The 56,676-nt window shown below is 72.3% G+C and carries 49 protein-coding genes and 2 pseudogenes (2 of these 51 only partly in view); 26 read left to right on the forward strand and 25 right to left on the reverse strand.

The features are described 5' to 3' along the window. Positions 1-2,630, reverse strand: the 5' portion of a protein-coding gene (locus tag ABZ873_RS01740) for a heterodisulfide reductase-related iron-sulfur binding cluster (RefSeq protein ID WP_360863827.1). Its footprint begins 517 nt before the window's first position; 2,630 of the gene's 3,147 nt are visible here — the first part of the coding sequence; the start codon lies at positions 2,628-2,630; the stop codon falls past the left edge of the window. A gap of 110 nt (positions 2,631-2,740) precedes the next feature. Next, positions 2,741-3,280, reverse strand: a complete 540-nt coding sequence (locus tag ABZ873_RS01745; protein ID WP_360863829.1) for a sugar transferase — start codon at positions 3,278-3,280, stop codon at positions 2,741-2,743. Between the two features lie 205 nt (positions 3,281-3,485). Between ABZ873_RS01745 and dnaK the strand changes: the two genes are divergently transcribed. From dnaK to ABZ873_RS01765, 4 genes are read left to right on the forward strand one after another with little or no spacing between them, the layout of a single operon-like run. Next, positions 3,486-5,333, forward strand: coding sequence for a molecular chaperone DnaK (gene dnaK, locus ABZ873_RS01750; protein WP_360863830.1), 1,848 nt, complete (start codon positions 3,486-3,488; stop codon positions 5,331-5,333). Further along, entirely contained in the window at positions 5,333-5,986 is a 654-nt protein-coding gene (gene grpE / locus ABZ873_RS01755; protein ID WP_360863832.1) for a nucleotide exchange factor GrpE, read from the forward strand. The genes dnaK and grpE overlap by 1 nt, the downstream gene beginning before the upstream one ends. A gap of 42 nt (positions 5,987-6,028) precedes the next feature. After that, on the forward strand, positions 6,029-7,207 hold the full coding sequence (gene dnaJ / locus ABZ873_RS01760; protein ID WP_360863833.1) for a molecular chaperone DnaJ: 1,179 nt from the start codon (positions 6,029-6,031) through the stop codon (positions 7,205-7,207). Between the two features lies 1 nt (position 7,208). Further along, entirely contained in the window at positions 7,209-7,679 is a 471-nt protein-coding gene (locus ABZ873_RS01765; protein ID WP_360863834.1) for a helix-turn-helix domain-containing protein, read from the forward strand. A gap of 96 nt (positions 7,680-7,775) precedes the next feature. On the opposite strand, the gene ABZ873_RS01770 is transcribed toward ABZ873_RS01765, so the two are convergent. Next, complete coding sequence (locus ABZ873_RS01770; protein ID WP_360863836.1) at positions 7,776-8,849, reverse strand: helix-turn-helix transcriptional regulator; 1,074 nt, start codon at positions 8,847-8,849, stop codon at positions 7,776-7,778. Between the two features lie 84 nt (positions 8,850-8,933). Here ABZ873_RS01770 and ABZ873_RS01775 point away from each other — a divergent pair, with 84 nt between their 5' ends. Both ABZ873_RS01775 and ABZ873_RS01780 read left to right on the forward strand, forming a co-directional pair. Beyond that, positions 8,934-9,209, forward strand: coding sequence for a hypothetical protein (locus ABZ873_RS01775; RefSeq protein ID WP_360863838.1), 276 nt, complete (start codon positions 8,934-8,936; stop codon positions 9,207-9,209). Continuing rightward, a pseudogene (locus tag ABZ873_RS01780) lies at positions 9,206-9,508 on the forward strand ((2Fe-2S)-binding protein); the annotation flags it as partial. The gene ABZ873_RS01775 and the pseudogene ABZ873_RS01780, both read left to right, overlap by 4 nt. 147 nt (positions 9,509-9,655) lie before the next feature. Here ABZ873_RS01780 and ABZ873_RS01785 read toward each other — a convergent pair. After that, positions 9,656-10,069 (reverse strand): TIGR03618 family F420-dependent PPOX class oxidoreductase, encoded by a 414-nt coding sequence (locus ABZ873_RS01785; RefSeq protein WP_360863840.1) that lies wholly within the window; start codon positions 10,067-10,069, stop codon positions 9,656-9,658. A 178-nt stretch (positions 10,070-10,247) separates the two neighbouring features. On the opposite strand from ABZ873_RS01785, the gene clpB reads away from it, so the two are divergent. Continuing rightward, a complete protein-coding gene (gene clpB / locus ABZ873_RS01790) occupies positions 10,248-12,848 on the forward strand; it encodes an ATP-dependent chaperone ClpB (RefSeq protein ID WP_360863842.1) in 2,601 nt (866 codons plus the stop codon). Positions 12,849-13,011: 163 nt separating this feature from the next. Next, complete coding sequence (locus ABZ873_RS01795) at positions 13,012-13,551, forward strand: YbjN domain-containing protein (protein ID WP_360863843.1); 540 nt, start codon at positions 13,012-13,014, stop codon at positions 13,549-13,551. A 21-nt stretch (positions 13,552-13,572) separates the two neighbouring features. Here ABZ873_RS01795 and ABZ873_RS01800 read toward each other — a convergent pair whose 3' ends face one another. Beyond that, positions 13,573-14,721, reverse strand: coding sequence for a glycosyltransferase family 39 protein (locus ABZ873_RS01800; RefSeq protein ID WP_360863845.1), 1,149 nt, complete (start codon positions 14,719-14,721; stop codon positions 13,573-13,575). A 154-nt stretch (positions 14,722-14,875) separates the two neighbouring features. Beyond that, positions 14,876-15,577: a VOC family protein gene (locus ABZ873_RS01805; RefSeq protein ID WP_360863847.1), complete on the reverse strand. Its 702-nt coding sequence runs from the start codon at positions 15,575-15,577 to the stop codon at positions 14,876-14,878. Positions 15,578-16,088: 511 nt separating this feature from the next. Between ABZ873_RS01805 and ABZ873_RS01810 the strand changes: the two genes are divergently transcribed. Continuing rightward, positions 16,089-17,108, forward strand: coding sequence for a helix-turn-helix domain-containing protein (locus ABZ873_RS01810; RefSeq protein ID WP_360863849.1), 1,020 nt, complete (start codon positions 16,089-16,091; stop codon positions 17,106-17,108). Positions 17,109-17,180: 72 nt separating this feature from the next. On the opposite strand, the gene ABZ873_RS01815 is transcribed toward ABZ873_RS01810, so the two are convergent. The 12 genes from ABZ873_RS01815 to ABZ873_RS01870 all read right to left on the reverse strand — a co-directional run bounded on the left by ABZ873_RS01815 (position 17,181) and on the right by ABZ873_RS01870 (position 30,293). Beyond that, positions 17,181-18,782: an FAD-dependent monooxygenase gene (locus ABZ873_RS01815; RefSeq protein ID WP_360863851.1), complete on the reverse strand. Its 1,602-nt coding sequence runs from the start codon at positions 18,780-18,782 to the stop codon at positions 17,181-17,183. 23 nt (positions 18,783-18,805) lie between these two features. Next, the gene (locus ABZ873_RS01820; RefSeq protein WP_360863852.1) at positions 18,806-19,354 is read right to left on the reverse strand and encodes an ACT domain-containing protein; all 549 of its coding nucleotides are present in this window, start codon (positions 19,352-19,354) and stop codon (positions 18,806-18,808) included. A gap of 58 nt (positions 19,355-19,412) precedes the next feature. Next, positions 19,413-19,991, reverse strand: a complete 579-nt coding sequence (locus ABZ873_RS01825; RefSeq protein WP_360863854.1) for an NADPH-dependent FMN reductase — start codon at positions 19,989-19,991, stop codon at positions 19,413-19,415. Next, on the reverse strand, positions 19,988-21,892 hold the full coding sequence (locus ABZ873_RS01830) for an FAD-dependent monooxygenase (RefSeq protein ID WP_360863856.1): 1,905 nt from the start codon (positions 21,890-21,892) through the stop codon (positions 19,988-19,990). Before ABZ873_RS01830 ends, ABZ873_RS01825 begins: the two co-directional genes overlap by 4 nt. Next, on the reverse strand, positions 21,885-22,844 hold the full coding sequence (locus tag ABZ873_RS01835; RefSeq protein ID WP_360863857.1) for a PQQ-binding-like beta-propeller repeat protein: 960 nt from the start codon (positions 22,842-22,844) through the stop codon (positions 21,885-21,887). The genes ABZ873_RS01830 and ABZ873_RS01835 overlap by 8 nt, the downstream gene beginning before the upstream one ends. Beyond that, positions 22,814-24,118, reverse strand: coding sequence for a hypothetical protein (locus tag ABZ873_RS01840; RefSeq protein ID WP_360863858.1), 1,305 nt, complete (start codon positions 24,116-24,118; stop codon positions 22,814-22,816). Before ABZ873_RS01840 ends, ABZ873_RS01835 begins: the two co-directional genes overlap by 31 nt. Then, entirely contained in the window at positions 24,115-24,618 is a 504-nt protein-coding gene (locus tag ABZ873_RS01845) for a hypothetical protein (protein WP_360863860.1), read from the reverse strand. Before ABZ873_RS01845 ends, ABZ873_RS01840 begins: the two co-directional genes overlap by 4 nt. Further along, positions 24,615-25,910 carry an AMP-binding protein gene (locus ABZ873_RS01850; protein ID WP_360863862.1) on the reverse strand — a complete coding sequence of 432 codons (1,296 nt, stop codon included), beginning with the start codon at positions 25,908-25,910 and terminating at the stop codon, positions 24,615-24,617. Before ABZ873_RS01850 ends, ABZ873_RS01845 begins: the two co-directional genes overlap by 4 nt. Further along, positions 25,907-26,686 carry an amidohydrolase family protein gene (locus ABZ873_RS01855; RefSeq protein WP_360863864.1) on the reverse strand — a complete coding sequence of 260 codons (780 nt, stop codon included), beginning with the start codon at positions 26,684-26,686 and terminating at the stop codon, positions 25,907-25,909. The genes ABZ873_RS01850 and ABZ873_RS01855 overlap by 4 nt, the downstream gene beginning before the upstream one ends. Next, a complete protein-coding gene (locus tag ABZ873_RS01860; RefSeq protein ID WP_360863866.1) occupies positions 26,676-27,926 on the reverse strand; it encodes a 3-dehydroquinate synthase II in 1,251 nt (416 codons plus the stop codon). The genes ABZ873_RS01855 and ABZ873_RS01860 overlap by 11 nt, the downstream gene beginning before the upstream one ends. 47 nt (positions 27,927-27,973) lie before the next feature. Further along, positions 27,974-28,798: a 2-amino-3,7-dideoxy-D-threo-hept-6-ulosonate synthase gene (locus ABZ873_RS01865; protein ID WP_360863868.1), complete on the reverse strand. Its 825-nt coding sequence runs from the start codon at positions 28,796-28,798 to the stop codon at positions 27,974-27,976. A 70-nt stretch (positions 28,799-28,868) separates the two neighbouring features. Further along, positions 28,869-30,293, reverse strand: a complete 1,425-nt coding sequence (locus ABZ873_RS01870) for an AMP-binding protein (protein ID WP_360863870.1) — start codon at positions 30,291-30,293, stop codon at positions 28,869-28,871. Positions 30,294-30,644: 351 nt separating this feature from the next. On the opposite strand from ABZ873_RS01870, the gene ABZ873_RS01875 reads away from it, so the two are divergent. Genes ABZ873_RS01875 through ABZ873_RS01885 form a run of 3 tightly spaced genes read left to right on the forward strand, consistent with a single transcriptional unit; the run spans position 30,645 to position 34,777 of the window. Further along, complete coding sequence (locus ABZ873_RS01875; RefSeq protein WP_360863872.1) at positions 30,645-32,267, forward strand: MDR family MFS transporter; 1,623 nt, start codon at positions 30,645-30,647, stop codon at positions 32,265-32,267. 9 nt (positions 32,268-32,276) lie between these two features. Beyond that, positions 32,277-33,929 (forward strand): FAD-dependent monooxygenase, encoded by a 1,653-nt coding sequence (locus ABZ873_RS01880; protein WP_360863874.1) that lies wholly within the window; start codon positions 32,277-32,279, stop codon positions 33,927-33,929. A 35-nt stretch (positions 33,930-33,964) separates the two neighbouring features. Beyond that, positions 33,965-34,777, forward strand: coding sequence for an SAM-dependent methyltransferase (locus tag ABZ873_RS01885; RefSeq protein ID WP_360863876.1), 813 nt, complete (start codon positions 33,965-33,967; stop codon positions 34,775-34,777). 32 nt (positions 34,778-34,809) lie between these two features. On the opposite strand, the gene ABZ873_RS01890 is transcribed toward ABZ873_RS01885, so the two are convergent. Continuing rightward, on the reverse strand, positions 34,810-35,997 hold the full coding sequence (locus ABZ873_RS01890; protein ID WP_360863877.1) for a pyridoxal phosphate-dependent aminotransferase: 1,188 nt from the start codon (positions 35,995-35,997) through the stop codon (positions 34,810-34,812). A 682-nt stretch (positions 35,998-36,679) separates the two neighbouring features. On the opposite strand from ABZ873_RS01890, the gene ABZ873_RS01895 reads away from it, so the two are divergent. The 11 genes from ABZ873_RS01895 (at position 36,680) to ABZ873_RS01945 (ending at position 47,348) form a co-directional block, all read left to right on the forward strand. Continuing rightward, a complete protein-coding gene (locus ABZ873_RS01895) occupies positions 36,680-37,231 on the forward strand; it encodes a DUF2617 family protein (RefSeq protein WP_360863879.1) in 552 nt (183 codons plus the stop codon). Between the two features lie 143 nt (positions 37,232-37,374). Then, positions 37,375-39,018 (forward strand): polyamine aminopropyltransferase, encoded by a 1,644-nt coding sequence (locus ABZ873_RS01900; protein WP_360863881.1) that lies wholly within the window; start codon positions 37,375-37,377, stop codon positions 39,016-39,018. A 32-nt stretch (positions 39,019-39,050) separates the two neighbouring features. Then, positions 39,051-39,929: an SRPBCC family protein gene (locus tag ABZ873_RS01905; protein ID WP_360863882.1), complete on the forward strand. Its 879-nt coding sequence runs from the start codon at positions 39,051-39,053 to the stop codon at positions 39,927-39,929. A gap of 103 nt (positions 39,930-40,032) precedes the next feature. Beyond that, positions 40,033-40,821, forward strand: a complete 789-nt coding sequence (locus tag ABZ873_RS01910; protein WP_360863883.1) for an aldose 1-epimerase — start codon at positions 40,033-40,035, stop codon at positions 40,819-40,821. A 30-nt stretch (positions 40,822-40,851) separates the two neighbouring features. Next, on the forward strand, positions 40,852-41,391 hold the full coding sequence (gene pyrE, locus ABZ873_RS01915; RefSeq protein WP_360863885.1) for an orotate phosphoribosyltransferase: 540 nt from the start codon (positions 40,852-40,854) through the stop codon (positions 41,389-41,391). A gap of 273 nt (positions 41,392-41,664) precedes the next feature. Then, positions 41,665-42,687: a class II fructose-bisphosphate aldolase gene (fbaA, locus tag ABZ873_RS01920; RefSeq protein WP_360863886.1), complete on the forward strand. Its 1,023-nt coding sequence runs from the start codon at positions 41,665-41,667 to the stop codon at positions 42,685-42,687. A 174-nt stretch (positions 42,688-42,861) separates the two neighbouring features. Continuing rightward, positions 42,862-43,569 (forward strand): ScbR family autoregulator-binding transcription factor, encoded by a 708-nt coding sequence (locus ABZ873_RS01925; protein WP_360863888.1) that lies wholly within the window; start codon positions 42,862-42,864, stop codon positions 43,567-43,569. Positions 43,570-43,630: 61 nt separating this feature from the next. Further along, positions 43,631-44,044 carry a DUF3151 domain-containing protein gene (locus ABZ873_RS01930; protein WP_360863890.1) on the forward strand — a complete coding sequence of 138 codons (414 nt, stop codon included), beginning with the start codon at positions 43,631-43,633 and terminating at the stop codon, positions 44,042-44,044. A 213-nt stretch (positions 44,045-44,257) separates the two neighbouring features. Then, complete coding sequence (locus ABZ873_RS01935; protein ID WP_360863892.1) at positions 44,258-45,106, forward strand: tryptophan 2,3-dioxygenase family protein; 849 nt, start codon at positions 44,258-44,260, stop codon at positions 45,104-45,106. Continuing rightward, positions 45,099-46,298 carry a kynureninase gene (kynU, locus tag ABZ873_RS01940; RefSeq protein ID WP_360863893.1) on the forward strand — a complete coding sequence of 400 codons (1,200 nt, stop codon included), beginning with the start codon at positions 45,099-45,101 and terminating at the stop codon, positions 46,296-46,298. Before ABZ873_RS01935 ends, kynU begins: the two co-directional genes overlap by 8 nt. A 171-nt stretch (positions 46,299-46,469) precedes the next feature. Continuing rightward, positions 46,470-47,348, forward strand: coding sequence for an alpha/beta hydrolase (locus ABZ873_RS01945; RefSeq protein WP_360863895.1), 879 nt, complete (start codon positions 46,470-46,472; stop codon positions 47,346-47,348). A gap of 9 nt (positions 47,349-47,357) precedes the next feature. Here ABZ873_RS01945 and ABZ873_RS01950 read toward each other — a convergent pair whose 3' ends face one another. The 3 genes from ABZ873_RS01950 to ABZ873_RS01960 all read right to left on the reverse strand — a co-directional run bounded on the left by ABZ873_RS01950 (position 47,358) and on the right by ABZ873_RS01960 (position 50,738). After that, positions 47,358-48,317, reverse strand: a complete 960-nt coding sequence (locus tag ABZ873_RS01950; RefSeq protein WP_360863897.1) for an MASE1 domain-containing protein — start codon at positions 48,315-48,317, stop codon at positions 47,358-47,360. 72 nt (positions 48,318-48,389) lie between these two features. After that, entirely contained in the window at positions 48,390-49,268 is an 879-nt protein-coding gene (locus tag ABZ873_RS01955) for a PP2C family protein-serine/threonine phosphatase (protein WP_360863899.1), read from the reverse strand. Between the two features lie 186 nt (positions 49,269-49,454). Further along, entirely contained in the window at positions 49,455-50,738 is a 1,284-nt protein-coding gene (locus ABZ873_RS01960; RefSeq protein WP_360863901.1) for an adenylosuccinate synthase, read from the reverse strand. A 183-nt stretch (positions 50,739-50,921) separates the two neighbouring features. Between ABZ873_RS01960 and ABZ873_RS01965 the strand changes: the two genes are divergently transcribed. Then, complete coding sequence (locus tag ABZ873_RS01965) at positions 50,922-51,767, forward strand: diacylglycerol kinase (protein ID WP_360864096.1); 846 nt, start codon at positions 50,922-50,924, stop codon at positions 51,765-51,767. Between the two features lie 127 nt (positions 51,768-51,894). On the opposite strand, the gene ABZ873_RS01970 is transcribed toward ABZ873_RS01965, so the two are convergent. Beyond that, entirely contained in the window at positions 51,895-52,422 is a 528-nt protein-coding gene (locus ABZ873_RS01970) for a MarR family transcriptional regulator (protein ID WP_360864098.1), read from the reverse strand. Between the two features lie 84 nt (positions 52,423-52,506). Between ABZ873_RS01970 and ABZ873_RS01975 the strand changes: the two are divergent. Together ABZ873_RS01975 and ABZ873_RS01980 are read left to right on the forward strand one after the other, a co-directional pair. Next, positions 52,507-53,407 (forward strand): annotated as a pseudogene (locus ABZ873_RS01975) (ABC transporter ATP-binding protein). Then, positions 53,404-55,011, forward strand: coding sequence for an ABC transporter permease (locus ABZ873_RS01980; protein ID WP_360863903.1), 1,608 nt, complete (start codon positions 53,404-53,406; stop codon positions 55,009-55,011). The pseudogene ABZ873_RS01975 and the gene ABZ873_RS01980 overlap by 4 nt, the downstream one beginning before the upstream one ends. A 19-nt stretch (positions 55,012-55,030) precedes the next feature. Here ABZ873_RS01980 and ABZ873_RS01985 read toward each other — a convergent pair whose 3' ends face one another. Beyond that, entirely contained in the window at positions 55,031-56,239 is a 1,209-nt protein-coding gene (locus ABZ873_RS01985; RefSeq protein WP_360863905.1) for a cytochrome P450, read from the reverse strand. 199 nt (positions 56,240-56,438) lie between these two features. Beyond that, on the reverse strand, positions 56,439-56,676 hold the 3' portion of the coding sequence (locus ABZ873_RS01990) for a response regulator transcription factor (RefSeq protein ID WP_360863906.1). The gene runs 422 nt beyond the window's last position; the window shows 238 of its 660 coding nt (coding positions 423-660); the start codon falls outside the window, past its right edge; it ends in the stop codon at positions 56,439-56,441.

The following is a 56,676-nucleotide window of genomic DNA, read 5'->3' on the forward strand; positions in this document are numbered from 1 at the left end:
CCCGCCTTCGCCTCGGCGGCAGCCTCGGGCGCGGCGTCGGCCACGGGCTTGGTGCCCGCCTTCGGCTCGGCAGCAGTCACCGGCTCAGCGGCAGCCACGGGCTTGGTCTGAGCCTTCGGCTCCGTGCCCGCCTCGGCCTTGGTTTCAGCCTTCGGCTCGGGAGTCGCCTCCGCGTCGGGCTTCGCTTCCGCCTCCGCCGCAGGCTTGGCCTCTGCGTCGGCCTTGGCCTTTGATTCGGCCTCCGCCGCAGGCTTGGCCTCCGCGTCGGCCTTGGCCTTCGCTTCCGCCTCGGCCTTCGCCGCAGCAGCAGCCTCCGCCTTGGCCTTCGCCTCCGCCGCAGCAGCGGCCTCCGCCTCCGCGGCGGCAGCCGCCTCGGCCTCGGCCTCCGCCGCCTCGGCCGCCAATTCCGACTCCGTCGGGCCCGGGGTCTTCACCGACTCCAGGAGGAGCTGGGCCACGTCCACCACCTGGACGGATTCCTTCGCCTTGCCGTCGTTCTTCTTGCCGTTCACCGAGTCGGTCAGCATCACCAGGCAGAACGGGCACGCCGTCGACACGATGTCCGGGTTGAGGGACAGCGCCTCGTCCACGCGCTCGTTGTTGATGCGCTTGCCGATCCGCTCCTCCATCCACATCCGCGCGCCGCCCGCGCCGCAGCAGAAGCCCCGCTCCTTGTGGCGGTGCATCTCCTGCTGGCGCAGCCCCGGCACCGCCGACATGATCTCGCGCGGCGGCGTGTAGACCTTGTTGTGGCGGCCCAGGTAGCACGGGTCGTGGTAGGTGATCAGCCCGTCGACCGGCGTCACCGGCGTCAGCCGGCCCTCGTCGATCAGGTGCTGGAGCAGCTGCGTGTGGTGGATGACCTCGTACTCGCCGCCCAGCTGCGGGTACTCGTTCGCGATGGTGTTGAAGCAGTGCGGGCAGGTCGAGACGATCCGCTTCGCCGACTTCGGCTTGCGGGTCGCGGGGTCCTCGTCGTCCTCGCCGAAGGCCATGTTCAGCATGGCCACGTTCTCCTGGCCCAGCTGCTGGAACAGCGGCTCGTTGCCCAGGCGGCGCGGCGAGTCACCGGTGCACTTCTCGTCGCCGCCCATGATCGCGAACTTGACCCCCGCGATGTTCAGCAGCTCCGCGAACGCCTTCGTGGTCTTCTTGGCCCGGTCCTCCAGCGCGCCGGCGCAGCCGACCCAGTAGAGGTAGTCGAACTCGGAGAGGTCCTCCGCGTCCTTGCCGATGATCGGGACCTCGAAGTCCACCTCCTTCGTCCACTCGACGCGCTGCTTCTTGGCCAGACCCCAGGGGTTGCCCTTCTTCTCCAGGTTCTTGAGCATCGTGCCCGCCTCCGACGGGAACGCGGACTCGATCATCACCTGGTAGCGCCGCATGTCGACGATGTGGTCGATGTGCTCGATGTCGACCGGGCACTGCTCCACGCACGCACCGCAGGTGGTGCAGGACCACAGCACGTCCGGGTCGATGACGCCGTTCTCCTCGGCGGTGCCGATCAGCGGACGCTCGGCCTCCGCCAGCGCCGCCGCCGGGACGTCCTTGAGCTGCTCCTCGGAGGCCCGCTCCTCGCCCTCCATGGTCTTGCCGCCGCCGGCCAGCAGGTACGGGGCCTTGGCGTGCGCGTGGTCGCGCAGCGACATGATCAGGAGCTTCGGCGAGAGCGGCTTGCCGGTGTTCCAGGCGGGGCACTGCGACTGGCAGCGGCCGCACTCGGTGCAGGTGGAGAAGTCGAGGATGCCCTTCCAGGAGAACTGCTCGACCTGGGAGACGCCGAAGTTGTCGTCCTCGCCCGGGTCCTCGAAGTCGATCTCCTTGCCGCCGCTGGTCATCGGCTGGAGCGCGCCGAGCGCGGTCGCGCCGTCGGCGTTGCGCTTGAACCAGATGTTCGGGAAGCCGAGGAAGCGGTGCCAGGCGACACCCATGTTGGTGTTCAGCGAGACCACGATCATCCAGATCAGCGAGGTGCCGATCTTGATCATCGCCGTGAAGTAGATGGCGTTCTGCAGGGCGCTCGCCGAGAGCCCCTTGAAGGCCAGGACCAGCGGGTACGAGACGAAGTACGCCGGCTCCCAGCTGTCCACGTGGTGGATCGCGCCCTCAAGCCCGCGCAGGCACAGGATCGCGAGGCCGATGGTGAGGATGATGTACTCGACGAAGTACGCCTGCCACGCCTTCGAGCCGGTGAAGCGGGACTTGCGGCCGGCCCGCGAGGGCAGGCTCAGCAGCCGGATCCCGATGAGCACCAGGATGCCGAGGACCGTCATCAGGCCGATGAACTCGATGTAGAGCTCGAACGGCAGGAAGCCGCCCAGCACCGGCAGCGTCCAGTCGGCCTGGAAGAGCTGGCCGTACGCCTGCGCCAGCGTCGGAGGCAGCGTCAGGAAGCCGATCGCGACGAACCAGTGCGCGAAGCCGACGATGCCCCAGCGGTTCATCCGGCTGTGGCCGAGGAATTCACGGACGAGGGTCATCGTCCGGGCCTTGGGGTCGTCCGTGCGGCTGCCGGCCGGCACGGGCTGGCCGATCCTCACGAAGCGGTAGATCTGCGCCACGGCTCGTGCGAGCAGCGCGACGCCGACCACGGTCAGGACCAGCGACACGATGATCGCGGCGAGTTGCATGGGAGGGCTCCTCGGGCGGCACTTACTAAGCGGTAACTTATGAAGTCAAGGCTTGAGGTTACCCATTCCCGACGCCGCAATGTAGCGGAGCGTGCGGTGATCTGTGTCGCTCAGGCGAGCCTTTGTCGGCAGGCCGCGCGCGGGGTCCGGGCAAGGATCGCCAGGTCCATCCCCAGCCAGTGGTTCTCCACATAATGCCGGTCCAGCAGCGCCATCTCCTCCCAGGGGAGGTCGGAGCGCGCGCTCACCTGCCACAACCCGGTCATACCCGGACGTACGAGAAGCCGCTCCGGGCGGTCCGCATCCGGCCCGGGCCGCGGCCCCACCAGCGACATCTCGCCCCGCAGTACGTTGACCAGCTGCGGCAGTCCGTCCAGGGCGCAGCGCTCCACCGCCGCCCCGGCCCGTCCCGCCCCGGCCGTGTCGAACCGCCAGGTCCGGAACGGCCGCCCGCCCAGCCCGAGCGCCGGCTCCCGTACGAGGACCCGCGCGCGCGGGGTCACGTACAGCAGCCCGGCCGCCGCGGCCAGGGGCAGGGCGAACACGGCGAGCAGGAGCGCCGCCCCGAGGAGGTCGAGCACCCGCTTGGCCGGCGGGGCGGCGGGTACCCGGTCCCGCGGCGCGGGGGGTGCGGTGCGTGTGAGCGGCATGCCAGCACGCTGCCGCACGGCCGTGGAGGTCTTGCGGTGGCTTGCGGTGGCGCGCGGCCGCCGTGACCCGTTCGGCCCCGCCCGGCTGGCATTGCGCGTAAGGGGCGGCTAAAGGTTGAGCCGACCCGACTCAGCTCTGTTGACGCACACGCGGCGATGAGGCATGGTTGAGTCTGTTCCACTCAAGTCAGCTGGAGGAATCGAAATGGCACGTGCGGTCGGCATCGACCTGGGCACCACTAACTCCGTCGTCAGCGTTCTGGAAGGCGGCGAGCCCACCGTCATCACCAACGCCGAGGGCGCCAGGACCACGCCGTCCGTCGTCGCCTTCGCCAAGAACGGCGAGGTCCTCGTCGGCGAGGTCGCCAAGCGCCAGGCGGTCACCAACGTCGACCGGACGATCCGCTCCGTCAAGCGCCACATGGGCACTGACTGGAAGATCAACCTGGACGGCAAGGACTTCAACCCGCAGCAGATGAGCGCCTTCATCCTGCAGAAGCTGAAGCGCGACGCCGAGGCGTACCTGGGCGAGAAGGTCACGGACGCGGTCATCACCGTCCCGGCCTACTTCAACGACTCCGAGCGCCAGGCGACGAAGGAGGCCGGTGAGATCGCGGGCCTGAACGTCCTGCGCATCGTCAACGAGCCCACCGCCGCCGCCCTGGCCTACGGTCTCGACAAGGACGACCAGACCATTCTCGTCTTCGACCTCGGTGGCGGCACCTTCGACGTGTCGCTGCTGGAGATCGGCGACGGCGTCGTCGAGGTCAAGGCCACCAACGGTGACAACCACCTCGGTGGTGACGACTGGGACCAGCGCGTCGTCGACTACCTGGTGAAGCAGTTCGCCAACGGCCACGGCGTGGACCTCTCCAAGGACAAGATGGCGCTCCAGCGCCTGCGCGAGGCCGCCGAGAAGGCGAAGATCGAGCTGTCCTCCTCCACGGAGACCACGATCAACCTGCCCTACATCACGGCCTCCGCCGAGGGCCCGCTGCACCTGGACGAGAAGCTCACGCGCGCCCAGTTCCAGCAGCTGACCGCGGACCTCCTGGAGCGCTGCAAGACCCCGTTCCACAACGTCATCAAGGACGCCGGCATCGCGCTGTCCGAGATCGACCACGTGGTCCTGGTCGGCGGCTCCACCCGTATGCCGGCCGTGGCCGAGCTCGTCAAGGAGCTCACCGGCGGCCAGGACGCCAACAAGGGCGTCAACCCGGACGAGGTCGTCGCCATCGGCGCCACCCTCCAGGCCGGTGTCCTCAAGGGTGAGGTCAAGGACGTCCTGCTCCTCGACGTGACCCCGCTGTCCCTCGGTATCGAGACCAAGGGCGGCATCATGACCAAGCTCATCGAGCGCAACACCACGATCCCGACCAAGCGGTCGGAGATCTTCACGACGGCCGAGGACAACCAGCCGTCCGTGCAGATCCAGGTCTACCAGGGTGAGCGCGAGATCGCGGCGTACAACAAGAAGCTCGGCATGTTCGAGCTGACCGGCCTGCCCCCGGCCCCGCGCGGCGTCCCGCAGATCGAGGTCTCCTTCGACATCGACGCCAACGGCATCATGCACGTGACCGCGAAGGACCTCGGCACGGGCAAGGAGCAGAAGATGACCGTCACCGGCGGCTCCTCGCTCGGCAAGGACGAGGTCGACCGCATGCGCCAGGAGGCGGAGCAGTACGCGGACGAGGACCTGCGCCGCAAGGAGGCCGCCGAGTCCCGCAACCAGGGCGAGCAGCTCGTCTACCAGACGGAGAAGTTCGTCAAGGACAACGAGGACAAGGTTCCGGCCGAGGTGAAGACCGAGGTCGAGGCCGCCGTCACCGAGCTCAAGGACAAGCTCAAGGGCGAGGACACGGCCGAGATCCGCACCGCGACGGAGAAGCTCGCCGCGGTCAGCCAGAAGCTCGGCCAGGCGATCTACGCCGACGCCCAGGGCGCCCAGGGTGCCGCCGGCGCCGCGGGTGACGCGGGCCAGGCCAAGGCCGACGACGACGTCGTCGACGCCGAGATCGTCGACGACGAGAAGCCGAAGGGTGGCGCTGCCTGATGGCGGAGGAGACCCCGGGCTTCGACGAGAAGCCCGAAGTCCCCGACGAGGCCGCTTCGGACGACGCCGAGCCGAAGGCCGCCGACCCCTCCGCGGAGGGTGAGGCGGCCCCGGCCGGGGAGGGACAGGACGTAGCCCTCCTGGCGCAGCTGGACCAGGCCCGCACCGCGCTCAACGAGCGCACCGCGGACCTCCAGCGGCTCCAGGCGGAGTACCAGAACTACCGCCGCCGGGTGGAGCGGGACCGGATCACCGTCAAGGAGATCGCGGTCGCCTCCCTCCTGACGGAACTGCTGCCCACGCTGGACGACATCGGCCGGGCGCGGGAGCACGGCGAGCTGGTCGGCGGCTTCAAGTCGGTGGCCGAATCGCTGGAGACCGTCGCCGCCAAGATGGGCCTGCAGCAGTTCGGCAAGGAGGGCGAGCCCTTCGACCCGACGGTCCACGAGGCCCTGATGCACTCGTACGCGCCGGACGTCACCGAGACGACCTGCGTGGCGATCCTGCAGCCCGGGTACCGGATCGGCGAGCGTACGATCCGTCCCGCGCGGGTCGCGGTGGCCGAGCCCCAGCCGGGCGCGGCCCCCAAGTCCGAGTCCGCGGAGGGCGAGACGCCGTCGGACAAGGACGCGGATGCCCCCGACAAGGGCTGATGCACCACACGTAGGAGCAGCACGGGAGGAGGGACACCGGGGATGAGCACGAAGGACTTCGTCGAGAAGGACTACTACAAGGTCCTCGGTGTCCCGAAGGACGCCACCGAGGCCGAGATCAAGAAGGCGTACCGGAAGCTCGCGCGCGAGTTCCACCCGGACGCCAACAAGGGCGACGCCTCGGCCGAGGAGCGCTTCAAGGAGATCTCCGAGGCGAACGACGTCCTCGGCGACGCCAAGCGGCGCAAGGAGTACGACGAGGCGCGCGCGCTGTTCGGGAACGGGGGCTTCCGCCCCGGCCCGGGCGGCGGCGGCTCGTTCAACTTCGACCTGGGCGACCTCTTCGGCGGCACCCAGCAGGGCGGCCAGGCCGGCGGCTTCGGCGGCGGCCTGGGCGATGTCTTCGGCGGCCTGTTCAACCGCGGCGCCGGCCCCGGCACGGGTCCCCGCGCCCAGCCGCGCCGCGGCCAGGACGTGGAGTCGGAGGTCACCCTCTCCTTCACGGAGGCGGTGGACGGCGCCACGGTCCCGCTGCGGATGTCCTCGCAGGCCCCCTGCAAGGCGTGTTCGGGCACCGGCGACAAGAACGGCACCCCCCGGGTGTGCCCGACCTGCGTCGGCACCGGGCAGGTCTCGCGGGGCAGCGGCGGCGGCTTCTCGCTGACCGACCCCTGCGCGGACTGCAAGGGCCGCGGGCTGATCGCGGAGACCCCCTGCGACATCTGCAAGGGCAGCGGCCGGGCCCGCAGCTCCCGCACCATGCAGGTCCGGATCCCGGCGGGCGTCTCCGACGGCCAGCGGATCCGGCTGCGCGGCAAGGGCGCGCCGGGCGAGCGCGGCGGTCCCGCGGGCGACCTCTACGTGGTCGTGCACGTCGGCACCCACCCGGTGTTCGGCCGCCGCGACGACAACCTCACGGTGACCGTCCCGGTGACGTTCGCGGAGGCGGCGCTCGGTGCCGACATCAGGGTTCCGACCCTGAACGGCCCCGCGGTGACGCTGAAGCTTCCCCCGGGTACCCCGAACGGGCGTACGATGCGGGCTCGCGGCAAGGGGGCGGTCCGCAAGGACGGCACCCGCGGCGACCTCCTCGTCACCGTGGAGGTGGCGGTTCCGACCGAGCTGTCGGAGCAGGCCCGCGAGGCGCTGGAGATGTACCGCGAGGCGACGGAGTCGCAGGACCCGCGCACCGCGCTGTTCGAGTCCGCGAAGGGAGCATGACATGGACGGCCGCCGACGACAGTCCCGTTCCGGCGCAGGTGCTTACCAGCTGACCGACGAGACCCCGGTCTACGTGATCTCGGTGGCCGCCCAGCTCTCGGGTCTGCATCCGCAGACCCTCCGCCAGTACGACCGCCTCGGCCTGGTCTCCCCGGACCGTACGGCCGGGCGCGGCCGGCGGTATTCGGCCCGCGACATCGAACTGCTCCGCACGGTGCAGGCGCTGTCGCAGGACGAGGGCATCAACCTGGCGGGCATCAAGCGGATCATCGAACTGGAGAACCAGGTGGCCGCGCTCCAGCAGCGCGTCGCCGAGCTCTCTGCGGCGGTGGACGGCGCGGCCGCCACCCTGCGGGCCCGCGAGGCCCAGGTGCACGCCTCGTACCGCCGCGACCTGGTCCCCTACCAGCCCCCGCAGCCGGGCAGCGCCCTGGTCGTCTGGCGCCCGACGCCGAAGCGCCCGCGGGACTGACCGCCGGCCGCCGGCCGTACGAGCGCGCCGTACGGCCCGCCGTACAGGAACGCCGTGAGGCCCCGCCCCTTCCCCGGGGCGGGGCCTCACGGCGTGCTACAGGCCCTCCGGCTCCGTTTCCGCCTCGGAGTCCCCGTGGGGCGGGGCGCACAGGCGTGGGGGCGCCGGGCGGCCCAGGATGCCCGACTGGGCGATGAGGTAGCCGAGCTGGGCCCGGCTGCCGCTGCCGAGGGTGGTCGCGAGCTTGGCGATGTGGGCGCGGCAGGTGCGCACGTTCATGCCGAGGCGGCGGGCGATGGCCTCGTCGACATGGCCCTCGATGAGGAGCTGCGCGATGCTGCGCTGCACGCCGGTGATCCCGCCGGGGGTGCTGCGGTAGGTCACCTCCTCCTGGAGGGGCACGGCCCGGTGCCACAGCTGCTCGAACACCTTGATGAGGTAGTCCACGAGGCCCGGGTGGCGCAGTTCCAGGGCGACCCGGCGGTCGTCGCTGACGGGGATGAAGGCCACCGTGCGGTCGAAGATGATCAGCCGCTCTATCAGCTCTTCGAGGGTGCGGATCTCCACCTTGCCGTTGGAGATCCGGTCCACGTAGGCGAGGGTGCCCTGGCTGTGCCGTGCGGTGTGCTGGTAGAGGGTCCGTATGCTGACCCCGCGGTCGATCAGCGGCTGGTCGCGCTCCAGGGCCTGGGTGAGGGCCTCGGAGGGGCGCGCTCCGCCCGGCTGGACCGTCAGCACCTCCGTATGACATTCGGCCGTCGCCAGGTTCAGGGCGGCGTTGATCCTTTCGAAACCCTCCAGCACCGTGATGGCATGGGTGTCGGCCGGGCTCTGTGCGCTGATGGCGAGGAAAGGCTCGAAAGTGTCGGTGAGATCTACAGCGCTGCGCCGGCGATCCTGGATCTCGCGTTCAATCGGATGGAGCCGCTGGGCCAGGGCAACCGACGGGGGAACCGGTCGCAACTGGTTCGCGTCGTCCGGATCGGGCTGCAGAAGAGCGAGTTCCAGCAGGCAGGGGGCGTTCTTGATCTCTCCCCGGGCGATCCGGCCGGTGCTCAGCGCCGCCGCGTAGAGCCGCGTCCCCTCGGGGCACATGGACGTGACGGGGTGGGGATGTGTCGCCATTGTCCGGTTATGCGTCAAATCTCCACCCCCCAGGGTCCTGAACATGCAAGAACATGATGCATCGTCCCCATGGCATTGACGTGCCTGAATGAGCCATCGTCTGACACGCGGGGGAGAGGATTCCATCAAGTGAGGACGAAGCCGACCATGTACAAGAGAATGCTTCGCTCGGTGCTTGCCATAGGTTTCTCCGCCGTTGCGGTTTTTGGGGCAGTCAGCGCCGTCGAAAGTGACGCGGGGAGCGCTAGGGACGGTCAGGGCACGAGCCTGACGAGCACGGAGTTCGACACCGGCTGGACCACGGCGCCCGCGGGCAAGTACGCGGACACCGGCTGGACCAGCGGTGAGCTCGGCGGTAAGGGCGACACCGGCTGGACCAGCGCTCCTGTGACGGTGTCGGCATGACCCCCGACGACCGCGGCTTCCGCCGCGAGATGGCCTCCGCCTACCGCTCGGGCTGGCAGTTCATCGACCTCGCGACCGCGGTCCCCCACCCCGGCGACTCGCTGATGGTCACCCTGTTCGGCCAGCCCATCGTCATCGTGCGCGAGGAGGACGAGGACGTACGTGCCTACCGGTGCCTGCGCCGCCCGCGCGGCGCGCCGCAGCCCGTCCGCTGCGAGGTGCGCTACGGGATGGTCTTCGTCAATCTCGATCAGCGCGACCACCAGCTCTTCGAACCCGACATCACCACCGCCACCCCCCCGCAGTGCCTGAAGCGATTCCCCCTTCGTCGCAGATCGCTCAGGTGCTACCCCCACACAACGGCGCCATCGTGGACCTGACCACGATGGCGCCGTTGTGATGTCCGCGTCCAGTGCCGGAACCGGACAAGATGAAGGATCAACGGCTTACGCGCGCCCCATGGCCCGGTCCAGCGTGATCTCCACGACCACCCGGTCCGGATTGGGCGAGGGCGTGCGCCCGTAGCGCTCCGCGTAGCGCGCCACCGCGTCGGCGACCGACGCCTCGTCCGTACGGACCACCGCGCGCCCCTCCAGCGTGGCCCAGCGGCGCCCCTCCATCTGGCACACCGCCACCCGCGCCCCGCCCTCCGGCCCGGACTGCGCCGCCAGGACGTTGCGGACCTTCTTGCTGTGCCGGTTGCTGATCACCCGGGCCAGGCCGGCCTCCGGGTCGTAGGTCACGCCCACCGGCACCACGTGCGGCGTGCCGTCGGGGCGGGGGGTGGTCAGCGTGCAGACGTGCCGCTCCCGCCAGAAGGCGAGGTACTCGGGCGTCGGGTTGAGTACGTCATGGGACATGGGCGAAGCGTACGGCGGCCGGGGCGGGCGCCCCGCCGGGCCCGCCCGGCCCCGCCGGGCCCCGCCCGCACGGCCTCGAAAAGGTACCCTCAGCTGTATTGAGTGGAATAGACTCAACTTTGCATACGCTGACTCTGTCAGACTGGTGGTGTAACCCTCCGGGAGAGGAGCAAAGGCAGTGGACGCCGAGCTGACCAACAAGAGCCGGGACGCGCTGAACGCGGCGACCGGCAGGGCCGTCAAGGACGGCCACGCGGACCTGACCCCCGCGCACCTGCTGCTGGCGCTGCTCGCCGGCGAGGACAACGAGAACGTCGTGGACCTGCTGATCGCCACGGAGGCCGACCAGGCCGCCGTGCGCGTCGGCGCCGAGCGGATCCTCGCGGCGCTGCCCAGCGTCACCGGCTCCACGGTCGCGCCCCCGCAGCCCACCCGCGACCTGCTCGCCGTCCTCGCGGAGGCCGACGCCGAGGCGGGCAAGCTCGGCGACGAGTACCTGTCCACCGAACACCTCCTCATCGCGATCGCCGCCAAGGGCGGCGCCGCCGGTGAGGTCCTTTCCGCCCAGGGCGCGACGGCGAAGAAGCTGCTCGACGCCTTCCAGAACGCACGAGGAGCACGGCGGGTGACCACCCCCGACCCGGAGGGCCAGTACAAGGCCCTGGAGAAGTTCGGCACCGATTTCACGGCCGCCGCGCGCGACGGCAAGCTCGACCCGGTCATCGGCCGCGACCACGAGATCCGCCGTGTGGTGCAGGTGCTCTCGCGCCGCACCAAGAACAACCCGGTGCTGATCGGTGAGCCCGGCGTCGGCAAGACCGCCGTCGTGGAGGGGCTGGCCCAGCGCATCGTCAAGGGCGATGTCCCCGAGTCGCTGAAGAACAAGCGGCTGGTCTCCCTGGACCTGGGTGCGATGGTCGCGGGCGCCAAGTACCGCGGCGAGTTCGAGGAGCGCCTCAAGACCGTCCTCGCGGAGATCAAGTCCAGCGAGGGCCAGATCATCACCTTCATCGACGAGCTGCACACCGTCGTCGGCGCGGGCGCCGGCGGGGACTCCGCGATGGACGCGGGCAACATGCTCAAGCCGATGCTGGCCCGCGGTGAGCTGCGTATGGTCGGCGCCACCACCCTGGACGAGTACCGGGAGCGGATCGAGAAGGACCCGGCGCTGGAGCGGCGCTTCCAGCAGGTGCTGGTCGCGGAGCCGTCGGTGGAGGACACCATCGCCATCCTGCGCGGTCTCAAGGGCCGCTACGAGGCGCACCACAAGGTCGTCATCAACGACAGTGCGCTGGTGGCGGCGGCGACGCTCTCCGACCGCTACATCACCTCCCGCTTCCTGCCGGACAAGGCCATCGACCTGGTGGACGAGGCCGCTTCCCGGCTGCGGATGGAGATCGACTCCTCGCCGGTGGAGATCGACGAGCTCCAGCGCTCCGTGGACCGGCTGCGCATGGAGGAGCTGGCCCTGAAGAACGAGTCCGACCCGGCTTCCCGGGAGCGCCTGGAGAAGCTGCGCAAGGACCTCGCGGACCGCGAGGAGGACCTGCGCGGGCTGACCGCCCGCTGGGAGAAGGAGAAGCAGTCCCTCAACCGGGTCGGTGAGCTCAAGGAGCGCCTGGACGACCTGCGCGGGCAGGCCGAGCGCGCCCAGCGCGACGGCGACTTCGACTCCGCCTCCAAGCTGCTCTACGGGGAGATCCCCGCCCTGGAGCGCGAGCTCGCGGAGGCCACCGAGGAGGAGGCCGAGGCGTCCAAGGCAGGCTCCGCGAAGGACACCATGGTCAAGGACGAGGTCGGCCCGGACGACATCGCGGACGTGGTGGGCGCCTGGACCGGTATCCCGGCCGGCCGCCTGCTGGAGGGCGAGACGCAGAAGCTGCTGCGGATGGAGGACGAGCTGGGCCGGCGTCTGATCGGCCAGGGCGAGGCGGTCCGGGCCGTGTCCGACGCCGTACGCCGCACCCGCGCCGGGATCGCGGACCCCGACCGGCCCACCGGTTCCTTCCTCTTCCTCGGCCCGACCGGCGTCGGCAAGACGGAGCTGGCCAAGGCCCTCGCGGACTTCCTCTTCGACGACGAGCGGGCCATGATCCGTATCGACATGTCGGAGTACGGCGAGAAGCACAGCGTGGCCCGCCTCGTCGGCGCCCCGCCCGGCTACGTGGGCTACGAGGAGGGCGGCCAGCTCACCGAGGCCGTCCGCCGCCGCCCGTACAGCGTGGTGCTCCTGGACGAGGTGGAGAAGGCCCACCCGGAGGTCTTCGACATCCTGCTCCAGGTCCTCGACGACGGCCGGCTCACCGACGGGCAGGGCCGCACCGTCGACTTCCGCAACACCATCCTGATCCTGACCTCCAACCTGGGCAGCCAGTTCCTGATGGACCGCTCCACCCCGGCCGCGCAGAAGAAGCAGCAGGTCCTGGACGTGGTCCGGGCCAGCTTCAAGCCGGAGTTCCTCAACCGCCTGGACGACCTGGTGGTCTTCTCCGCGCTCAGCCAGGACGAGCTGGCGCACATCGCGGAGCTCCAGATCGGCCGCCTCGCCCGGCGGCTGGCCGACCGGCGCCTGGCCCTGGACGTCACCCCCGCGGCCCTGGCCTGGCTCGCGGAGAAGGGCAACGACCCGGCCTACGGCGCCCGGCCGCTGCGCCGCCTGATCCAGACGGCCGTCGGTGACCGCCTGGCGAAGGAGATCCTCTCGGGCGAGATCCGCGACGGGGACACCGTCCGCGTCGACACCGCGGGCGAGGACCTGCTGGTCGGCAAGGCCCTCTGACCCGATCGGCCCCGCCGGCCGGATCCGCCCCGCGCGCCCCGCGTACCGCACGGTGCGCGGGGCGTACGCCTGTCCGCCCGGAGCGGATCCGGGGCCGTCGGGCTGGACAGGGGGTGGGCGGGATGGTGGAGGATGAAGGTATCCGCACGAAGGGAAGTACACGGTGAGCATCGACCCGGCCTCGATTCCGAACTTCGGAGGGCAGCAGCCCGATCCGCAGGCCACAGGACCGGCGGGCCCCGTCGTCCCCGACCAGGATCTGGTCAAGCAGCTGCTGGAGCAGATGGAGCTCAAGTACGTCGTCGACGACGAGGGTGACCTCGCGGCGCCGTGGGAGGAGTTCCGGACGTACTTCATGTTCCGCGGCGAGGCGGAGCAGCAGGTCTTCTCGGTGCGGACCTTCTACGACCGTCCGCACAAGATCGAGGAGAAGCCCCAGCTCCTCGAATCGATCGACGACTGGAACCGCCGCACCCTCTGGCCGAAGGTCTACAGCCACACCCACGACGACGGCTCGGTCCGTCTGATCGGTGAGGCGCAGATGCTGATCGGCACCGGCGTGAACCTGGAGCACTTCGTGTCCTCCACGGTCAGCTGGGTCCGCGCCTCCATCGAGTTCGACAAGTGGCTCACGGAGCAGCTCGGCCTGGAGCAGGACATCGACTCCGGCGACGGCGAGGACAAGGACGGCGGCGAGAGCTGATCCCGCCCCTCCCCGCCGCCGTCACAGGGGCGTCCTGGCGATGACCAGGAGGTAGACCCCGTAGGCGTACGAGAGCCCGGCCAGCCCCGCGGTCACCACGACCGCGGAGCGGGGCCGGGCTTTTGCCATCGCAGCCGCCAGCGGCAGCAGCAGCGGGAACGCGGGCAGCAGGAAGCGCGGCTTCGACTCGAAGTAGCCGGCCCCGCCCACGCTGATCACCAGCAGCACCGCGGTGTACACCAGCAGCGGCAGCGGCACCCGGTGGAAGAGCAGCAGCACCGCCAGCAGCAGGGCCGCCCCCAGCAGTACCGCGGTGACGGCGGTGGCGAGCGCGACCGGACTGCCGCTGAGCACCCGCCAGACGGCGGAGAGCACATAGCCGCCCCCGTCGAAGCGCGAGCCCCACTGCCGCTGCACGTCGAAGTACCCGGCCGGGTCGCGCCGCTTCACCCCCACGGCCAGGACGTACGCCAGCCAGCCCGCGGGGGCCAGCACCCCGGCCGCCCACACGGCGGGCTCGCGGGACCCGCGTACGAGCAGGGCGTGCAGCGCGGCGACGGACACGGCCGCGGCGACGGCGATCCCGCTGGGCCGGGTCAGCCCCGCCACCGAGGCCAGCACCGCCGCCCACATCCACCGCTCGCGCAGCAGCGCGTACAGCGACCAGGCGGCCAGCGCGACGAGCAGCGGCTCGGTGTAGGCGAGGGTGAGCACCACCGCGTGCGGGACCACCGCCCACAGCGCGACCAGCAGCACCCCCACCCGCCGCCCGGCGACCAGCTCCCCGACCCGGTACACCCCGACGGCGGCCACCGCGGCGGCGGTCCAGGACACCAGCAGCGCGCCCCACTCCCCGCCGCCGGCCAGCCGCACCAGTACCGGGTAGAGCGGGAAGAAGGCGTAGTCGCTCTGCACCAGCCCGGTGACCGGCCAGATCTGCGTACGGCCGTAGCCGTGCTGGGCGATGGCGAGGTACCAGACGGAGTCCCAGGAGTGCCCCAGCACCCGTACGGGGCTGCGCCCGGCCCACGCGGCGGCCCCGGCCAGCACCACCGCCCCGGCCACGCGCACGGCGGCGAACACCCCGAGCGCGAGCACGGCCGCGGGCACACCGGCCGTCCCGGGGTACTGCGGCCGCACGGAAACCGACGCACTGCCCGTCGCCGTCATCTACCCCCGACTCCCTGCGCCGCCGCGCGGACACCCGTCCGGACATGGAGAACCCCGGGCACCATAAGTCGCCGGCCGCCCCACCGCCCCCGATTCCCCGCCGAACCTCCGGTGACATGGGCCACCCCGGTGTGGTTCCCGGCGCTGCCGCGTCCTAGGAGGCGCGGGTGAAGTGGACCCGGTCGTCCTCCAGGGTCAGCCGGAGAACCCCGTCCGGGCCTTCGAGGTCGACGGCGGACAGACCTTCCGGAGCGGCTTGCTCCAGCTGCAGGAAGCCGCCGTCGAGGCCGAGCCGTACCGCGCCGTCCCCGAGGTCCACGCGGTCCTCGGGGATGCCGTACACCTCGCGGTAGTGCGCGGTGGCCGCGGGCAGGTCGGGCACCTGGATCACGGCCGAGCGCAGCCGCGTGTCGACGGCGACCTCGGGCAGTTCTGACGCGTACTCGATGACCCACGGCATCAGGTGGTACTGCCCGAAGAAGAGCGAGGAGAAGTGAATTTTCGATCCGTCGGGCTGGGGTACCCAGGTGGAAATAGGGCCGCAGTTCTTGACGGTTGCCGGGAGATTTTCCTGGAATTTCTCCAGATCCGAGATGCACAGGGTGGCGGAGAAGATTCCCGAACCGCGTTCCGCCAAGTAGCGGACGAATTTGTTCCCGAAAGGGGAAAGGGTGGCCTGCTCGGGGTCGGAAACGGCCATGACCTCCAGGAAAGTTCCGTCGAGCGCGACGACGCGGCCGGTGATACCGGGAATGGTCCCGGTCGGTGTCTCGAAGTCGATTCCGAGCGCCGCCTCCATGCGGTCCACCGCGTCGTGGAGATCGTGCACAGCGAGAGTGACATGGTCCAGGAACACTGGCCCCCCTAGGCAAATGTGGCCGCCGTATCCCTTCCACTATCGGCACTCCCGGACCGCCCGCCGCATGCTCAGTGTCGAAACGGCGCAGGGGACGGTGCACACATGGGAAGCCGCCGCCGGTCGCGGCGATCGTGTTCCCGGGCAGAGTAAAGAGATTCCCAAAAAATTAGCGAATCGATGTGCGTGATGCAGATCACGTCAAATTCAGGGGGTCTGGCCGAGAATTAGCGCTGGATCTCGACCGGCATGTATGGAAGCTTGATGAGGTACAGCTCGATGCTCCGTGCCTGCCCGGCCGCCAGCCGGGTTTGCCGCCGGGGCGCGTTCTGCGTGAAACGGGGGCACGTTGACGATCATGCTGGAACCTTTTCGCGACGGCTCGGTGAGTCGTCTTGCGGGACGGACGGAGGAAATCGCCCAGGAAATCTGGCTGAAAATTCAAGTGTATGCGGAGCGTAGTGGCTCTCTGGCCGCTTCGCCGGAGAACTGCAGTGAAATGTTACGGACCGTGTTGGACCGCGCACTGGAGCTCTACCGGCAGGGCGGTCACCTGCCGGCGGACGTACTCGCGAGCTGCACCGCGGTCGGGGTGCAACTGGCCGAGAGGGGCGGGCGCATCACCCCGCTCCTGCATGCCTGGGAGGTGGGCTGCTCGACGGTCATCGCGTCTTTCTGGGATTCGGCGCAGCCGGGTGAACAGAATGACCTGGTGGCGCTCACCCAGTGGATGTCGGCCACGGTGAAGGAGATCACCGCCGCGATCAGCCTGGCCTATCTGCACGCCCAGAAGCAGGCGGGGCTGGACACCTCGCGCCGGGTCCTGGCGGACCTCATGCTCAACGGCTCCGCCAACGACGAACTGGCGGCCGCGGCCCGTCACACACCGGTGAAGGAGTACGCGGTCGTCGCCGTCCAGGTGGCGGACGAGGCCGTGCCGAGTGCCGCGACCGTGGCGCGGGCCTCGGCGGCGCTGACCAACAACGACCTGGGGCTGAGCTGCCAGGTCGGCCGGCACCTCTGTGTCCTGGCACCGATCCACGGCCGGCAGAACCCGATGGAGCGGGTCACCCAGGTCATGGACGTGGTCAAGAAGGCGGGCATCCCGCTGGCCGGACCGGCCGGAACGGTCACGGCGGCCCGCTCCGAACTCGGGGCGGCCGTGCAGAAGGCGGCCGAGATCGAGAGACTGGCCAAGGTGGCCGGAATCGGCGAGGACACGGTCGGGAGCGACCAGGTGATCAGCGAACTCGCCATCTCGCGCGACGACGAGTACCGCCGCGTGCTGGTCTCGCTGATCACCCCGCTCCGGGAGGCCCCGGAACTGCTCAAGACACTGCGCACCCTCTACCTGATGGACCTGGACCGCACGAAGACCGCCCGGCGGCTCAATGTGGCACGTCGCACACTGACCTACCGGCTGGAGAGGATCGAACAGCTGACCGGGATCAACCCCGTGCGCACGCGCGGGATCCTGGCGTTCGTCCTCGCCATCGCGGCGTACGACCTGGACCAGATCTGCCTTCTGTAGAGCCTTCGGCCCCGCCGGCCGCCCCGCGTACGGGGCCGCCGGCGGGGCTTCGGCCTGCGGGCCCCGGGCGGCTCAGCCGGCGGAGCCGTGGCCCCTGAGCGCGAGTGCCGCCGACCTCAGGCGGTCCAGCGCCCCGGCGGAACCGTCCGCCGTCCGCCAGCCGATGAAGCCGTCCGGGCGGATCAGCGCGGCCCCGTCGGGGCCGACCCCGTACGCCGTGCGGAAGATCCCGTCCACGTCCACGTACGCCGGATCGCCGCCGGGCACCCGCTCGCCGGGGCCCGAGATCCTGCGCAGCGCCACCCCGGGCACCTCGGTCCGCCAGGTCGTGGCACCGGCGTCGGCGAGCAGGACGAAACCCTCGCCGAACAGGTCCAGTGTGGAGATCCGCCTCCCCTCGTGCTCCAGCACCACGTGCGGGGCACGGGTGCCCGGGCGGCCCGACGGCTCGAACGGATTCTCCGCGACGGGCGGTTCGCCCTTCGCCGCCCCGCCGGCGTCCCCGTCCGGCACCTCCTCCGCCAACGACGGGTAGCGGTAACCGAGTTGTACGGTCGCCCGGGTCTCGGCCGAGGACTGCCCGATCCGCGCCATCGTCTCCCGCACCGTGAAGTCGGCGACCGGCCGGCGCTCGGCGTCATAGGTGTCGAGCAGCGCCCCGCCCGCGGAGCCGTCCAGTACGGCGGCCAGCTTCCAGGCGAGGTTGTGGGCGTCCTGGACACCGGTGTTCCCGCCGAAGCCGCCCGCCGGGGGCATCGCGTGCGCCGAGTCACCCACCAGGAACACCCGCCCGTCCCGGAAGCGGTCGGCGACCAGCGCCGCGCTCTCCCAGGCCATGGCGCTGTGGACGGTGATCTCCAGGTCCGGGTCGTCGGCGGCCACGCGCGCCAGCTCCCGGGTCCGCTCCCGCAGTCCCTCGGGCGAGGCGTCGATACCGTCGGACAGCGGGAAGCCGAGCTGCCACTTCCGGGCCTCGCTGTTGCCGCGGGCGAACAGGAAGGCCCCGGCCCGCCTGACGATCACGGCCATGGCCCGGCGCCCCCGGATCACAGGGTCCAGATCCGCGTCGAAGATCGCGCTGACCGAGCGGCCGAGCGGTCCGGGACCGTGCCGGCCGATGCCCAGCGCCTCGCGCACCGGGCTGCGGATGCCGTCCGCGGCCAGGAGGTAGTCGCAGCGGACCGTCCAGCGCTCCTCGCCGTCCACCGAGCCCAGGGTCGCGGTGACCCCGTCCGCGTCCTGCTCCAGCCCCTCGAACCGGGTCCCGAAGCGGATCTCCGCACCCAGTTCCCGGGCGCGCGAGAGCAGGAGCGGCTCCAGCCGCTGCTGGTCGCACAGACGCATGCCGGTCGGGCTGATGCCCAGGGTCTCGTCGTCGTGGTTGCCGGTCGGTACGTAGTGCTCGTCGGCCAGCGTGTCCACCACGACGAAGCCGATGGGCCCGGGATCACCCGCCTCGCGGACCTGCTCCTCGATCCCCACGGAGCGGAACAGCTCCATGGAGCGGGCCGTCACCAGGCGCGCCCGCGGATGCGCCGAGGTGCCGGGCCGCTGTTCCACCACCAGGCATTCGACTCCCCGCGCGGCCAGGAACAGGGCGGCCGACAGACCGCTCAGGCTGCCCCCGACGACGAGGACTCGGACCTGCTGCTCGGGACCCTGTCGGACTCGCATTCACGCTCCTCGTCGATTCCTGCTCAACTGGCCGCCCTTTTACCACTGTTGATCAACATAACGGACTTCACCGGAGCCTGGTGGAGCAACAGGTCCGGATCTCCTGGCAGGAAGGCGGACCTGAGATGGCGGGCGGCCCGTTCCGCGTCCCGTTCCCGGGTCACCACCGCGATACGGGACTCGGTGAGGGAGACGGCCTCCACGGTCACGCCGCCGTCGCGCAGCGTCTCGAAGTACCGTGCGAGGACGTGCGGGTCGGAGCGCAGACCGGCCCCGACGACGGCGACCGTGGCGATGCCCGCGTCCACCAGGAGGGTCGCGAAGCCGATGGCCGCGCGCTCGCGGTCCAGCGCGGCCGTCGCGTGCGCCACCGCGCCCTCGGGGACCACGAGCAAGAGATCGTCGCGGCCTCCGGGTGTGCTGGTGTTCTGTGCCATGTCGGAGGGGACACCGGCCACGGCCAGGCACCGGAAGACCGCGGCGGCGACGCCCGGCCGGGCCGGCACCCCGGCGACCGTCACCCGTGCCACGCCGGTGTCGTGGCACACGCCGTAGAAGAGGGGGTGCTCCATCGAGCCTCCTTGTCGCTGTGTCGGCCCGGCCGTGGCCGGTGGCCGCCGTCGTCGCCTGTCAGCCGGCCGTCTGCCGGGCCGCCGCCCGGAGGCGGGCGAAATCGGTCACCTCGGCGCCCATGGCGTCCAGTTGCGCCGCCGTACGGTCCCCGGCCCCGCCCGGCCCGTCGGCCGGGGCGGCGCCGATCACCACCCCGAGCGGTGTCGGCCAGCCGCGCAGCGCGTGCACGATGTCCCGCAGGCCGCGCAGCGCGGCGGCCGGGCCCTGCGGCCCGGCTCCCACCCCGATGCAGCCGACCGCCCGCTGCTCCAGGTAGGGGCGGGGGTCGTCGCGCAGGTCCTCCAGGTGGTCCAGGGCGTTCTTGACCGCCCCGGAGACCGCTCCGTGGTAGGCGGGCGAGGCGATCAGCAGCGCGTCCGCCCGGCGCACGGCCTCCACGAGCCGCCGGGCCCGCTCCCCGCGGACCGGGGACGAGGGGTCGTACAGCGGCATCCTCAGCTGCTCCCCGACGAAGAACTCCACCTCGGCGCCGGCCACGACCGCTGCCGTGGCCGCCCGCCGCAGCGCGGCCTCGGTCCGGGAGGTGCGGCCGGACGCCCCGAGGCTGCCTCCGAGCGCGACCAGCCGGACGCTCATTCCTTGTACCCGACCGCGAGCCCGTCCCCGAGCGGGATCAGGGTGGTGAAGAGGGACTCCTCGGAGACCATGGCGTCCACGGTCTCGCCGATCGCCTTGCCGAGCGGGTCCTTCGCGTAGCCGGTGAGGGCCTCGCCGTTCCAGAAGATGTTGTCCGCGATGAAGAGTCCGCCGCTCACCAGCCGGGGCAGGGCCTCGGCGTACACCTCCGGGTAGAGGCGCTTGTCGATGTCGCACAGGACGAGATCGAAGTCCCCGTCGACCGAGCGGAACGACTCCAGCGCGTCGCCGACCAGGATCTCGACCCGGTCGGCGACCCCCGCCTTCTCGATGAACCCGGTCGCCTTCGCGGCCAGCTCGGGATCCGACTCGGTGTAGTACACCGTGCCCCCGGGGCCGACGGCGCGGGCCAGCCAGATCGTGGAGAAGCCGACCGCCGACCCGAACTCGAACACCCGCTTGGCACCGGAGATCTTCGCGAGCTGGTACAGCAGCCGGCCGGACAGCGGGCCGATGATCGGCACGCTCTTCTCCCAGGCGTACATGCCGATCTCGGTCATCACCGGGTCGTTCTTCGGGGTCTTCTGCCAGGCCCAGTTCAGCGCCTGGTCGTAGCGGAAGCCGAAGCGGTAGATCTCGGCCGGGACCCGGGAGGGGTCGAAGGCTCCCGGACCCCGCCCGGACTCCGGCGCCGCCGGGGTGCCGGAGGGGCCGGCGTTGCCCGTCCAGGCGCTCGGGCCGAGCGCCATGGAGCGGAACATCTGCGTCAGGCCCGCGGCGACCGCCGCCGCCGCGGGGCCGCCCGCGCCGGTGGTGTCCGGGGCGGCCGCCTGGGTCTGGAACCTGGCGATGCTCTCCACCAGCGGCCGGCGCTCGTTCTCGTACGCGGCCAGCGCGGCGGCCGACAGGTCCTTCCCGGCCAGGGCGCGTACGGCCGTGCGCGCCGCCGAGCGGGCGTCGTACAGCGCCAGGTTCATGTTCTGCCCGCCGAACGTGGTCAGGCTGTGCGCGGTGCTGCCGATCAGCATGATGCCGTCCGCGGCCCAGGTCTCCGCGATGTGCCCGGGGAACGCGTGGTGGCGTACGTCCTGCCAGCCCGCCAGCCCCTCGAGGGCCGGGCGCAGCCGGGGCTCCACCGACAGGATCCGCTCCAGGAACGCCTCGAAGCCCTGGGCCTTCACCTCCTCGAAGGAACCGCTGCGGATGCCCCACAGCACGCTCAGCTCGTCGGGGGAGTACGCGGCCAGGCCCAGGTAGCGGTTGTCGTCCGCCCGGTAGTTGCTCAGGACCGACGGCCAGCCCTCGGGACGGGGCGCCAGGAACGTGATCGCCTCGTAGTCCCAGGTGGCGGGCCGCGTCGCGATGCCGGCCAGTTCACGGGTCGGGGAGCCCTCGCCGTCGGCGGCCACCACCAGCCGGCACCTCAGGGCGCGCTCGGTGCCGTCCTGGACGAAGGCCAGCCCGTCGAGGGTGCCGTAGGCGTCCTTGAGCAGGGAGGCGGGGACCGATCCGTCGAAGATCTGGAAGCCGGGGTAGCGGTGCAGCTCGTCGAGGAACGCCTGCTGCATGACCCGGTACGGCACGCCGAGGCCGTAGCCGAAGGGGGCGTCCTCGATGTCGGAGTAGCGCAGGGCGGCGATCCGGTCGCCGTCCACGTAGTAGTCGTAGCCGTCGAGCCGGTGGGTGCTCGCCTCCACGGCGGTACGGACGCCCAGCTCGTCCAGCACCTTGATGGCACCCGGCTGGATCAGCATGGTCTGGCGCTTGCCGGAGCGGTCGGTCTCCCGGTCCACGACGGCGACGCTGTGGCCCGCGTCGAGCAGGGACTTGGCGAAGGCCAGGCCGTGGGGTCCGGCGCCGACGACGCAGACGTCGGCCTGGGCCGCGAAGTGGTCAGACATGGGTGGGACTCCTCAGATCGGAGGTCAGGAAGTAGAGCCGCCCGTCGGCCGAGCCCGCCGCGAGCCGACGCTCGTCCCGGGCCACCGACAGGACGGTGTGGCCGGCCCGGTGACGGCCGAGTTCGCGACCGTCGTCGTCCAGGAGGTAGAGGTGGTGGTCGGCCGAGGCGACGGCGACGGTGCCCGCCCGGACCTCGACGCCCTTGGCCCAGGAGCCGGTGGCGAACCGCCAGCGCTCGGTGAGGCCGGTGTCGTACGAGCGGAGCGTGCCGTCCACGCAGGCGGCCAGCAGCCCGCCCGCGTGGGAGGCCGTCAGGCGCACCGCGTGCGTGGCGCGGCGGCGCAGGACGGTGCCGGAGCGGTCGAGGAGGAGCAGGGCGCCCTCGGCGGTACCCACCGCGAACCCGTCGTCCACCGCCGCGCAGCCGTACACCGGGTGGGGTTCGGTGTGCCGCCACAGCAGCTCTCCGGTACCGGCCGCGCGGCAGTCGACGGAGCCCTCCGTGCTGGGCAGGGCGATCAGCCCGGGAGCGGGGCAGATGCTCCAGGCGGACGGCCCCGTGTGCGTCCACAGCGGTCGCAGCCGGTGGTCGATCAGGGACACGGAGCCGTTGCGGTCGACCGCGAAGTGGCCCCGCGGGCCGGCCGCGAGCCGCCAGCCTCCGGCACCGTCCCGGCGCCGGAGCACCTCGCCCCGGTCGTCGACCAGGGCGACGCCGCCCGCTTCCAGCGAGAGCAGCCAGCCGCCCGGGTGGACGGCGATGTCGGTGACGGGGCTGTCGAACTCCACCACGCTCTCCGGTCCGGCGCCGCCCCAGGTGCCGAGGGCCAGCCGGCCGGGGGCCACGGCCGCCGCGATCCGGTCGTCACGCAGCCGCACCGTGCCCACCCAGCCGCCCAGCGACCAGCTGCCCCGCTCGGTCAGTTCCGCACGATGTGGGTGAGTTTCCAATTCTTGAAACCTCCTCCCCTCTTGGTGAGTTCGTTGAAGTCGAAGGACAGCTCGATGTCGAGCGGGAGGTTCCGCGCGGCCAGCGCCTCCTCGGCGAGCCGGGTGATCTCCCGGCACCGGGCCTCGTCCTGGTGGTCGCGCTCCACCTCCAGGCAGAGCAGCGCCCGGCCGTCCTCCTCGAAGCGGATGCAGTAGCCGAGCAGGCCCGGGATCGCGTAGACGATCTCCTCGACCTCGTACGGCCGCAGGACGCGGCCGGCGATCTCCAGTTCGTCCGAGGCCCGGCCCAGCACCTCCACCACGGGCAGGCCGAGCCCGCAGGCGCAGCCGCCGGGCAGCCGGCGCACCAGGTCACCGGTGCGGTAGCGCAGCAGGGGCCGGGCGTCGGCGGTGAGCGTGGTGAGCACCAGTTCCGCGGTCTCCGCCGTGGTGGGGTCACCGGTGCGCGGGTCCACCCACTCGAAGTGGTACATGTGCTCCAGCAGGTGCATGCGCTTCTCGGGGCACGAGGTGGCGGAGGTGCCCGTCTCGGAGGAGCCGTAGGAGTTGATGTAGACCTGTGCGTTCCACATCCGCTCCAGCATGGCCCGCATGGGCTCGGTGAGCAGTTCTCCCAGCAGCAGGATCGTGCGGATGCCGAACGCGGTGGGGTCGAGCCCGCGGTTCTTCAGCTCCGCGTAGAAGTGCAGGCTCAGCCCCGGTGTGGTGAGCACCGTGGTGATGCCGGTCTGCCGGCAGATCCGGACGACCTGGTCCCAGCCGGACACGCCCCGGGTGAAGGGGAACGCCCGGACGCTGAGGACGTCCATCGCCTCCAGGCCGTAGACCATGGCGTCGGCGACCGGCGCGATGTCGGAGGGGACGAGCAGGATCGCCTTGTCCTCGCGCGGGCGCAGGATGCGCCGCCAGTTCAGCAGCAGCCCGCGGGTGTTGGCCTCGATGTCCTTCTTCGTCTTCGGCGTCGGTGTGGGTGTGCCCGTGGTCCCGGAGGACTCGTAGTAGCGGACGGTCTCGGCGAGGGGTACGGACAGGATCCGCAGGCCGGCCTCGCGCAGCTGCTCCTTGTCCGTGAACGGCAGCTGCCGCAGGATGCCGAAGCCGGCCCCGGCGAGCTCGCCCGGGCCGAAGCCGGAGAGCAGGGGGGCGTAGTACGGCGACTTGGCGGCCTGGACCAGGGTGGTCCGCAGCAGCCGCAGCCGGTCGGCGCCGAGGTCACCGGCCGGGGCATCGGCGAGGGCCGGGGTTGGGGCCGGGGCCGGGGCCGCCGGGATCATGCCGCCTCCGGTCCGGGGACGGCGTTCCGGGCGAAGGACCAGGTGCAGCCGCCCGGCTTGAGCCGGAACGAGGCCGTCAGGTCCTGCTTCGCCGCGATGGCCGACTGGAGCTTGGTGCAGTACTCACGGCACGGGTCGTCGAAGGTCAGTTCGATGCCGAGTTTCGCGGCGTCCTGCCGGTAGGAGAGGATCCCGCAGCCGTCGATGTCCACCTCGGACCCCTCGGCGGAGGCCGAGCGCACGGTCACGTCCGAGCCCCAGCAGTCCCCGAGGATGCGGGAGAGGTTCTCGGTGAAGGGGATCGCCCCCTCGGTCCTGTAGCGGTCGGACTGCTTCGCGGTGGCCTCGGCGGAGAAGTCGATCCACTCGTCGATGGCTCCGTAGCCGTGGTGGGAGACCATGTACCGCTCCATACCGGCCTGGGCGCGGAAGTACATGGCCTTCCACATCTCGGCCTTGGCCTCGGCGGGCAGGGGCGGCCGGTTGCTGATGTCCGTCATGTCACGTTCTCCTGGGAAGTGCGGGTGTAGTCGAGGCCGCGTCCGTCCTGGCCGCGTGTGCGCAGGTAGACGGGCTTGAACATGGCCTCCTGCTCGGGCCGCCGGTCGAGCGTCATGGTGGTGCCGGGCGGCACCACGTCGATGTCGGCCCGTAGTCCGAGGCGGCCGGCGAGTGCCGCGGCGAGGCCGCCGGTACGCCGCCGGACCTCCGCGGCGCCGGCCTCCGTCGCCTCCAGCGCCAGCGTCAGCCGGTCGCCCGCCACCTCCCCGGACCAGAAGACCGGGCCGCAGCCGGGCAGTTCCCCGTACACGACGTCCTCGACGTCGACCGGGAAGAGCGTCCGTCCGCCGACGGCGAAGCGGTCGGCGGCCCGGCCGTGCACGCGGACCGCGGGGCGGCCGCTGCCGCAGGGGCAGTCCGTGTCGTCCACGGTCACGATGTCGCCCATGCGGTAGCGCACGACGGGCATGGCCCGGCGGTGGAAGGAGGTGGCGACCAGTTCGCCCGTACCGGCCGGGGCGGTACGCCCGGTCTCCTCGTCCAGTACCTCGAAGAGGAAGCGGTCCGACCAGAGGTGGAGGGTCCCGGCCGGGCAGGTGCCGCCCAGGGTGGTGGTCTCCGTCGAGCCGTAGTCCGGGTAGAGCGTGATGGACCAGAGCTCCTCCAGGAAGCGCTTCTTGGCGGGGCTGAGCACCTCGCCGTTGACGATCGCGGCGCGCAGGTCCGGGAAGTCCTCGGCCGGGTCCAGGCCCGCGGCGAGGGCGCGGCGGGCGAAGAGCATCAGCTCCACGGGCATGCAGTAGGTCACGGTCACCCGGTAGTCGCGCAGCAGCCGCAGGGCGCGGCTGTACGGCATCAGCTCGGTGCGGTTGCCCGCCGGGACGACCGTGGCCCCGGCGCGCAGGGCCGCACCGTGCATCTGGTGGGCGGTGGTGAGCATCGAGTACGGCGTCTTGACCAGGACGGTGTCCCGTCCGGACAGGCCGACGCCGTTGAACAGCATCCGCTCCAGCCACTCGTCGACGTCGGCGGCGGTGAAGTACGCCGGGGTGGGCTCCCCGGTGGTGCCGCTGGACTCGTGGACGACCGCGACCTCGGACCGGTCCACGGCGAGCATGCCGAAGGGGTAGGCGTGCCGGAGGTCCTCCTTGGTGGTGAACGGCAGCCGGTCGAAGAGGCCGTCCGTCCACAGCTCCGGATCGGCGCCGGCCGCCTGGTACTTCGCCCGCAGGTACGGCGCGTTGCGGTAGGCGTGGAGCACGGCGGCGGTCACCGTGGGGCGGTCGGTCACGTGCTTCCTCCCTTCCTGGCGGCGGTGACGCGCCGGATGTTGCCGCCGAGTACGGCGGGCAGATCCGGCTCGGGCACGGCCAGCGCGAGTTTGGTGAGTTCCACCCGGGGGTGCTGAAGGGGGAACTCCGAGCCGAACACCACGCGTTCGGCCCCGAGGGTCTGCACCGCGTCCTTGACGACGTAGTCGAAGCCGCCGGAGGTCTCGAACAGGACGTTCTCGGTGGCCCGGATCTCCTGCGCGGCGTCCAGGTCGAAGTTCCCGCGTCCGGCGTGGCCGAGGATGAAGGTCACCCCGGGGTTGCGGCGGGCGAGCCGGGCGTACTGCTCGACGGACAGCGCGCCGGTGCCGACGCAGTGCGAGTACACCGGCAGCCGCCGTTCCGCCGCGAGATCGACGTACGACTGGGTCCGCGGGTCCAGATGGCCGATGCCGTGCACGCCGGGGGCGAGCTTGATCCCGGCGCACCGGTCGGCCAGCCGGGCGTCCGCCTCGCCGGCCGCCCGGTGCGGGTTGACGAAGCAGAAGACGGCGAGTGCGTCCTCGCCGGCGACGGCGGTCAGCAGGGCCTCGTTGTCGGCGTCGACGTCCCGGCCCGGTCCCCCGGTGACGAGGGTGTGGGAGAGCTCGGCGGGAGGGACCACGCCCCCGGCCACCAGGAAGGCCGCCGCGATGTGCTCCGCCGCCATGGTGGCGAGCAGCGGGGGCAGGAGTGCCTGGTTGGCGTGGGCATGGGCGTCGACCACCTCCATGCCCTGCCATGGGTCACTGCTCAATGATGAGCTCCTCGACCTTGACCCCCACGTGCCGTCCCGGCTCCTGGGTGAAGCCGAAGACCTCGTCGCCGGGCTTGAGCTCGGTGATGTTGCGCGGCTCGGAGTCGGTGCCGAAGACCCGGACGTGCCAGTCCTCCTGCATGATCGTGGTGATCCGGGTGCCGTCCGGTGCCTCCGCGATGATCTGCAGCATGGGGCGCCGCTCGATCTTCACGCGGCCCACGGTGACCGGCCGGGCGGTGCCGTCGGTGCGGACGGCGAGGACTTCCATGCCGGCGCGCAGGTCGGACAGGTACCAGGTGCGGTTGTCCGGGGCGAGTACGTACATCTGCAGGGCGCCCGCGTTCACGCGGAACGGGCGCGTGGGCATGTACGGCAGCGGGTGGGTCTCGCTGGTGGCGAGGATGCCGCCGCCGGAGAAGCAGCCGAGCAGCACACCCTCGTCGAGCCCGAGGTAGGAGGTGAAGTCCAGGCAGGCCCGGTCGCCCATGCCCACGTGGCGGGTCTCCACGATCCGCAGCTTCTGCAGCTGCTGGCCGTGCGTGCGCTGGGCGACGACGAGCACCTCGTGCAGGCGGTGGACGGCCGTGAGGTCCTCCACCTCGACGAGGACGCCGTCGGCGCCGATCTCCAGCACGCCGAAGACGACGTTGGCCTCGACGCTGTCGCGCACGGCCATCACCGTCTGGCAGCCGTGGTTCTGGGCGTCGGCGAGGACGATCTCCAGCGGGATCTTGGTGGAGTCCTTGAAGCTGACGAGCAGCAGCTCGACCAGGCGGGTCATCTCGACCGCCCGCTCCAGCGACGGCGGGTCCACGACATCGACCGAGGCGCCGACCGTGATGCCGATCCTCGCCTTGTTCTCGACGAACCAGTTGCCCGCCACGACGTCCGCGTCCAGGACGAGGATGTCGTACTCCTTGCGGATCCTCTCCAGTTCCTCCGGCGTGGGGACTCCGGAGAAGAGCTTGATCTTGCGCAGCCCCGCCGGCACCAGCGCGAGCTGCTCCTCGTCCACGACCACGCCGCCGCCGGCGTGCAGGCGCCGTACGGCCTCGGCGATCTCGGCGGTGTCGGGGCGGCCGGAGACCTTGCGGAAGTCGTGCCAGGTGTACTTCTGGCCGGGAGGCAGCGGGGCCCGTACGGGGGCGGGCTCCGCGGCGGCGGCCTTGCGGGGCGGCTCCTGGGCCCGCTGCTTCGGGGCAGCGGCCTTGGGCTTGTCCTGGATGACGTCGGTCATGTTCGCCTTCTCTCGGATGAACGGAAGTTCCGGAAACGGACGGGTGCTCAGACGGCCGCGAGCTGGACCCCGGCCGCGGTGTGGTCCTGGTAGGCCGCGTGGGCGCGGTCCGCGGACCAGCCCTCGTGGACCAGAAGGCCGAGGTGCCGGGTGAGGCCGGCGGCGTCCGGGGCCTCGAAGACGTTGCGCCCCATGGACACGCCCGCCGCTCCGGCCTCCAGGGCCTCGGCCACGGTGCCGAAGAGCTTGCGGGTGTCGCCGTGGGCGGCGCCGCCCGCGATGAGTACGGGAACCGGGCAGCCCGCGACGACCTCGGAGAAGGACTCCGGATCCCCGGTGTAGTGGCACTTGACCAGGTCGGCGCCGAGCTCGGCGGCCATCCGGGCGGCGTGGCCGACCTTCGCGGGGTCGTACTCGTCCTCGGGCGAGCTGCGGACGTAGACCATGGCGAGCAGGGGCATGCCCCACAGCGCGCACTCCTCGGCGATCCTCGCAGTGTCCACGATCTGCTCCGGCTCGGTCTCGGTGCCGGCGTTGAGGTGCACGCTCACCGCGTCCGCGCCCAGCCGCACGGCCTCGGCGACGGTGCAGACCGCCACCTTGCGGTTGATGTGGGCGCCCAGTGAGGTCGAGGCGCTCATGTGGACGATCAGCGCCGTCCGGGGCCGCAGGCTCTCCCGGACCGTGGGCACCAGGCCCTTGTGCAGGACCACACCGTTGGCGCCGCCCTCGCTGACCTGCGCGACGGTGCCCGCGATGTCACGCAGACCGGGGGTCGCCCCCACGCTGATGCCGTGGTCCATCGGGACGATCAGCGACCGGCCCGACTCCGACATGAGCCGGCGGACCCGAAGACTCTTCCCCTCGCTCACAGCTGCTTCCCCTCTCTGTCGCGCGGTTCCGGGGTGCCGGAGCCGCGATGTCCCGTGTCTGTGACCGGCCTCATCGCGCGGTCGCGCGGCCGGCGGTCGGATCGAAGAGGCGTTCGACGGGGAGGAGCTTCCCCGAGGCGGACGGAACGAGTGCGTCGACCAGGCGCACCTCCACCGAGGCGCCCTCCCCGAAGACCGGGGCGACCCGCTCGGCCACCCGTTCGGCCAGGCCGGGCGGGCTGTCCGCCAGCGGCACCACGGACACCGTCACGCGGTCCGGCGACTCCTGCACCAGGCGGAACCGCCTGACCCCGCTGATGGTTTCGAACATCTCCATGAACACGCCCTGCGGCACCGGGGCGAGGCCCGTCCCCGAGCGGCGGTAGAGCAGGGTGTTCTCCCGGCCCAGCAGCTCCTTGACCACGGGAAGGCTCCGGCCGCAGGGGCAGGACTCCGTACTCACCGACATCAGGTCGCCGAGCCGGTAGCGGATGATCGGCAGCGTCCGGTGCCAGTAGGTGCTGATCACGATCGAGCCGAACTCGCCGTCCGCCACCGGCCGGTCGTCCGGGCCGAGGATCTCGATCCGCATGCAGTCCGTGTTGAGGTGCATCCGGCCCTCCTCGCACGTCCAGCCGATGTATCCGGTGTCCGTGGAGCCGTACAGGTCGAAGACGCGTACGCCCTCGAAGGCGGCCGTCGCCCGGCGCCGTACGTCCTGTTCCAGCGTCGCGCCCGTGTTGATCAGGGCCAGCGGACGCCAGGCGAACTCCGGGTGGGCCTCCTTGTACTCGGTGAGCATCCGCAGGGTCGAACCGAAGCAGGTCAGGATGTGCGGGGCGAACTCCTCCAGCTCCGCGGCCGTCTCCTCGACGGTGACCGCGCGGCCCTCCCGCAGCACGGGGATCATGCGGAAGAACTCCGCCGGCAGCTGCCGCTGCATCTTGTACCCGATCATGTGCGCGCCGGTGACGATGATGGCGGCGGACCGCAACGGCCCCTGCGGACGCACCGTGTCGAGAATCGCCCGCATGAACCGGAAGTACTGGGCCCGGATATGGGCCTGCTCCTGCCGGTCGTAGACGAAGTACCCGGGCTTGCCTGACGTCCCCGCCGTACTGACCACCAGGAGGTCCGAGTCGTTGAACGGCTCGTCGACCGAGGAGCGGTCCGACAGGTAGGAGTCGACCTGCGGGAACGTGATGTCCGAGCGCGTCCTGATCATGTCGAAGTCACCGAGCAGGACGGACTTGTCCATCAGCGGCAGCTCCTCCCAGAGCTCCGGCCGGTCCAGCAGATCGGCGGTCCGGTGGTGCCGCAGGATGTTCGCGAAATACGGCGACTCCTTCCGCGCGTATTCGAGCTGGGCCTGCATGAGATGACGCCGGCGCGCCGCAAGCTGTTCCGCGGGCAGTTTTTCGTTCTCCTCCAGGAAGTTGTAGACCCCGAGGACGGATGACTGCCCGGCAATCATCCGGTCGCGTATGACATCCACTGAAACCTGCTCCTTCGCTGGCTGATGCGTTCCAGTATCGATCGGCATACGAAAGGGAGCTGCTGCGCATTCTGGCCGGGAAATCCGCGGGGTTGCGTCATTGGGAAGCACGGCAGGGCGGCACCCCGTGTCAGGGTGAGGAGGGCCGGACCGGGCGCCCCGACCCCGCGGTGACCGGGGGGCAGCCGGCGCCGGAGGGCCCGATGTCGCCCCTGTGCGCCGCGGGACTGCCCAACCGGGCAGTCGGGCCGGTTTCCTTGCCACCTTGGGAAATTGAGCTCTCCGCAAACCTCGTACAAGCTGGCGGGGAGGCCCGTCCGGGCGTTTTACAGGGAAAGGGAAACGGTGCGGATGACTGCGTCAACGGCGACCGGGAAAGAACCGATCGGCCATCTTCTGACCCCTGTCTGGGGATTCATTCTGGCGATGACGGTATCCGCACTCGACGCCACCATTGCGGGAACCGTGACTCCGACCATTGTCGCGGAATTCGGGCACGTCGAATTATCGGCCTGGGTTTTCGGCAGCTATATGCTCGCGCTCACCGCACTGCTGCCGCTGTACGGCAAACTGTCCGACCACTTCGGGCGCAAGCGCATGATCTACATCGGCATCGCCGTCTTCCTGGCGGGCTCGCTGTGGTGCGGGCTCGCCCGGAGCATGCCCGAACTGGTGGCGGCCCGCGGGTTCCAGGGGCTGGGCGCGGCCGCGCTCTTCCCGATCGGGATGGCGGCCATCGGCCTCCACTTCCCCCCGCGGCTGCGCCCCCGGCTCCAGGGCGTCTTCGCCTCGGTGTTCGGCCTGAGCAGTCTGCTCGGCCCTCTCGTGGGCAGCGGCATCGGCGAGTACGTCGGCTGGCGGTGGGCGTTCTTCATCAACCCGCCGCTGCTGCTCCTGGCCGCCTGGCTGATCCACCGGAACTACCGTGAGCAGGAGACCGAGGCGAGCGGCCAGAAGGTCGACGTCCTCGGGGCGATCCTCGTCACCTACGCCATCGCGGCGGTGCTCTACGCCCTCTACGAGGCGGGCGAGCAGCGGGACCTGGGCGACTGGTCCGTCTGGGTGACCCTGGTGACCGGCATCGCCGCCTTCGTCGTCTTCCTCTTCGTCGAGCGGCGCCACGAGTCGCCGATCATCCCGCTGACCCTGTTCTCGAACGGGGCGCTGAGCGCGGCCTTCGTGGCCAACTTCGTCATCGGCCTGGTGATGTACAGCGCGATCTTCTTCGTACCGGTGTTCGCGCAAGGGGTGACCGGCGGTTCGATCGGGAAGACCGGGCTGACCCTCTTCCCCTTCCAGGTCGCCAGCATCGCGGGCAGCCTCGTCGCGGGCCGGGTCATCTTCAAGGCCGGCATCCGGGCGATGGGCATGCTCTCCATGGGCCTTCTCGCCGTCGGGTTCGCCACCATGACGACGATGGACACCGGTACCTCCGCGTGGGTCACGGCGTCGTACACGCTGATCATCGGTCTGGGCACCGGCATCGGACTGCCCGTCCTGCTGATCGCGGTCCAGTCGGCCCTGCCGCCGCACCTGATGGGCATCGGCTCGTCCATGACCCAGCTCGCCCGCGAGTTCGGCGGCATGATCGGCGTGAGCATGCTCGGGGTGCTCCAGTACTACCTCTTCATCAACGCGACCGGGGAACTGACGGGCCAGGCCGCGGACCTCGCCGAGGAGGCCGGTCCGCGCGGCGTCAGCGAGATGCTCTTCTCCCAGGAGACCTCCTTCCCCGCGGACCTCGTCGAACTGCTCCGCTCGGGCCTCAGCTCGGCCCTGACCAGCGTCTTCCTGGTCACCGCCGTGATCTGCGTGATCGGCGTCCTGGTGAGCGCCCGGATGGCCAGGGAGATGCGCCGCCCGGGCCCGCCGCCCGGAGTCCGGCCCGGCATGCCGCCGGCCGGTATGCCGCCGGCCGGTGTGCCCGCCCCCGGTGCGGGCCCGGCGCCCACAGGCCCCAAGGCTCCCCAGTGAGGATTCCTCGTGACCGACCTGCACATTCCTGACCGCGTGCCCGTCCTCGTCGTCGGCGGCGGCACCGTCGGCCTCGCCACCGCGCTCTTCCTCGGCCGGCACGGTGTACCCGCGCTCGTCGTGGAACGGCGCCCCGGACCGATGCCGCACCCGCGCGCGCTCGGGGTCAACGAGCGCACCATGGAGCTCTTCCGCGAGGCCGGCCTGGAGCAGGCCGTCCACGCGGCCTCGGTGCGGCCCAGGACCGCCGTGTGGAAGGACTCCGTGCCCACCCTGGCGGAGTCGGAGTTCCCGTCCGGCGGCGGCCCCCTGGACTTCCGCAATCCCGCGCTCGCGGCCGTGACCCCGGTGGAGGTGGCGGGCAACTGCCCCCAGGACCGCCTCGACGCGATCCTGCTCCCGGCGGCCCTGGCCGCCGGTGCCACCGTGCGGCACGGTGCGGAGGTCGTCTCCGTGGAGTCCGCGGCCGAGGGCGCCGTCGTCCGGTTCGCCGACGGCGGCACGGTGCACGCCGAGTACGTCGTGGCCGCCGACGGGGCCTCCAGCACGGTGCGCCGGGGACTGGGCATCGGGGTCCAGGGGCCGGGTCCGCTCGGGGTGCCGAAGATGAACATCCACTTCCGCGCCGATCTGTACGAGCGGTTCGGCAGCGTCCCGTTCATGACGGACATCACGGCGCCCGGAGCATGGGCCGTCCTGATCACCGTGGACGCCGCGGACCGCTGGATGCTGCACGTCGACTTCGACCCGGATGCCGGTCAGGGCCCCGAGGACTTCACCCTCGGGCGCTGCGAGGATCTCGTACGCGCCGCCATCGGCGACCCCGGTGTCGAGGTGGAGATCCTCAGCACCGCCCCCTGGCGGCTGACGGGCCAGGTCGCCGAGCGGTTCCGCGACGGCCGCGTCCTCCTGGCCGGGGACGCGGCGCACACCATTCCGCCGCTCGGCGCCTTCGGCATGAACGCCGGTCTGGCCGACGCCCACAACCTCGCCTGGAAACTGGCCGAGGTGCTGCGGGGCACCGCCCCGGACGCGCTGCTCGACACCTACCACGCCGAACGCCACCCGGTCGCCGGGTTCACCCTGCGCCAGGCGATGCTCCGGCTGCGGCACCCCGCCCTGCACTGGAACCCCTTCGCCGGCGCGCAGCGCCAGGAGACGGGCATGGCCGGTACCCCGGTCGTGCACCTCGGGTACCGCTACGACTCGGCCGCCGTCCTCGGCGCCGTACCGGAGCCGCCCTCCACCGAGGACATCACCGCCTGCCTGGACGGGTCCCCCGGCTCCCGGCTGCCGCACCACTGGGTGGTCCGGGACGAGGCGTACGTCTCCACCCTCGACCTGGCCGCGGGCCGCTGGACGCTGCTGACCGGCCCCGAGGGCGGCGCCTGGTGCGCGGCCGCGGCCCAGGCGGCCGGGGCCACCGGCATCGGCCTCGCCGCGCACCGCGTCGGCGGCGCCGGAGCCGGGGCCGAGGACCCCACCGGGGAGTGGCCCCGCCGGGCCGGCATCGGCCCGGACGGCGCCCTGCTGGTGCGGCCCGACGGCTTCGTGGCCTGGCGGGCGCGGCACTCCGTACCGGACCCCGTACCGGCCCTGTCAGCGGTGCTGTCGACGCTGCTGGGCCGTCCGGCCAGGACAGAAACCCGCAGTACACAGTGACACCCGGTCCGCCCCCTGACGAGGAGCACACCCGCATGGAAGCCGTTTCCCACACCGCCCAGTGGACCGCCGCCGCCCGCGCGCTGGAATCCGAGCGCGAGGACGCCCTGTTCGACGATCCGTACGCCCGCGCCGTGGCCGGGGAGAAGGGGTTCGACCTCCTCAAGCGGTACGCGAGCCCGGTGACCGTCGACTACCTGGCACTGCGCACGCTCTACCTCGACCAGGTGCTGCTCGCCGCGCTGGAGGAGCACGGCGTCGAACAGGTCGTCCTGGTGGCCGCCGGCATGGACACGCGTCCCTACCGGCTGGAGTGGGGCCACAAGGTCGCCGTCTTCGAGCTCGACCGTGCCCCGCTGCTGGAGGCCAAGGAGAAGCTGCTCGCCGGCGCGGCGCTGCCCGGGGAGCTGACGCGCACCACCGTCGCCGTCGACCTGGCCGGATCCTGGGAGACGGCGCTGCGCGACGCCGGGTTCCGTACGGAGTCGCGCACGCTCTGGATCGTGGAGGGCCTGCTGTACTACCTGGAGGAGGAGGCCGCCCGCGGGCTCCTGACCACCCTCGCCCGGCTCTCCTCGCCCGGCGCACGGGTGGCCGGCGACGTCATCAGCGTCGCCGCGCTCAGCAACCCGGTGGCCCGGCCGTTCATCAAGGCCCTCGAGGAGGACGGGGCTCCCTGGCTCTTCGGCACCGACGCGCCCGAGGAACTCCTGCGGGCGTGCGGGTGGACCGCCGAGGAGGTCAAGCAGCCGGGCGAGGAGGGCTCGGGCCGCTGGCCGTACGCCGTGCTGCCCCGTCAGGTGCCGGACGTGCCGCGCAACTTCCTCTTCACGGCAGCCCTGCGCTGACGGGCTGGGCGGCGGGCGGCGGCTGCGGCGGCTCAGGGTGCGAGCCCCCGCAGCCGCCGCGCCGCTTCCTCCAGGACCTCCGTCCGCTTGCAGAAGGCCCAGCGGACCTGGGGGGCGCCCGCCGCCTTGTCGTCGTAGAAGACCTGGTTGGGGATGGCGACCACCCCGCAGCGTTCCGGCAGCGTGCGGCAGAAGGCGAGGCCGTCCTTCTCGCCGAGCGGGGTGATGTCGGTGGTGATGAAGTACGTGCCCCGCGGGCGGTAGACCTCGAAGCCGGCCGCCGCCAGGCCGTCCGCGAGGATGTCGCGCTTGGCGGCGAGGTCGGCGCGGAAGTCCGCGTAGTAGGAGTCGGGGAGGTTCAGGGCCTCCGCGACGGCGTACTGGAAGGGGCCCGAGGAGACATAGGTGAGGAACTGCTTCGCCGAGCGGACCGCCGCGACCAGCGCCGGCGGGGCGGTGATCCAGCCGACCTTCCAGCCGGTGAACGAGAAGGTCTTGCCGGCCGAGGAGATGGTGACGGTGCGTTCGCGCATGCCGGGGAAGCCCGCGAGGGGCCGGTGGGAGCCCTCGAAGACCAGGTGCTCGTACACCTCGTCCGTCACCACCAGCAGATCGCGCTCCACCGCCAGCGCGGCGACCGCCGCGAGCTCGTCCGCGCTCAGCACGGTGCCCGTCGGGTTGTGCGGGGTGTTCAGCAGGAGCAGCCGGGTGCGCGGGGTGACGGCGGCGCGCAGCTCGTCCAGGTCGAGGACGAAGGCGCCGGCGTGCGGGCGCAGGGTGACGGGCACGCGGGTGGCGCCGGCCATCGCGATGCAGGCCGCGTAGGAGTCGTAGTACGGCTCCAGGGCGATCACCTCGTCGCCCGGTTCCAGCAGGGCGAGGAGGGAGGCGGCGATGGCCTCGGTGGCGCCCGCGGTGACCAGGACCTCGGTGTCGGGGTCGTAGCCGAGGCCGTAGAAGCGCTGCTGGTGCGCGGCGATCGCGGTACGCAGCTCCGGTACGCCGGGGCCGGGCGGGTACTGGTTGCCGAGGCCCGAAAGGACCGCGCGCGAGGCCGCCTCGGCGATCTCGGCGGGGCCGTCGGTGTCGGGGAAGCCCTGGCCGAGGTTGATCGAACCGGTGCGTGCGGCCAGCGCCGACATCTCCGCGAAGATCGTCGTGCCGAAGGCCGACAGGCGGCGGTTCAGGAAGGGGCGGTCGCTGCTCACGGGTGCGCTCATGGGCGTCATCCTGCGGGCAACCTCTGGACTTGCTCAAGTGCGCTTTGGGCCGCGCGGGCTCTGGGAATCCCCCCTCCACGCGGGAGGGGGATTCCCGCTCCCCGGGAGGACCGGGGCCTCAGAGAGGGGGGCGGACATGGAGTTCGTCTTCGTACCGCTCGTGGTGTTTCTGGCGATGGTCGTCGTGCTGGGCCGGCGGATCCGGTCCCGGGCGGCGCGGGCGCGCTCGCGCCGGCCGTACCACCCGCGCCGGAGGAGCGGCAGCTGGTGGGCCGGGGACGGGGGCTCCTCGGGGGGCTGCGGCTCCTCGTCCTCCTGCGGCTCCTCGTCCTCGTGCGGTTCGTCCTCCTCCTGCGGGGGCGGGGGCGGGGGCGGGGGCGGGGGAGGGTGCGGAGGTTCCAGCTGACGCGGGGGCGGCGACCGGTGCCGTGACCACGTATCGCGACGCGCGGGGGCTCCTGGTTGAACACGTGAACTGCCGAGCCCCCGGGGGGATGTAAACCCCGTCAAGTTGGGTAAAAACGCTGTGAGTGCCGTGCCATCCATGATTCCCTCGGTTGAGTAGACCAGTCCCCGGACCTCCCGGGACTTCCTGTGGACCCGTGCCGGTTTCCCCCCACCCGTGCTTGCTACCGCTGGCGGGCCCCGGCCCCTCTCCCTCGCGCGTTTGCGGAGCCGACTCATGCTCACGACCCTCCAGACCACCTACACCGACACGCGTGCGGCCGATCTCGCCTGGGCCCTCGGGCGGGACCGGCTGCCCGCCCTGGCCGTACTGAACCTCGAACTCTCGGGTGCCAAGGTCGAGTTGCGCCTGCTCGGGGCCTCCCACCAGGTGCTGCTGGAGGAGCGGGACGTGCTCTGCTCGGAGACGGTCGCCTGCATGCCCGGCAGCAGCACGCCGCTGCCGCTCGGCGTCGCGAAGCGGGTGGGCGACTGGGAGTACGAGTTCGCCGCGCGCGTCGAGACCCTGTCGCGCGGGTCCTTCGCCGGGCGGGCCCAGGAACTGCTCGCGCTGGTCGCCGATCACCCGAACGGGCTCGCGGGCACCTTTCCCGGCAGCCCGCACGCCTTCACCGCCATGCTCGCGCAGCGCCACGAGGGCCAGGTCCGCTGGCGCACCTGGCACGCGTACCCCCAGGAGGGCCAGCTGGTGGCCACCCGGACCAGGGTCGGGGCGGCCCGTGCGGACGTCCCGGCGGCGGTGGTGCGCGAGACGCCCGCGCTGCTGTAGGCCGTACGGGTGCCCCCGCGCGGTGCGTGCTCCGGGGGGCGCGGGCGGTGCGCCCGCGCTTACACCGAATGGGCCGGTCAGTACGCCAGTCGCACCCATGTGGGTGACCGGATGTGCGGAGACGGTGACGTACGGTTCGCTTCATGATCGACCGTTCCGTCCCGCGCCGGGTGCTCCCGGCCCCGGAGCCGCGGGGCGCCGCGACCGTCCCGGCCGCCCTCCCCGTACAGCCCCGGACCGGCCGACTCCTGGTCCTGGCCACCGTGTTCGTCTGCGCCGCCTGCGGGCTCGTGTACGAGCTGGAACTGCTCGCGCTGGGCACCTACCTCGTCGGTGACTCCGTCACCCAGGCGTCGGTCGTGCTGTCCGTCATGGTCTTCGCCATGGGCGTCGGCTCCCTGCTCGCCAAGCGCCTGCGGCACCGGCCCGCCTTCGGCTTCGCGGCCGTCGAGGCGGGGCTCGCGCTCCTCGGCGGCCTCTCCGCCATGGCGCTGTACGCGAGTTTCGCCTGGCTGGGCGAGTCCCGCCCGGCCCTCATCGCGTTCTCCTTCGCCATCGGGGTGCTCATCGGCGCGGAGATCCCGCTGCTGATGTCCCTCATCCAGCGCATCCGCCGGCAGGACGCGGGCGGCGCCGTCGCCGATCTCTTCGCCGCCGACTACGTGGGCGCCCTCGTCGGCGGCCTCGCCTTCCCCTTCCTGCTGCTGCCGGTGCTCGGGCAGCTCACCGGCGCCCTGGTGACCGGCACCGTCAACGCGATCGCCGGCGGCGGACTGGTCCTGTGGCTCTTCCGCCGCGACATGAGCCGCCGCTGCCGCCTGCTGCTGGTCGCCGGGAACCTGGCCGTCCTGGCGGTGCTGGCCTGCGCGACCTTCCTCGTCGACGACTTCGAGCGCATCGCCCGGCGCGCCGTCTACGGCGGGGAGGTGCGGGTCGCCCTCCGGACCGACGTCCAGGAACTGGTGCTCACCGGGCCCGCCAGTGGCTCGCCGCGCTCCCTCGACCTCTACCTCGACGGGCGGCTGCGGGTCAGCGGCTACGACGAGTACCGCTACCACGAGGCCCTGGTCCACCCCGCGATGACCGGCCCGCACGCCCGCGTCCTCGTCCTCGGCGGCGGGGACGGCCTCGCCGCCCGCGAGGTGCTGCGCTACCGCGACGTCACCGCCGTCACCGTCGTGGAGCTGGACCCGGGCGTGGTCCGGATCGCCCGCACCGACCCGATGCTCTCCGCCCTCAACGCCCGCGCCTACGAGGACCCCCGCACGGCCGTCGTCACGGCGGACGTCTTCGGCTGGCTGCGCGGCCCCGCCGCCCACGAGCGCTACGACGTGATCGTCTCCGACCTCCCCGACCCGGGCATCACCCCGAGCACGAAGCTGTACTCGCAGGAGTTCTACGGGCTGGCCGCGCGGGCCCTGGCCCCCGGGGGCCGGATGGCCGTGCACGCCGGGCCCCTGACCACGCGCCCGCGTACGTACTGGACGGTGGACTCCACCCTGCGCGCCGCCGGGCTGCACACCGCGCCCTACAGCACCGGCGGCCGCCTCACCGGATTCGCCGCCGGGCCCGACCGCAGCCCCCTCGGGACGATCGCCGCGCCCCCGCAGGACTGGGGCTTCGTCCTGGCCGCCCGCGAGGCGGTGCCCCGGCTGGGCGTGGACCGGGACGCGCCCGCGCTGCGCTCGCTGTCCACGGGCTCCCTCCAGGACGCGGCGCGGGACGCGGAACGCACCCGGCTGGGGGGACTTCCGCCGTCGACGCTGCCGCACCCGCGCTATTCGTGACCCTGTGCGCTCCAGGCCGTAGGCTCGACCGCATGGAGCATCAGGTGTTCGTTCCGGTACCGGCAGAAGACCTCCGCGCCGTGCTGCGGGACCCCGCCGGGGCCGCCCGGTGCGTACCGGGACTCCAGCAGGACGCCGACGCCGGGAGCGGACCGCTCGCGGGCCGGCTCAAGGTCCGCGTGGGCGCGAGCACCGTCACCTACCGGGGCACCGCCGCCGTCACCGAACAGGAACCCGGGCACTTCACCCTGGAGGGTGAGGGCACGGAGGTACGGGGCAGCGGCACGGTCACCTTCTCCCTCGGGCTGCGGCTGACCCCGGCCGAGGGCGGGACCAGCCTGGACTTCACGGGCACGGCCACCGCCGACGGCCGCGCCGCCGCCTTCACCCCCGAGGCCGCGGCCACCGCCGTACGCCGGCTGCTGGACCGGGCCGCCGACCGGCTGGCGGCGGGTGCGGGGGCCGGGTCGTCCGGTGGAGCGGCCTCAGCGGCCTCGGCCGCCGCCGCCGGGGACCCCGTGGCCGAGGCCGAGGAGGCGGAGGGCCCGGCGGACGGGGACGACGACGCGGGCGGACCGTCCGAGGTCAGCGCCTCCGTCTTCGAGACCGAGGTGCCGCCGCCCTCCCTGGACCCTTCCGTGGACCCCTTCCTGGCCGGCGGCTTCGAGGAGCCCGGCGCGGCCGCGTCCGGCGCCCCGCGGCCCCCGGCCGAGGCCGCCCACGCCCGCCGGACCATGATCGGCCGCAGCGCGGAGGAGGTGGACCACGCGCCTCCGCGCGGCCGGTACGCCCCCGTGCCCGCCCCGGCCGCCGCCGTCTCCGGCGACAGCATGCGCTGGATCGCCCCGGCCGCGGCCCTCGCCATCGCCTCGGCCGTGGTCATCGGCCGGGCCCTGCGCCGCCGCCGCTGAGAGCGGCCGGCCCGCCCGCGACCGCCCGCACGGCCCGGTCCGGGCCGCCACCTGCGCGAGTACACCCGGCCCCGGCGGCCGGGCAGCCCTTAGGGTCGACCGCATGAGTACGCAACTGAGCGCCGGCGGCGCCGAGGTGACGGTCGACCAGCAGAACGGCTGCCGGATCAGCAGCCTGCGTATCGACGGGACGGAACTGCTCCGCCAGGGCCCCCGCTACGGCGCCTTCCCGATGGTGCCCTGGTGCGGCCGGATGGAGGACGGCCGCTTCCGCGACGGCGGCGCCGTGCACCAGATGCCGCTCAACCACCCGCCGCACGCCCTGCACGGCTTCGGCCGTGACGCCCCCTGGCGCCCGGCCGGCGCCACCGCCACCGAGGCCGCCTTCACCTACGACCTCACCGAGCCCTGGCCGTACTCCGGCCGGGTCACCCAGGTCTTCGAGCTCTCCCCGGACGCGCTGACGCTCACCATGGGCGTCGAGACGTACGAGGACTCCTTCCCGGCCCAGGTCGGCTGGCACCCCTGGTTCCTGCGCAACCTCGGCGCCGGCGGCGAGGACGCGCGGCTCGGTTTCAGCCCCGCCTGGCAGGAGGAGCGCGGCGCCGACCACCTGCCCACCGGCAAGCGGATCGATCCCGGGCCCGGCCCGTGGGACGACTGCTTCGGCATGCCCGACGGCGTCGACGCCACCCTCACCTGGCCCGGCGAGCTGGAGCTGCGCGTGACCAGCCGCGCCGAGTGGGTGGTGGTCTACGACGAGGAGGCCGAGGCCGTCTGCGTGGAGCCGCAGTCCGGTCCGCCGAACGGACTGAACACCCTTCCGCGCCTGGTCACGCCCGTGGACCCGCTGGAGGTCTCCACCACCTGGACCTGGCGGCGGCTCGGCTAGGCCGCCCCGCCAGGCCCTAAGCTCGTCGTCATGAGTGACGTACGCGATGCGCTTCTGCAGCAGATCAAGGACAAGGCCGTCGTGCACGGCAAGGTGATCCTCTCCTCCGGCCGCGAGGCGGACTACTACATCGACCTCCGCCGGATCACCCTCGACGGCGAGGCGGCCCCGCTGGTGGGCCAGGTCATGCTCGACCTCACCGCCGAGCTGGACTACGACTGCGTCGGCGGCCTGACCCTGGGCGCCGACCCGGTCGCGACCTCGATGCTGCACGCCTCCGCCGCGCGCGGTGAGCGCCTGGACGCCTTCGTCGTCCGCAAGGCGCAGAAGGCGCACGGCATGCAGCGCCGCATCGAGGGCACCGACGTCAAGGGCAAGCGCTGCCTGGTCGTCGAGGACACCTCGACGACCGGCGGCTCCCCGCTGACCGCCGTCGAGGCGGTCCGGGAGGCCGGCGGCGAGGTCGTCGCCGTCGCCACGATCGTCGACCGCGGCGCGGCCGACGCCATCGCCGAGGCGGGCCTGCCCTACCTCACCGGCTACCGCCTCGGGGACCTCGGCCTGGCGTAGCCCAGCGCCCGCCGGAGCGGCCGCACACCGGCTACCGGCCAGTGCGGCCGCGGTCCGCGCAGGGCCTCGTACGGCCGCCGGGAGTGGCCTGACCTGCTCTTTCCCGAGGGCCCGGGATGTTTCACGTGAAACGTCCCGGGCCGTTCGTCCACGTCGTGGGACCGCTGGGCTGGACCCTCGCGCGGAGTCTGGAAAGATAGGCGCGACGATGACGTCGCCCCCAGGTCAGGGCCCGCAAGAAGCACACTCCCCGCACAACCAAGGAGCGGACAGATGCCCATCGCAACCCCCGAGGTCTACAACGAGATGCTCGACCGGGCGAAGGCAGGCAAGTTCGCCTACCCGGCCATCAACGTGACCTCGTCCCAGACCCTGCACGCCGCGCTGCGCGGGTTCGCGGAGGCCGAGAGCGACGGCATCATCCAGATCTCCACCGGTGGTGCGGAGTTCCTGGGTGGCCAGCACAACAAGGACATGGTCACCGGCGCCGTCGCCCTGGCCGAGTTCGCGCACATCGTCGCCGCCAAGTACGACATCACCGTCGCGCTGCACACGGACCACTGCCCGAAGGACAAGCTCGACGGCTACGTCCGCCCGCTCCTGGACATCTCCGCCGAGCGCGTCTCCCGCGGCCTGAACCCGCTCTTCCAGTCGCACATGTGGGACGGCTCCGCCGAGACCCTGGCCGACAACCTGGCCATCGGCCAGGAGCTGCTGGCCAAGGCCGTCGCCGCGAAGATCATCCTTGAGGTCGAGATCACCCCGACCGGCGGCGAGGAGGACGGCGTCAGCCACGAGATCAACGACGAGCTGTACACCACCGTCGAGGACGCGATTCGCACCGCCGAGGCCCTGGGCCTGGGCGAGAAGGGCCGCTACCTGCTGGCCGCCTCCTTCGGCAACGTGCACGGCGTGTACAAGCCGGGCAACGTCGTCCTGCGCCCCGAGCTGCTCAAGGACCTCCAGGCGGGCGTCGGCGAGAAGTACGGCAAGGCGTCGCCGTTCGACTTCGTCTTCCACGGCGGCTCCGGCTCCACCGCCGAGGAGATCGCGACCGCGCTGGAGAACGGCGTCGTGAAGATGAACCTCGACACCGACACCCAGTACGCCTTCACCCGCCCGGTCGTGGACCACATGTTCAGCCACTACGCCGGTGTGCTGAAGGTCGACGGCGAGGTCGGCACCAAGTCCCAGTACGACCCGCGCACCTGGGGCAAGGCCGCCGAGGCGGGCATGGCCGCGCGGGTCGCCGAGGCGTGCGCGAACCTGCGCTCCAGCGGCACCAGGCTCAAGTAGCGGGACCTCCACCGAAGGGCCCGGCCGCCGTCCCACGACGGCGGCCGGGCCCTTCGGCCTTCCCGCCGCGGGCCGCCGCGGGCCGCCGCGCGCGGTGGCGGTGGACGGTGGACGTGCCGCTTCGCGATGGTGTGGACTGCATCCGGTTCGCGGTGGGGAGTGAGGACGGTGCACATGAGGGCTGGACGACCGCAGGTGAAACAGGACCGCGCGGTGCGCACCCGCCGGGCCATCCTCGAAGCCGCCGCCGTGGTCTTCGAGGAGCGGGGCTACGACGCCGCCCGGCTCACCGAGATCGTCCGCCTCGCCAAGGTCACCAAGGGCGCCCTCTACTTCCACTTCGCCTCCAAGGAGCACCTGGCCCAGGCCGTGATCGAGGCCCAGGTCAGCCTGTACGAGCCCGAGGTCCCGCCGGAGTTAAAGGCGCAGGAGTTCGTCGACGTCGGCATGGTCTTCTCGCACCGGCTCCGCCATGACGTGCTCATCCGCGGCAGCGCGCGGCTCACCCTGGAGCACAACGGCCGCGAACTGGACCGGGCGGCGCCCTACCGGGGCTGGATCGACGTGCACACCGCGCTGCTGGCGCAGGCGAAGGAGCGCGGCGAACTGCTCCCGCACGTGGAGCCGGAGGAGCCCGCACGGCTGGTGGTCGGGGCCTTCGCCGGGCTCAACGTCATGGCCCAGACCCTCGGACTCGACCTGGACCGCGAGGTGTCGGCGCTCTACGCGAGCGTGATGCCCGGCCTGGTCGTCCCCGCCGTCGCGGACCGCCTGGACCTGGCCCCCGGCCGCGGGGCGCGGGTCCTGCACGCCCCGGAGGCCCCCTGCCGCTGCGCCGCACCGCCCGGCCCGGAGGCCCGGGAGCCCGTCGCCGCGGGCTGAGCCCGCGCCCCGGCCGCCGTACGGGATCGATCCGCCGCGCCGCTCCCGTCACACTGGGGGCATGTCCATTCACCAGAACCTGCTCGGGGGCCCCGCCCCCACCCACCTCCCCGACGAGCCGGGCCGGGCGGCCCTCGCCGCCGGCACCCCCGCCGTCGAGGTGGCCGCCGCGCACCCCACCTCCTCCCTGGCCTGGGCGGTCCTCGCCGACGGTGCCTTCGCCGAGGGCCGCGCGGTGGAGTCGTACGCCTACGCCCGTACGGGCTACCACCGCGGCCTCGACGCCCTGCGCCGGGCCGGCTGGAAGGGCCACGGCCCGGTGCCGTGGGAGCACGAGCCGAACCGCGGCTTCCTGCGCGCCCTGTACGCCCTGGCCCGCGCGGCCGAGGCGATCGGGGAGAAGGAGGAGTTCGAGCGCTGCACGACGTTCCTGCGGGACTCCTCCCCGACGGCGGCCGACACGCTGGGCGCCTGACGCCGTACAGCGGGGAGGGGCGCACCGCCCGTCGTGCGCACCGCGCGTCGTGCGGTCCGCACGTCGTGTGGTTCGCACGTCGTGTGGTCTGCGTCACTCCCCGCTGGAGCGTTCGGGCGGGGGCGCCCTATGATGCGGGCAGGGGACCGGGGCTCCACTCACCTCACGGAAGGAGCGGACCGCTACCCGGAAGCACGCGTCGAGGAGACAGAAATGTCGAACGCCCTTGATGCCTCCGGAGTCGGCGGGTCGGACACCCCGAACCTCGACTTCGACGGCACCACCCCCTACGAGGACTACGTCCAGGCGGACGTCCTCACCCACCTCCAGCAGCTCCGCTCGGACGATCCGGGCGAGATGGTCTTCCTGGTCACCACCCAGGTGATGGAGCTGTGGTTCACCGTCATCGTCCACGAGTGGGAGACGGCCGCGAAGGCCGTCCGCGAGGACGACCTCCCGGTCGCGATGGACGCGCTGAAACGTTCACTCCGCGAGCTGGAGGCCCTCAACGCCTCCTGGCGCCCGCTCGCCCAGCTCACCCCGGCCCAGTTCAACGCCTACCGCGGCGCCCTCGGCGAGGGCTCGGGCTTCCAGTCGGCGATGTACCGCCGGATGGAGTTCCTGCTCGGTGAGAAGTCCTCCTCCATGCTCGTCCCGCACCGCGGCGCCCCGCGCGTCCACGCGGAGCTGGAGAAGGCCCTGCACGAGCCCAGCCTCTACGACGAGGTGCTGCGCCTGCTGGCCCGCCGCGGCTTCGCCGTCCCCGAGGCCGTCCTCCAGCGGGACCTCTCGGCGCGCTACGAGGCTTCCCCCGAGGTCGAGGCCGTCTGGACGGGTCTGTACGCCACCCCCGACGAACACCACGACCTGCACCGCCTCGGCGAGGTCCTGACCGATGTCGCGGAGCTGGTCTGGCGCTGGCGCAACGACCACCTCGTGGCCACCCGCCGCGCGATGGGCGCCAAGACCGGAACCGGCGGCTCGGCCGGCGTCACCTGGCTGGAGAAGCGCGCGGCGAAGAACGTCTTCCCGGAGCTCTGGACGGCCCGCAGCTATGTCTGACACCGCGACGGACCTGCGGACCCGGGCCGCCGAACTCGACGCCGCCGACGGGCTCGGCCCGCTCCGCGAGCGCTTCACCCTGCCCGACGGGGTCGTCTACCTGGACGGCAACTCGCTCGGCGCCCTCCCGGCGAACGTCGCCGGGGCCACCACCGACGTCGTCACCCGGCAGTGGGGCGAGCTGCTGATCCGCTCCTGGGACGAGAGCGACTGGTGGACCGCGCCCGAGCGGATCGGCGACCGGATCGCCCCGCTGCTCGGCGCGGCCCCCGGCCAGGTGGTCGTCGGCGACTCCACCAGCGTCAACCTCTTCAAGGCCCTGGTCGGCGCCGCCCGGCTCGCGGCGCCGGGCCGCACCACCCTGCTGGTCGACTCCGCCACCTTCCCCACCGACGGGTACATCGCCCGCTCGGCGGCGCGGATGGCGGGCCTGACGGTGGTCCCGGTGGACCCCTCGGAGGCGGCGCGGGCCATGGACGCCGACACGGCGGTGGTCCTGCTCAACCACGTCGACTACCGCACCGGCCGGCTCCACGACCTGCCCGGCCTCACGGCGGCGGCCCGCGCCGCCGGGGCGGTCGTCGTCTGGGACCTGTGCCACTCCGCCGGCGCCCTGCCGGTGGACCTGGACGCGCACGCGGTGGACCTCGCGGTGGGATGTACGTACAAGTACCTCAACGGGGGCCCCGGCGCCCCCGCGTACCTCTACATCGCCTCCCGCCACCAGGCCGCCTTCGATTCGCCGCTGCCCGGCTGGAACGGCCACGCGGACCCCTTCGCGATGACCCCGGAGTTCGAGGCGGCCGGGGACGTGCGCCGCGGCCGCGTCGGCACCCCGGACATCCTGTCCATGCTGGCGCTGGAGGCGGCGCTCGGCGCCTGGGACGGGGTGGCGGTCGAGGCCGTACGGGCCAAGTCGCTCGCCCTGACCGACTTCTTCCTCGACTGCGTGGCGGCGTACGTCCCGCCGGGCCGGGTCGAGTCGGTCACCCCGGCGGAGCACGAGCGGCGCGGCAGCCAGGTCTCGCTGCGCACGGAGAACGCCCGCGAGGTCATGCGGGAGCTGATCTCCCGGGGCGTGATCGGGGACTTCCGCGCGCCCGACGTGCTGCGCTTCGGCTTCACCCCGCTCTACGTCGGGTTCGCCGACGCCGAGCGCGCCGCGCGCACCCTGGGTCACATTTTCGGGTGACGCGGTAGCGAAACGTCACATCGCGGGGCGGACGGGGCCATGGCTCCGTCCGCCCCGGCATATTTCCGCCCCCGCACGGAAGTTCCCCTTCCGGACTGATACGGTCCCGCTCTGCCGAGACACCGGAACACCAGTCCCCGCTGTCCCACGCGTTACCGAAAGGTTGACCCGATGACGGACCCCGCCGCCGTGGAACGGGACGCCGCCGAGGCCGCCTCGGCCTTCGCCCATCCGGCGGTCGCACCGGACGCGACGGCCGCCTACGGGGAACACCCCGACCAGGTCGTCGACTTCTACGCCCCGCGCGGTGAACCCCGCGGCCCGGTCCCGCTGGTGGTCGTCCTGCACGGCGGCGCGTGGCGGGCCCCGTACGACCGGCAGCACATCACCCCCTTCGCGGACTTCCTGGCCCGGCGCGGTTTCGCCGTGGCCAACGTCGAATACCGCCGCGGGAGTTCGCTGCCGCACCAGGGCGCCGGGGGCCCGGTCGCGGGGCGCTGGCCGGAGACCTTCGACGATGTCGCCGCCGCCCTGGACGCCCTCCCGGCCCTCGCCGCGACCGCGCTCCCGCAGGCCGACCTCCGCCGCACCGTGATCACCGGCCACTCCGCGGGCGGCCACCTCGCGCTGTGGGCCGCGGCCCGCCACGTCCTCCCGTACGACGCCCCCTGGCGGCTGCCCGCACCGCCGGAGCTGCGCGGGGTGGTGGCGCTGGCCCCGATCGCGGACTTCGCTGTGGCGGAGGAGCTGGGCGTGTGCGGCGGCGCGAGCGCGCAGCTGCTGGGCGGCCCGGAGCACTGGGAGGCCCGCCTCCCCTCCGCGGACCCGGCCGCCCTCCTCCCGACGGGCATCGCCACAGCGGTGGTCCAGGGCCGTGACGACATCGTGGTCCCGCAGCAGGTCGCCGAGTCGTACGTGGACGCGGCCGCGAACGCGGGCGAGACGGTGGGCCTCACCCTCCTCGACGCGGTGGGCCACTTCCCCCTGATCGACCCGGCGGCGGACGCGTGCGCGGTGGTGGCGGAGGAGATCGCCCAGCTGGCGTGGTAGCCGCCGCCGTCAGCGGTCCAGGTCCCGGTGGCCCGGGGAGAGGTGCTCCACCAGGTCGGCCAGGTCCTCGCAGACCTGCTCGATCTTGATGCGGATGTTGTTGTGCTCCGTGACGAGCGCCGAGAGCAGCAGCCCGGTCAGCGCGGCCGCGCCGTTGAGGGCCTGGAGGGTGACCATGACCTCCAGGAGGCTGTGGTCGGCGAACTGCCCCGCGTGGTCGGTCGCCGCCGAGATGGCCAGCACGGAGACCAGCAGGCTGCACGGCGCGCTCCCGGCGAGCTGGAAGCGTACGGCCGCCCAGATCAGTACGGGGAAGACCAGGAAGAGCAGGGACAGGCTGCTGCGCGTGGCCAGGAGCGTGACGATGACGCAGGTGGCCAGCAGGGCGGCGGCCTCCGCGGCCCGGTAGATGTCCCGGGACACGTGGAAGCGCGGCAGCACCAGCAGCACCGGTGTCCCCACGAGCACCCCCATCGCGTCCCCCGCCCACCAGGCCGCCCAGACCGGCCAGAACTCGGAGCCGGGCAGGTCGCCGGTGAGGACGAGGGTCCACACGCCCGCCGTCGCGCTGATCAGCATCGGCAGCAGGCCGCCGAGGAACACCAGCGCCAGCCCGTCCCGCAGCCGGTCCACCTCGGTGCGGAAGCCGACCTTCCGGAGCATCAGGTACGCGCACACCGGCGCGAGGGTGTTGCCCGCGGCGATGCCGAGGTCGGTGAGGTCGAACGTACCGAGGTACTCGATGCTCAGGTACGTGCCCAGCGCGATCCCCGGCCAGGCCGGCAGGCCCAGCCACAGCAGCGCGGTGAGGGCGATGCCGGTGGGCAGCCACAGCGGGGTGACCTCGGCGCCCTCGACGACCACGCGCTGGTGCAGGCCGATCCATCCGGCCAGGTAGTAGGCGAAGGCCACGGCGAGGATCGCGAGCAGGGCCGCGGGCAGACGTCGCCATTCCTCGATGCGCACCACAGCATCAGACAACAGGCCCGCGCCCGGCCGGGGCATGACACGCGCGAGCCGGCGATACCCCGGGGGAGCCGGTCACGGCGCGGGGGCGGCCGGAGGCGGCGGTGGAGGCGCCTGCGGCGGCTGCGGTGGCGGCGGTACGGTCGCCTCGTGGCTGATGACGAGCACGGCGGCGTCGTCGGCGTGGCCCGTGGAGTCGGCCACCTTCATCACCTCGGCGGCCAGCTCGTCCGGGTCGCTGCCCGCGCCCTCCCGGACCACCGCGGCCACCCGCTCCAGGCCCGTCTCGATGGGGAACCGCGGCCCCTCCACCACCCCGTCGGTGAGGAGGACGATCGATCCGGCCGTGGTCAGCCGGCGGCGGGTCACCCCGTAGCCGGCCCCGGGGCGCACGTTCAGCGGCAGCCCGCCGTCGTCGTCCGTGATGCCGTACCGCCCGTCGACGGTGGCCCACACGGAGGGGACATGACCGGCCCGCGCGGTCTCCAGCTCCTGGGTGCGCGGGTCGAAGCGGAGCAGGCTGCAGGTCGCGAAGAGATCGCGGTCCATGGAGAGCAGGACCTCGTTCGCCCGGCTCAGCACCTCGCCGGGGTCCATGACGACGGAGGCCACCGCCCGCAGGCAGATCCGTACCTGCCCCATGAAGGAGGCCGCTTCCACATCGTGCCCCTGGACGTCGCCGATGCAGAACGCGAGCCCGCCCTCGGGCAACGGGAAGCCGTCGTACCAGTCACCGCCGATGTCGAGCCCGTGCCGGGCGGGCGCGTACCGGGCCGCCGAGCGCAGGCCCGGCAGGGCGGGCAGGGTGGCGGGCAGCATCTCGCGCTGGAGCGCCTCGGCCAGTTCCACCCTGGCCTGCTGGAGCTCCACCCCCTGGCGTGCCTGGGCGGTCAGCCGCCCGAGCATGCTCAGCAGGTCGGCGCTGTCCGCCCGCGGATGGCGGCGCGGGGTCACGCGAACCTCCGATGATCGTCCATCCGTCCCTGCTCCCGACCGCTCCGCGAAGGCCCGTGCACATCATATTTCCGGGCCCCGGAAGCCGCCCCCCGACGGCGGTGGCCGGCCTCCGGGAACGCCGGAGGGGCGGTGCGCGCCGTCCGGCGCCCACCGCCCCTCCTTGCGGGATCCCGCTGCTGTGCCCTAGAGGAACGAGTTGATCTCGATCGTCTCGGTACGGCCCGGGCCGACGCCGATCGCGGAGATCGGGGCGCCCGACATCTCCTCCAGCGCCTTCACGTAGTTCTGCGCGTTCTTCGGCAGGTCGGCGAAGGTCTTCGCCTTGGTGATGTCCTCGGACCAGCCGGGGAGGGTTTCGTAGATCGGCTTCGCGTGGTGGAAGTCGGTCTGCGAGTAGGGCAGCTCCTCGACGCGCTTGCCGTCGATCTCGTACGCGACGCAGACCGGGATCTCCTCCCAGCCGGTCAGCACGTCCAGCTTGGTGAGGAAGAAGTCGGTGAGGCCGTTCACGCGGGTGGCGTAGCGGGCGATCGGGGCGTCGAACCAGCCGCAGCGCCGGTCACGGCCGGTGGTCACACCGCGCTCGCCGCCGATGCGGCGCAGCGCCTCGCCGTCCTCGTCGAACAGCTCGGTCGGGAACGGGCCCGCGCCGACGCGGGTGGTGTACGCCTTGAGGATGCCGATGACCCGGCTGATCTTCGTCGGGCCCACGCCGGTACCGGTGCAGGCGCCGCCCGCGGTCGGGTTCGAGGAGGTGACGAAGGGGTACGTGCCGTGGTCGACGTCGAGCAGGGTGCCCTGGCCGCCCTCGAAGAGCACGACCTTGTCCTCGTCCAGCGCGTTGTTGAGGATCAGGGTGGTGTCGGCGACGAAGGGCTTGATCTGCTCCGCGTACTGGAGCATCTCCTCGACGATGGCCGCGGACTCGATGGCCCGGCGGTTGTACAGCTTGGCGAGGAGCTGGTTCTTGCCCTCCAGCGCCGCCTCGACCTTCTGCGTGAGGATCGACTCGTCGTAGAGGTCCTGGACGCGGATGCCGACACGGTTGATCTTGTCCGCGTACGTCGGGCCGATGCCGCGGCCGGTGGTGCCGATCTTGCGCTTGCCGAGGAAGCGCTCGCCGACCTTGTCGAGGGTGACGTTGTACGGCGTGATCAGATGCGCGTTGCCGCTGATGAGCAGCTTGGAGGTGTCGATGCCGCGCTCGTTGAGCCCGCGCAGCTCGGACAGCAGGACGGCCGGGTCGACGACGACGCCGTTACCGATGACCGGGGTGCATCCGGGGGAGAGGATGCCGGAAGGGAGAAGGTGCAGGGCGTACTTCTGGTCGCCGACGACGACCGTGTGGCCGGCGTTGTTGCCGCCCTGGTAGCGCACTACATAGTCAACGGAACCACCGAGCAGGTCGGTGGCCTTTCCCTTGCCCTCGTCACCCCACTGAGCTCCGAGCAGCACAAGAGCGGGCACAGGCGTACACCTCTTCCGGATGGGGCATGTCCAAGGTCAGGGGGGCGTACGACGATGTACGCGGGCTGAGCCGTCGGACCGGATGCCCCGGAATAGACGAAGGCCCTGGCGCAATAGCGCAAGGGCCTCTTGCACAAAGATGCTACCCGAGGAAGGACCGAGGTGTCGGCTCCAGAGCCCACCATGAGCCACGCGGGCGCGCCGGTAGGCGGCCTGCTCGTGCTCGTCGACCCGGTCGCGCGCCGTCTCGACGGCGAGTCCGTGCGGATCGCGAAGGATGTGCTGTCAGCGGGCGCGGTGGCGAAAATCTGCCTCCCGGACTCTCCGGAGGAGTTCGCGCGGGCGCTCGCCCGCCGGGGTCACCGGCAGCCGGTGATCGTGGGCGACGACCGGGCTCTGGTCCGGGCGGTGGGGCTGCTGCACCGGGAGCGGGGGCTGGGCGAGGGCGCCCTGGCGCTGGTTCCGGTGGGGCCGGCGGGGTCCCTGGGGCTGGCGAGGTCGCTCGGAGTGCCGCAGTCGGCGGTGGCCGCGGCCCGGGCGGTGCTCGACGGGGTGGCGCGCACCCGGGACCTGCTGGTCGACGACAGCGACGGGGTGGTGCTGGGCGCGCTGCGGATCCCGCCGGTGCGCGGGCCGGAGCGGGGCGGCGCGGCGCGGATCGCGGGGCCGGCGGTGTGGAGCGCGTACCGCTCGCTGGTACGGACGCTGGTCCGGCCGGTGGTGGTAGCCGGCGGCGCGGCGGGACAGCACCACCGGCTGCGGGTGGAGGCGGACGGGGTGCTGCTGGCCGATGTGGACCGGCCGGTGGCGGACGTCTCGGTGCGGCCGGGCGGGGACGGGGATCCGCTGGAGGTGGTGGTGCGCTCGGGCGCCGGAGCGGCGGCGACGACGGTGACGGCGCTGGCGAAGACGGTCACGGTGTCGGGCACGGACTTCCGCTACCGCGCGGACGGCGCGATGAGCGGCCCGGTCCGCCGCCGTACGTGGACCCTGCGGCCGGGGGCCTGGACGCTGACGCTGCCCCGGTGACGGGCGGAGGGGACCGGGGCGGGGAGGATCGGGGCGGAGGGGACCGGGGCGGGGAGGATCCGGGCGGCGTGAAGCGGGGCGGCGGGCGTCGGGGCCGCCGGTCCGGGGCCGGGTGCCGGGTGCCGGGTCAGCCGAGGTCGAGGGTGGCGCGGTAGGTCCGCCAGCGGTCCATCAGGCCCAGCAGCTCGCCCTGCATGAACGCGAAGAACGCCGCCGTCTCCGCGATCCGCGCCCCCGCCGGTGAGCCGGTGCCCAGCCCGGCCGCGCCCTCGCGCAGGGTCTTCTCCCAGAGGGAAAGGACCTGGTCGCGGCGGGTGAAGGTCTCGTACCAGAGCTCGTTGTGCAAGACGTAGCGGTCGCGCCGCGACCCCGGTTCGCGCTCGCGGCTGACCATGTTGACCTGCGTCAGGTACGAGACGGCGCCCGAGACCGCCGCCGGGCTGATCCGCAGGGCCTCGCCCAGCTCCGCCGAGGTCATCGCGCCGCCGTCGCTCGCGAGCAGCTGCGCGAAGACCCGGGCCGCCATGCGCTGCATGCCCGCCTCGGTCAGCTGCGCGGCGAACCGCTCCACGAAGCGCGAGACGGCCTCCGGGTCGCGCTCGCGCGCCCGCTCCGGGTCGTCGTCGGGGCCGGGGCCGGGTTCCTGGTTCCGCATGTCGTTCGCCACCCTCCGAACTTTACGGGATTCCCGACATTCTCAACCTTCACAAATTTATGAAAGAAGCGTACGTTCGGAAGCATGACGAAGGCAATCAGCGTCGTCGGCCTCCACAAGGCATTCGGCCGCACACGCGCACTGGACGGACTCGACCTCGCGGTCACCACCGGCGAGGTCCACGGTTTCCTCGGCCCCAACGGCGCCGGCAAGTCCACGGCCATCCGGGTCCTGCTCGGACTGCTGCGCGCCGACTCCGGCCGGGCGGAACTCCTCGGCGGCGACCCCTGGGCCGACGCCGTCGCCCTCCACCGCCGCATCGCCTACGTCCCCGGAGACGTCACCCTCTGGCGGAACCTCTCCGGCGGCGAGGTCATCGACCTGTACGGGCGGCTGCGCGGCGGCCTGGACCGGGCCCGCCGCGCCGAGCTGGTCGAACGCTTCGAGCTGGACCCCACCAAGAAGGGGCGTACGTACTCCAAGGGCAACCGGCAGAAGGTCGCGCTCGTCGCCGCCTTCGCCTCCGACGCCGAACTCCTCGTCCTCGACGAACCGACCTCCGGCCTCGATCCGCTGATGGAGGAGGTCTTCCAGCGCTGCGTCGCCGAGGCCCGCGCCGCGGGGCGCACGGTCCTGCTCAGCTCGCATCTCCTCAGCGAGGTCGAAGCCCTCTGCGACCGCGTCAGCATCGTCCGCAAGGGCCGCACCGTGGAGACCGGCACCCTGGCCGAACTGCGCCACCTCACCCGTACGTCGATCAGCGCCGAGCTGGCCGGCCCGCCGAACGGGATCGCCCACCTGCCGGGCGTCCATGAGGTGCAGGTGCGCGGGACGAAGGTGCGCCTCCAGGCCGACACGGCCGTACTGCGCTCCCTGCTCGCGGCGGGCGTGCGCTCGCTGGACCTCGGCCCCGCCCACCCTCGAAGAGCTCTCCCACTACGCCGAGGACCGGCTCGCGGACGAGGGCGGGGCGAGCGTCCGATGAAGGGCCGGCTGACGGGTCAACTCACGGGTACGGGGGCCCTGCTGCGGCTGGCGATGCGACGGGACCGCTTGATGATGCCGGCGTGGATCCTCGCCACCGCGCTGCTGGTGGTCAGCATGCCCGGCTCGCTCGGCGGGGTGTACACGACCGCCGCCGAACGGGCCCAGGTCGCGGCCTCCATGAACGCCAACGGCTCGATGCGGGCCCTGTACGGACCCGTCTTCGCCGATTCCCTCGGCGGTCTGACGGCCTGGCGGGCGGGGGTGTTCGCGGCGGTACTGGCGGGTGTCATGAGCCTGATTATCGTGATCCGGCATACGCGGGAGGAAGAGGAGACGGGCCGTCAGGAACTGCTTTCCTCGGGCGTGGTGGGGCGGGGCGCCCCGCTCACGGCGGCCCTGCTCGCCGCCCTCACCGCCAATGCCTGTATCGCCCTGCTCATCGCGGGCGGCCTCGCCGCACAGGGTGTGCCGGGGGCGGTCGCGCTGGGACTGGCCGTGGGCGGCAGTGGAATGCTGTTCGCGGGAACGGCCGCTGTCGCGGCCCAGTTGACCGAGAGCGCCCGCGCGGCGAAGGGCATCACGGCCGGGGTGCTGGGCGCGGCCTTCGCCCTGAGGGCGGCGGGCGACGCCGGGGCGCCCGGTGGCACCTCGGCCCTGACCTGGGCCTCGCCGCTCGGATGGGTGGAGAACGTACGCGCCTTCGCCGCCGAACGCTGGTGGATTCTCCTTTTCCTGGCCGCCGCCGCGCCGGCGCAGGCGGGGGCGGCGTACGTCCTGGCGCGCCGCCGTGACCTGGGCCTGGGCTTCCTGCCGTCCCGGCCGGGGCCCGCCGAGGGCCGGCTCGGTACGGCGGGCGCGCTGGCGCTGCGCCTGCACCGGGGAGCCGTACTGGGCTGGGGCGCGGGCTTCCTCGTCGCCGGGGCCGTCTTCGGCGGGATGGCGGACGGCGCGGCCGAGGTGGTCGGCGGCAACGACCGGACCCGCGAGATCATCGAGCGGATGGGCGGCGCGGCCGGGGGTGTGGGCGGTGCGGGCGGGCTCACGGACGCCTTCCTCGCGACGGTGGCCGGCCTGTTCGGGATGGTCGCCGCCCTGTACGCGGTCTCGGCGGTGCTGCGCCTGAGCGGCGAGGAGACGGGGCAGCGGGCGGAGCCGCTGCTGGCGAACGCGGTGGGCCGGCTCCGCTGGGCCGCCGGCCACCTGGTGATGGCCTTCGGCGGCTCGGCGCTGATCCTGCTGCTGGCCGGGCTGGGTCTCGGCCTCGGGCACGGCCGGGAGGTGCCGGCTGCGGTGGGCGCCACGCTGGCGCAGCTCCCGGCGGTGTGGGTGATCGCGGCGCTGGCCGCGCTGCTGTACGGCGCGGCTCCCCGGTACGCGGCGGCCGCCTGGGCGGTGGCCGGTGGCGCCCTGGCCCTGGGCTGGATCGGCCCGGCGCTGAGCCTCCCTCAGGCGGCCCTGGACCTCTCGCCCTTCGCCCACCTGCCGAGGCTCCCGGCGGCCGAGACCCTGTCCTGGTCCCCGCTCCTCACCCTGACCGCGCTGGCGGTGGCCCTGACGGCGGCGGGCCTCGCCGCCCTACGCCACCGCGACCTGGCGGCGTAGGGGGCTGGTTCGGTGGCGGCTAGAACTCCACCAGCAGCCGCTTCAACCCGCGGATGACATACCCGTCCTGCCACTGCGGCTCCTCGACCAGCCGCAGTGGCGGGACCCCGTCCGCCAGCAGCGCCCCGAAGGAGGACTCCAGCTCCCGGCGGGCCAGCGGCGCCCCCAGGCAGTAGTGGATCCCGGCCCCGAAGCTCAGGTGCGGGTTGTCGGCCCGGGTGAGGTCCAGGGTGTCGGGATCCGCGAACCGCGCGGGATCCCGGTTCGCGGACCCGAACAGCAGCGCCACCTCGGCCCCGCGGGGGATGGCGGTGTCCCCGACCTCGATGTCGTCCAGTACCCAGCGCTCGAACATCTGGAGGGGAGTGTCGTACCGCATCAGTTCATCCACAGCTGTGGACAACTTTTCCGGATCGCGGCTCGCGCGGAGCGCCGCGAGCTGTCCGGGGTTGCGGAACAGGGCCCACCAGCCGTTCACGGTCGTGTTGACGGTCGCCTCGTGTCCGGCGTTCAGCAGGAGCACGCAGGTGGAGATCATCTCCTGCTCGCTGAGCCTCCCCTCCTCGTCGTGTGCGGCGATCAGCCCGGAGATCAGGTCCTCCCCGGGCCGGGCGCGCCGCTCGGTGATCAGCTCCCGCAGGTAGGCGCTGAACTCGACGCTCGCCCGCACCGCCCGCCGCGCCGTCTCCTCGTCCGGCCGGAGCTCGAACATCCCGCAGATGTCCGCCGACCAGGGCCGCAGCAGTCCCCGGTCCTCCTCCGGCACCCCCAGCAGCTCCGCGATCACCGCCACCGGCAGCGGTTCGGCGACGGTGGCCAGCAGGTCCCCGCCCCCGTCCGCCAGCAGCCGCCCGACGAGCTCCCCCGCCATCCGCCGCACGGCCGGCACCAGCCGCTCCACCGTCCGCGGGGTGAACGCCTTCGCCACCAGCCGCCGCACCCGCGCGTGCGCCGGATCCTCCAGGTCGAGCAGCCCGTTGCCGTTGAGCACGTGGAACGGTTCGTGCTCCGGCGGCGGCGCCTCCCGCCCGAACTCCTCGTGCGAGAACCGGTGGAGGTAGGTCCGCCCCAGCCGCCGGTCCCGCAGCAGCGCACTCACATCGGCGTAGTGCGGCACCAGCCACTGCCCGGTGGCCTCCCACCACACGGCCCGCCCCTGCTCGCGCAACTCCCGGTACGCCGGATACGGATCGGCGACGAACTCGGCATCCCACGGATCAAAGCCCATCCCCGCACCCTAGGCGCTGCCCCACCGGTCAACGGGGATCATGCGGCGGCGAATCGGGCCACGATCCGGACCGGTGGCCGGCCGCTCCGCACCCGGGTCCGGGTGATCCGGTCCGGGCCGGTGCGCGGCCGGTCCGTGCCGGTGCGGCCTGAGTCGGTCGGCGCGGTCCGGCGATCCAGCCCGTCCCGGGCCCGGACCGTCAGGCCGGGGTCACCAGGCGGGTCTCCCAGGCGAACACCGCGGCCTGGGTGCGGTCCCGCAGGCCCAGCTTCACCAGGATCCGGCTCACATGGGTCTTGATCGTGGACTCCGCGACCACCAGCCGGGCGGCTATCTCCCCGTTGGACAGCCCCTGCGCGATCAGGATCAGCACCTCCGTCTCCCGTTCCGTCAGTTCACCCACCCCCGCCGGATCCGCCAGCCTGCGCGCCTCGGAG

Source organism: Streptomyces sp. NPDC047014 (assembly GCF_040644195.1).
Lineage (GTDB): Bacteria > Actinomycetota > Actinomycetes > Streptomycetales > Streptomycetaceae > Streptomyces.

Bases quoted from the DNA above. Each gene is read 5' to 3' on its own strand.
- dnaJ (WP_360863833.1), top strand. From the start codon at position 6,029: ATGAGCACGAAGGACTTCGTCGAGAAGGACTACTACAAGGTCCTCGGT.
- ABZ873_RS01935 (WP_360863892.1), top strand. From the start codon at position 44,258: ATGTCGAACGCCCTTGATGCCTCCGGAGTCGGCGGGTCGGACACCCCG.
- kynU (WP_360863893.1), top strand. From the start codon at position 45,099: ATGTCTGACACCGCGACGGACCTGCGGACCCGGGCCGCCGAACTCGAC.
- ABZ873_RS01765 (WP_360863834.1), top strand. From the start codon at position 7,209: ATGGACGGCCGCCGACGACAGTCCCGTTCCGGCGCAGGTGCTTACCAG.
- ABZ873_RS01885 (WP_360863876.1), top strand. From the start codon at position 33,965: ATGGAAGCCGTTTCCCACACCGCCCAGTGGACCGCCGCCGCCCGCGCG.
- ABZ873_RS01830 (WP_360863856.1), bottom strand. From the start codon at position 21,892: ATGTCTGACCACTTCGCGGCCCAGGCCGACGTCTGCGTCGTCGGCGCC.
- pyrE (WP_360863885.1), top strand. From the start codon at position 40,852: ATGAGTGACGTACGCGATGCGCTTCTGCAGCAGATCAAGGACAAGGCC.
- ABZ873_RS01860 (WP_360863866.1), bottom strand. From the start codon at position 27,926: ATGACCGACGTCATCCAGGACAAGCCCAAGGCCGCTGCCCCGAAGCAG.
- grpE (WP_360863832.1), top strand. From the start codon at position 5,333: ATGGCGGAGGAGACCCCGGGCTTCGACGAGAAGCCCGAAGTCCCCGAC.
- ABZ873_RS01800 (WP_360863845.1), bottom strand. From the start codon at position 14,721: ATGACGGCGACGGGCAGTGCGTCGGTTTCCGTGCGGCCGCAGTACCCC.
- ABZ873_RS01925 (WP_360863888.1), top strand. From the start codon at position 42,862: ATGAGGGCTGGACGACCGCAGGTGAAACAGGACCGCGCGGTGCGCACC.
- dnaK (WP_360863830.1), top strand. From the start codon at position 3,486: ATGGCACGTGCGGTCGGCATCGACCTGGGCACCACTAACTCCGTCGTC.
- ABZ873_RS01910 (WP_360863883.1), top strand. From the start codon at position 40,033: ATGAGTACGCAACTGAGCGCCGGCGGCGCCGAGGTGACGGTCGACCAG.
- ABZ873_RS01820 (WP_360863852.1), bottom strand. From the start codon at position 19,354: ATGGAGCACCCCCTCTTCTACGGCGTGTGCCACGACACCGGCGTGGCA.
- ABZ873_RS01785 (WP_360863840.1), bottom strand. From the start codon at position 10,069: ATGTCCCATGACGTACTCAACCCGACGCCCGAGTACCTCGCCTTCTGG.
- ABZ873_RS01875 (WP_360863872.1), top strand. From the start codon at position 30,645: ATGACTGCGTCAACGGCGACCGGGAAAGAACCGATCGGCCATCTTCTG.
- ABZ873_RS01890 (WP_360863877.1), bottom strand. From the start codon at position 35,997: ATGAGCGCACCCGTGAGCAGCGACCGCCCCTTCCTGAACCGCCGCCTG.
- ABZ873_RS01905 (WP_360863882.1), top strand. From the start codon at position 39,051: ATGGAGCATCAGGTGTTCGTTCCGGTACCGGCAGAAGACCTCCGCGCC.
- ABZ873_RS01985 (WP_360863905.1), bottom strand. From the start codon at position 56,239: ATGGGCTTTGATCCGTGGGATGCCGAGTTCGTCGCCGATCCGTATCCG.
- ABZ873_RS01970 (WP_360864098.1), bottom strand. From the start codon at position 52,422: ATGCGGAACCAGGAACCCGGCCCCGGCCCCGACGACGACCCGGAGCGG.
- ABZ873_RS01770 (WP_360863836.1), bottom strand. From the start codon at position 8,849: ATGTTCAGGACCCTGGGGGGTGGAGATTTGACGCATAACCGGACAATG.
- ABZ873_RS01840 (WP_360863858.1), bottom strand. From the start codon at position 24,118: ATGATCCCGGCGGCCCCGGCCCCGGCCCCAACCCCGGCCCTCGCCGAT.
- ABZ873_RS01980 (WP_360863903.1), top strand. From the start codon at position 53,404: ATGAAGGGCCGGCTGACGGGTCAACTCACGGGTACGGGGGCCCTGCTG.
- ABZ873_RS01965 (WP_360864096.1), top strand. From the start codon at position 50,922: ATGAGCCACGCGGGCGCGCCGGTAGGCGGCCTGCTCGTGCTCGTCGAC.
- ABZ873_RS01900 (WP_360863881.1), top strand. From the start codon at position 37,375: ATGATCGACCGTTCCGTCCCGCGCCGGGTGCTCCCGGCCCCGGAGCCG.
- ABZ873_RS01895 (WP_360863879.1), top strand. From the start codon at position 36,680: ATGCTCACGACCCTCCAGACCACCTACACCGACACGCGTGCGGCCGAT.
- fbaA (WP_360863886.1), top strand. From the start codon at position 41,665: ATGCCCATCGCAACCCCCGAGGTCTACAACGAGATGCTCGACCGGGCG.
- ABZ873_RS01745 (WP_360863829.1), bottom strand. From the start codon at position 3,280: ATGCCGCTCACACGCACCGCACCCCCCGCGCCGCGGGACCGGGTACCC.
- ABZ873_RS01825 (WP_360863854.1), bottom strand. From the start codon at position 19,991: ATGAGCGTCCGGCTGGTCGCGCTCGGAGGCAGCCTCGGGGCGTCCGGC.
- ABZ873_RS01930 (WP_360863890.1), top strand. From the start codon at position 43,631: ATGTCCATTCACCAGAACCTGCTCGGGGGCCCCGCCCCCACCCACCTC.
- ABZ873_RS01815 (WP_360863851.1), bottom strand. From the start codon at position 18,782: ATGCGAGTCCGACAGGGTCCCGAGCAGCAGGTCCGAGTCCTCGTCGTC.
- ABZ873_RS01845 (WP_360863860.1), bottom strand. From the start codon at position 24,618: ATGACGGACATCAGCAACCGGCCGCCCCTGCCCGCCGAGGCCAAGGCC.
- ABZ873_RS01945 (WP_360863895.1), top strand. From the start codon at position 46,470: ATGACGGACCCCGCCGCCGTGGAACGGGACGCCGCCGAGGCCGCCTCG.